Here is a 57,671-nt window from a genome sequence, read left to right on the forward strand (position 1 = left end):
AGATTCAGGAGCTTGATAGCCAAAGGCTTGATAGATAATCTCACCGCCACGTCCCCAGTTATTCCCAAAGAGGTAAAATTGTTTTTCAAAAAGTCCCATAACGGTGAATGTGGCATCTTTTCCAGTGGCATCGTGAACAATCTTTTTGGCGTCGTTTACTTTTTTCTCCCAAGATGTTAACCATTTTTTTGCCTCATCTTCTTTTCCAAAAATTTGACCGAAATCAGTCATCATTTGGAGATAGTCATGTTTGCCATATTCAACAACGACAAGTGGGGCAATTTTTTCAAGCTGATCTAGGTTTTGTTCGGTTGAACCTACCACAATCACATCGGGTTCGGTAGCTGCTAGGGCCTCAAGGTCCGTCGGCAACATGATTTCGGCAGATTTAATAGCATCAGAGAAGACAGGGTTTTTCTGATCATAGGTTGTTGCTGCTACGATATTGAAACCAAGTTTGAGCAAATAACCAGTATAAGATGACGCCATGCTTGCGACACGTTTTGGACTTTCAGGAACCTCACCACGGTAGCTGATACCTTCGATGTTAGGCATTTTAGAAATAGCAGAGCTACTTGATTGTGACTGCTCAGCCTTTTCTTTAGATGATGTTGAACAAGCAACAAGAACAAAGATAGCCATGAGGCTAAGTAAGAGTGATAATGTTTTTTTCATAGGATTTCCTTTTCTAATAGATGATAGGTAAGTAAAATAGGACGCTGACTGTCTGGGTCAGAAACGATATGAGATTTAATGTTAAAAATCTCTTCTAAAATAGCTGCTGTCATCACCTTTTCGGGTGGTCCCTGGTGTTTGATTGTCCCATCTTTCATAGCAATCAAATGATCAGAGAAACGAGATGCCAAATTAAGATCATGTAGGACCATGATAATCGTTTTTTGATTATCGTGATTCAGTTTTTTGAGCAATTCTAAGACTTCCAACTGATGATTCATGTCTAGGTAAGTCGTTGGCTCATCTAGAAAAATCGTATCGGTATCTTGAGCAAGTGCCATAGCAATCCAGACACGCTGACGTTGCCCACCAGACAAACTATCCACCTTTACATTGGCATAGCTGATCACTCCAGTAACTTCCATTGCCCAATAGATTTTTTCACGGTCTTCGGGCGTGAGGGTCCCCAGATATTTTTGATGAGGAAATCGGCCGTAAGAGACCAGTTCATAGACGGTAATGCCTTGCGTTGCTTCTAACACTTGGGGAAGGAGGGATATCTTTTTAGCGACTTCTTTAGTTGGCAGTTTTGCGATTGACTGACCATCTAAAAAAATGTGTCCTGTATTTGTAGAAATAATACGGGTCAGTGCCTTAAGGAGTGTCGATTTTCCAGACCCATTGCTACCAATGATTGTTGTAATCGTTTGACTAGGCAATGCTAAATTCAGTTGATCAATGATAGGGCGCTGGTCGTAGGAAACAGAAATCTGTTTTGCCTCAATATGTGACATAATACTCCTTTCTGGTGGTTTTGAAAACAGAGATAGAGTTATTATACCATAATAAAAAGCCTTAGAAAGGCTTTTAAGTAGATTGGAATGGTTTCAAATAAGTTACCCTAAATAGCGTTTCGCGATCTCAAAATCACCTAAGTAAGCTGTTTTTTCACCGTTTACGATTTGATAAGCGTCGGCTCCTTTTCCAGCGACAATCACAGCATCGGTGCCGTTTTGTGTCAATAGCAGAGCTTCTTTGATAGCAGTTTCACGGTCAATAATAATCGTGACAGGGCGGTTGATATGCTCAGCAATTTCTTGAGAAATAGCCATAGGGTCTTCAATGTTTGGGTCGTCAGCTGTCAAAATCACTTGTAAATGAGGATGTTTATTAATCACCCGACCAAAATCGGCACGACGACTTTCTCCTTTATTACCAGGCGCTCCGAGAATCAAGTGAAGGGTTCCTTTTTGGTGTTCTTCAACGACAGAAAGAAGTTTTTCAAGACTATCGCCATTATGTGCGTAATCAACAAATACCTTAGCCCCATTTGATTGGGTTAAAACTTCCATACGTCCAGGAACAGTTGTAGTGGCAATTCCTCTTCGGATATCTTCTAAGCTAGCTCCCAAGCGTAAGCTTGCTAGTCCAGCAGCGACAGCATTTTCTTGATTGAAATGACCAATCAGTTGAATATCGTAGTGTCCAGATAATTGACCATTAAGGTTAAAGCTAAAGGCTTGACTGTCTAGAATGGTATTTTCAGAGTGAGAACCATAGAAATCATGAGGAGTGTTTTCAACTTGCTCTTTGACAATCTCAAAGTGCTCCATGTCACTGTTGACGATAACTGCTCTGCTATTTTCCATCAAGAGACGCTTGTGATAAAAGTAATCGGCAAAGTTAGGATGTTCAATCGGACCAATATGGTCGGGACTAATGTTGAGAAAGACACCAACATCGAATGTCAGTCCATAAACACGGTCGACTAGGTAGGCTTGGCTAGAGACTTCCATAACAAGATGAGTCATGCCGTTATCAACCGCTTGTCGCATCATACGAAACAAGTCAAGGTTTTCAGGTGTTGAGAATTGAGATTTGAAGAAGGATTTACCATTGTCCAAAGTGGTATTCATAGTAGAAAGTAGGGCGGTTTGGTTGCTTTGCTTTAGAATATTAAAGGCAAAATAGGCTGCTGTTGTCTTTCCTTTTGTTCCTGTAAAAGCAAGGAGTTTTAGCTGATTTTGAGGATAATCATAGAATGCCATGCCGATAAGGCTCATAGCCTTTTTAACATCAGAGACAATGATAGCAGGAATACCAACTTCGTAATCAATTTCAGAAATATAGCATTTTAAACCTTTTAGCACAGCTTGTTCCAAAAATTCGCGTTTAAATGCTGCGCCCTTAGCAAAGAAAAGGGTTGAGGCATCAACATCGCGACTGTCATAACTAACCTTTGCAAAGGTTAAATCTGTTAGGTGGTAATGAAAAGTTCCATCAATGCTAACTTCATGGAAGTTATGGTCTTCTTTGAGAATGGTAAGAGTTTGTTCAATTGTAATCATACCTCTATTTTAGACCTAATGTTCATAATTTACAAGTAGCAGGTAAAAGTTTATAATAGGAAGCAAAACAAGTACAGAAATGAGAACGATATGTCAGAAACACATCAATCAAAAGTTGACAACCAGCAATCGAAAATGGTTCGAGGGATGGCATGGTTGACAGCAGGTAATTTTATTAGTCGCTTGATTGGAGTTGTTTATGTGATTCCTTGGATGGCGTGGTTAGGACCTCATGCGGATGCTGCCAATGGTTTATGGGGAATGGGCTATAACATTTACTCTATTTTTTTGTCCATTTCCACAGTTGGGATTCCAGTTGCGATTGCTAAACAAATTGCCAAATACAATGCGATTGGAAAAATAGAGACGGGCTACTATCTGGTTAGAGAATTTCTTAAACTCATGCTGTTAATGGGAGCATTCTTTGCTGGAGTGATGTATTTTGCTGCTCCGCTTTTAGCTAAGTTATCGGGCTCTGAGGTTGATTTAATTCCCGTTATGAGGAGTTTGTCTTGGGCGGTGCTATTTTTCCCAGTGATGAGTGTTCTAAGAGGTGTATTTCAAGGGACAAATAATTTGCGTCCTTATGCAACAAGCCAAGTGGTGGAGCAGATTCTTCGTGTGATTTGGATTTTGTTGACGACTTTCTATATCATGACATTTGGTTCAGGTGATTATAAAGTAGCTGTTGTTCAATCTACCTTTGCGGCGTTTATCGGAATGTTAGGAAGTCTTGCTGTATTGATTTTCAGCCTTCATCGTGAAGGAATTTTGATGAAGATTCTGACGGCGAAAAAAAGCGAGGAAAAAACAGACACCCTATCTTTAGTGATTGAAACCACAAAGGAGGCTATTCCATTTATTGTCGTTGGTACAGCCTTTCAAACCTATCAATTACTTGATCAGATGACCTTTATAAACACCATGTCTCTTTTTACCTCTACGACAAAAGAAACCCTTTTAACCTTGTATGCTTACATGTATTCTAATCCTAATAAAATTATTATGATTATTATTGGGGTGACGGTTTCGATGGGGTCTGTGTCTATTCCGCTGATTACGGAAAATTTTGTTAAGAAGGACAAGAAAGCGACTGCGAGTCTTATTTTGAATAATTTACAGATGCTTACGATTTTCTTGGTGCCAGCCGTGTTTGGGTCAATTATTCTAGCTCGTCCTCTCTATACGGTCTTTTATCCAGCTCCTAAGGGGTTGGCCATTCAGCTTTTCATTGTTAACCTTTTACAGATTTTTGCCATGGGATTCTATGCTCTGTTTGGACCGGTTATTCAGGCCTTATTTGAAACGCGTAAAGCCATGCTGTATTTCCTTTATGGTTTTCTTGTGAAGCTTGTTCTTCAAGTGCCTTTTATCTGGCTGTTCGGTGCCTATGGTCCCTTATTTACAACTATTATCGGTCTATGCGTATCAACTTATCTAATGTCTAAGAAGGTTTATGACATGATTCATTTTAATTGGAAAAGATTTGTCAAAAATACGCTTCTTATTTTAATTATGACAGCTATTATGGCCCTTGTTGTTGGTGGCGTTGAATTAGCTTTGGTGCGAGTATTGCCTGTCATTGGTAAGGTGAGTAGTCTGATTCATCTTATTGTTGGTGGAGGAATAGGTGTGCTCGTCTATGGTTATCTTGCATTGTTAACCAATCAAGCAGATAAATTGATTGGTACCGGTCGTGCGGAGAGCTTCCGTCGTAAATTGAAAATTGCCTCTAGAAGTTAGGAGTGCCCTAACTTCTTTTTGCTATAGTTTGAAACTATATCTATATCTGTTTACAAACTAACGCTAGAGACTTGTTTTCATGGTAAAATGGAGAATAGGAGATGAAATGAGGAGATATAATATTATGGTGAAAAAACTGAAAATTGATACGATTTTAGCCCATTCGGGTATCAACTCAGATGAGGCAACGGGAGCTTTAGTGGCACCAATTCATTTTTCAACCACTTACCAGCACCCTGAATTTGGAAAATCGACTGGCTTTGACTACACCAGAACTAAAAATCCAACACGGGCGACTTTGGAAGAAACGTTGGCTGCTATTGAAAAAGCAGATTACGCGATTGCGACAAGCTCTGGTATGAGTGCGGTTGTTTTGGCGATGGAAATCTTCCCAGTAGGAAGCAAGGTAGTGGCTGCGCGTGATTTATACGGGGGCTCTTTCCGCTGGTTCAATCAACAAGAAGCTCAAGGGCGTTTTCAATTCACCTACACCAATAACGATGAGGAAATGATTACGGCGATTTCTGATGAGACTGACATTGTCTATATTGAAACGCCAACCAACCCTCTCATGGTAGAATTTGATATTGCCAAAATTGCCAAGGTAGCTCATGCACATGGGGCTAAAGTGATTGTGGATAATACCTTTTACAGTCCGATTTACCAAAACCCAATTCCATTAGGGGCTGATATTGTGGTGCATTCAGCGACCAAATATATTGCAGGCCACAATGATGTTTTAGCTGGTGTTGTGGTAACGAGTGATAAGGGAATGTATGATAAGCTCTATTATAACCTTAATACTGGTGGGCCGGTTCTTTCACCGTTTGATAGTTATATGGTCATGCGTGGGTTGAAGACCTTGAAGCTACGCATGGAAAAAGCAACCGAAAATGCTCAGAAACTAGCGGCAGCCTTGTCTCAGAATTCTGCTATTAAGGAAGTTCTTTACACTGGTAAAGGTGGCATGATTTCAATCAAGGTAGTAGATGACAGCAAGATTCCAACGATTTTGAATAGCCTTGAGATTTTTACATTTGCAGAGAGCTTGGGCGGTGTTGAAAGTTTAATCACTTATCCAACGACCCAAACGCACGCTGATATTCCAGCAGAGGTGCGAGCAAGTTATGGCTTGACCGATGATTTGCTTCGTTTGTCTATCGGGATTGAAGATGCCGAAGATTTGATTGCGGACTTAGAGCAGGCATTGAATCGTTAGGAGGCGCGTATGACTTACCATTTTACAGAATTTCCAGATCGTACCTTGTCCAATGCTTATAAATGGCAAAAAGCTGCCGCTGATAAGGACTTGATTCCCTTGTGGATTGCGGATATGGACTTTATCACCTTTCCAGAAATGACAGCTGCGCTGGAGGCATTTGCAAAGCAAGGAGTCTATGGCTACGATGGACCAAAGGATAGTCTTTACCAAGCCATTTTAGACTGGGAAGAAACGCAGCATGGTTACAAGGTTACAAAAGAAGATGTGGTTCTCATCGAAGGGGTCGTTCCTGCTATCTCAGTAGCTATTCAAGCTTTCACCAAAGAAGATGAGGCAGTTCTTATCAATACGCCAGTCTATCCTCCTTTTGCACGCACGGTGACCCTTAATAATCGTCGGTTAATCAACAATTCCTTAGTAGAGAAAGATGGGCACTTTGAGCTGGATTTCGTTCAGCTTGAAAAAGACATTATTGACAATGACGTCAAGCTATATGTCTTTTGCAGTCCTCATAATCCAGGAGGCCGTGTTTGGACAGCAGGAGAACTACTGCGGGTTGGGCAAATTTGCCAAAAACATGGGGTTATTTTAGTATCTGATGAAATTCATCAAGATTTAACACTTTTTGGACATCAGCACCATTCTTTCAATACGGTTTCACCTGACTTTAAAGAGTTTACGATTATCCTAAGCTCTGCGACAAAGACCTTCAATATTGCGGGAACGAAAAATTCCTTTGCCATCATTGAAAATGAAGACCTGCGCAAGCTTTTCCAAAAACGTCAGTTAGCCAATAACCAGCACGAGGTGTCAAGTCTTGGATTATTGGCAACCGAAGTGGCTCTGCGAGAAGGATTGCCTTGGTTGAATGAGCTAAAAACAGTCTTGGAGACTAATGTCAACGTGGTTTGTGATGCCTTAGCTCAAACGAAAATTAAAGTTATGAAACCAGAAGGGACCTACTTGATGTGGCTAGATTTCTCCGAAACAGGACTTTCTCATGAGGAAGTGGCAGAAATCTTAGACAAAAAGGCGAAACTCCAACTCAACGATGGACTGACCTTTGGTAGAGAAGGAAAAAATCATTTCCGTTTAAACGCAGCAGCACCAACAACATTGATTGCAGAAGCCTGCAAACGTTTGGTGAATACTTTTGGGTGAGGATAAATCAAAGAGTCTGGGATTATTATCCCAGACTCTTTCGAAATCCAACAAAAGAACTGTTCAATTGGAAGTTCTTTTGTTTTTTATACTCATTCAAAATCAAAATTAGAATTTTAGAACCTCTAATATCATTGAAATAATGATGAGCGTAGCAAGAAAAAATGTTTCTTTCACTATAGTGGTATTCTTAGTAGTGAAACTCAAAAGGAGGTTTTGATGTTGACTTTGTCAACTCTATTTCCCACCTCGAAAGGTTCCCCGAACCTTTTGAGCGTCCGTACTTTTAAGAAAAAAACAAGAAAGTAATTTTTAAATTTGGTGTTAAGTATTAAAATGATTATACTCTTCTATCTCTTCTTCAAGAGTAGTAACTAATTGATTTTCACCAGTCAATTTCAAAAGGGTCATACCTTTTGAAATAAGCTCATCATCATTTTGGCAGATGCCGAGGCGAACTTGGGAGAAACCAAGTGCATCAAAACGTTTTAATTCTTGAGCAATTTCAAGAGATTTGAGAGTAATTGATTCACATTGTTTAAAATGATGATTTTTAAAATAGATAGTCGATAGATTACCTAGTAAAGAAAGTTGAAAAGATTTTATATCGTGAAAGTTTTTGTATCGCTCCAAGTTTTCAAGAATTCTTTTTGTGATGTGAGGTAATGTTTCCATATCAAAATAAAAAAGAATTATTGCCAGTAACCGTAAATCATTTCCATACCAAGAGTCCATAGGTTCTAAATGTTTCCAAATTGATGTAGCTAGCCCATGTAAATAATCATTACTCTTTAATCCCTTAATACGAATTTCCGTAATTACCTGCAATGAACGATAAAGATTTTGAATAGGAACATCGTGATGTGTTTTGAGAAAATTTTCGCAGTCCTTGAGTAAAGGTAATAAATCTTGTACCTCTATGGTGGAGTTTTGGCTTTGAATTGTCGTGATAATTCTTTCTCGTTGATCAGGTTTGAACTCATTACAAATATATTTAAATTCAGATAGACTCATATCAATCTGTTCAAGAAGAAAGACCATATTATCAAAGTTAGGAATAACTTTCCCACTCTCTATTTTTGCTAGCGTAGAGCGACTAATAATCTCTCCACAAACATCGTTTTGGGTTAATCCTTTTGATTTTCGAATCATTTTATAAACTTGACCATAATCCCAACGCATAAGTTCTCCCTATAAAATGTGAATATGTTACACATTCTGAAAATTTAGATATTTGATGTGCTATCATTATACCAGAAATTGGAGGAGAAAGGTATGAAAAATAAAATACGGTCGTGGATTATAATTTGTATTTTACTATTAGCTATTGTTTTAGTGAAAGATTTAGATCCCTGGGGAGACATTCCACCGTGGTGGTAAGTGTAGCAAGGAATAAAATAGAATAGTAGGTGAGTCCCATGAGCTAAGATTCTAAATGTTAATTAAAATTTTCATGACAGTACTATTACCGTTATCACTAAGAGTATCTTAAGAAAGGTGTGTTAAATATGAAAAATGTGAAAACTTATATTTGTGCAGGTGCATTGTTGTTAATGGTAGGGACAAATGTAGCAAGTGCCTATGGAATTGGAGAATTTTCCAATTTCAGAATTACAACTGCCTATGTTAGGACTGGTTATATAAGTAAAGAAAATGCAGGGGCTGAGTACATCATGAATTTAAATCCTAGTCTTAATCTTTATCCAATGACTGTAAAGCATCGTTTAGTAAATTCGAATGGAGAAGATCGTAGCGGTACATCATTGACAACCTGTGGAACTCGATCAACACATGGGAATTGGGCAACAGCGGGATATGTTTATGCTGCAGATATGGCAAGACAGAACTGGTGGGATGGCGCAGCAGCTATAACAGGAAGTTGGTCGCCAAACTAATACTTGAGAGGTTCGGTACTTTTATGAAAATTAATTTTTTGAACCTAGTAAGACATAAGTTTTTATATTTCTTACTAGGTTTAGTTTTTATCTTATTAGTCTATCGTGATTATATTACTACTTATTTATTTTTTGACGTCAATGCACCTGATTTAGCTAATTTTGACGGAACAGCTATAAAAAATGAATTATTACGTTCTAATCTAGATATAAATGTTTTACTATTCAATGTAGGATTTTATCAGTCCTTTCTTCTGCCAATTATTATTTCTTTACTGGGATTTAATTATGTTACTCTGAAAACTAAATTTATAAAATTATCAATTGGCAAGAACGATTGTTATTTTAAATTTCGGAAGCACCTTTCTTGGCAATTAGCAAGTCTTCCAGTTCTACTGTATCTAATAATTGTTGGCATTGTTGTAATCATTACCATGCAGGCAGGAACTTTTCAATTATCTGGTAAAGAGCACTTGCTGTCAGAAACAAGTGTTTTACGCTATTTCTTGAATAGTGATTTAATTCTGTTTATATTTTCAATCATTTTGGTTTGTGTGGCTATTTTTGTGAATAGTTTATTTCTGTTTAAAATAATAGATGTTTTACAAAATCCAATAAAATCTGCGATTGATTACCTCATGTTTATTTGGCTTGGATCCATAATTCTATATCATTTCATGCCTTTTTATTTAGTTCCTATGACGACTTTTATGATAACTAGTTATGGGAATCTAGATATCCAAACTCTGCTTTTACCCTATTGCTTATATATGTGTGGCTATGCTATTTTAAAAAAATATGAAGATGAGATTTAAATTTACTAAGAGTTGCTTCCGAAAAATAATTGTCTTAATGGTAAGAGCGACTCTTCTTTCCATATTAACGTGGCTGTTGTTAAAAAGAGTCTCTGAGAATTTTAGTCATATTATTGATTTTCGGACTTTTTTTGAAAATGAATTACTTTCTCTGCTTACCTATGATGAGTTTGGAAGAAGTCAGTTAGATATTTCGAAAATGTTGACCACAAGTTCTATATTTTTAGTTGGTTGTCTGTCATCTTTAATGTTTGTCTGGGAATTGTTAAACTCTTATCGAGCACTTATCCTTTACAAATCACAATCTTACATATGTTTTACTCAAAAACGGATATTGTTGGTTGCTTTATTTTATCTACAAGATTTAATAGTTTGGCTGGTGGGATTGCTTCCTTTATATTTCTATTTTAAAAATACTGAATTTTTCATTCTCCTAGGAAGGTTAATGATGATTTATTTGATTTTTATAACTTTGATTGCTCTGATCAGTAAAAATTCAACGATAGCTTTTTTACTATTTTTTGTTTTACTAATTTTTCAAAAGTTGATAATCTCTAGTGCTCTGATAAGTTGTTTAGGAGGTGCTGTTCTCATAGTGATACTGGGGAGTGGTATCTTAGAAAAATATCTAGAAAAGGATGGTATGTGATGTTAGAAATAAAAAAAGGGTATAAGTGCTATTATAAACAGAGTATTTTAAATAACGTAAACTTACGTTTTGAACCTCAAAATATTTATGGCTTAAAAGGTGATAATGGTTCTGGAAAGACTGTTTTACTCAAGCTCTTAGCGGGGATTATCCGCCTTGATAGAGGGGATGTATTTCAAAATGGGATTAGTTATGGTAAAAATTTAAAATACATTCAAAATGCTGGAATTGTTATTGAAAAGGTGGAATTTTTATCTTACCTTACATTAAAAGAGAATCTGGAGTTGTTAAAATTTCTTTCACCTAATATTACGAATGATGATATTGATTACTGGATTGATTATTATAATCTGTATGACTTTGAAAATATAAAATATAATCATCTTTCATTGGGGACACAGCAGAAAATGGGGCTAATTCAGGCATTTATACACAAACCAGATGTTCTTCTTCTAGACGAACCGATGAATGCTTTGGATGAGAAGAGTGTTTTGTTAACTAAGAAAGTTATTTTGTCTTATAGAGATAAAAAGAAAGGTTTAGTTATCTTGACTTCGCATATTTCAGAAAATATCACAGACTTGTGTAATGAGATATTTTTATTAGAAGAGGGAGAGGTTAAAGTGGTTAAAGAATAGTTGCTCACTCCCTGAATATTTCATAGAAGTGTCACAAGACATTCAATTAGAGTCAAATTAAAATGTTCCTGTATTGAAAATCGCCTATTTGGCGATTTTTTTGTTATAATGTGGGAAAAGCTGGAGGTGCTCCCATGGAAGTAAGGAAGATTAGCCTAGAGGATAAAAATGCATTTCAGAGATTTGAAGAAGCCATGTTGAGGGATAAGCAAATCAATCCTTTTGTGGAATGGTGGGAGACTGTTAATTTTGAAAACTATGTTGCAGATAGTGACAGCTCTGAGATAAAAAAAGATGGTCAATCTTGGTCAACTTTTACTCGTTATTTTGCCTTTGATAAGGGAGATATTCTTGGGATGCTGATTTGTTTTTGGGAAATTGAGCATCCTGATTGTCAAAAATTAGGGCATTTAGGTTATATGGTAGCCCCAGCTTTTAGGAAACAAGGTGTGGCTTTTGAGCTAGTTCAATATGGACTTGAACGCTATCGTGAAAAAGGAATTTCTAGTATTTATATTGCCATGGATGAGAAAAATGTGGCTAGTCGTAAAATAGCTGAAAAAGCTGGTGGAAGACTATTAGGGACTTTTGATATTGATTTTCAAGGGAGACAGCTAAAATCAGTTAGATATGAGGTAGAGCTATGATTGAAATAAGAAGATTAGAAGAAACTGACGAGAAAAGTTTTCGTCAATTTCAAGAAATTTTATTAGCAGAAAAAGCAGCAGGGAATGATTTTGTTGAAACGAAAAAAGTGGAAAATTTTTCAGCCTTTCTTGCAAAATGCCGTCAAAATGAAGTAGATACTGGTAATCCAGACTGGGCAACGTCAACGAATTTTTATTACTTTTTGAATGGCGAGATTGTGGCACGTATTGGTTGCCGTTGGGAATTGAAAGGTGACTTAGCTCGCGTTGGTGGTCATATTGGCTACGTGACAAGGACGGATTTTCGTGGCCGTGGTATCATGGCAGAACTAGTAACTTTCGCCCTAAAAGAATATGCCAGACGTGGTATCACAGAGGTGCTCATTACGGCGCGTGAGGACAATATCCCTAGTAGAAAAACGATTGAACATTTTGAAGCGAGGCTGGATGGTTTTGTTGAGGATAATGGTCATCGTTATGCTAAGTATTGGGTGAAGACAGGAGAATAAGATAGGATGGGAAAAACGACCTTTATTTGGGATTTTGATGGGACTTTGGTAGAATCGTATGAAGCTATTGAAGACGTTTTAACCCTGTTGTACCAGGTTTACGATTTTCCGTTTAATCGTGATTTTGTGATGTCCTATGTCATTGAAACGTCAATCGGTCAGCTCTTAAGAGACTTGTCTCAAGAGCATAATATTTCCTTTGACGAATTGCTCAGCTTTTTTAATAAAGAGCAAGAAGCTCGTGACCATATGATTTCACTCATGCCTGGGGCCAAAGCGGTGCTAGAACAGACTGCTGAGATGGAGATTCAACATTTTATCTATACCCATAAAGGCGCCTCCACAGGAGCAGTGCTCAAAAATTTGGGAATAGATGCCTATTTTACAGAGGTTATCACATCTGCCAATGGATTCAAGCGTAAACCAGATCCAGAAGCTGTAACCTACTTGATGGAAAAATATCAGTTAGATAAAGCCAACACCTACTACATTGGGGATCGTCGTTTAGATGCTGAAGTTGCTATAAATGCTGGTATCAAGTCTATCAATTTACGAGAACCAGCGTCAGCTTTGAACCAAAAAATCAATCAACTCAGTGACTTACTAGCCCTTTTTATGATAAAATAGACCACATGGTTAAATCTTATAGTAAAAATGCAAATCACAATATGCGACGTCCAGTTGTAAAAGAGGATGTTGTCCATTACATGCGGACAAAGCAAAAACAAAATGAAGGTCATTTAGCTGAGCTAGAAGCCTTTGCTCGTCAAGAAAACATCCCGATTATTCAGCATGAAGTTGTTGCTTATTTTCGTTTGCTTATGCAAACCTTGCAACCGAAAAATATCCTTGAAATTGGGACAGCAATCGGTTTTTCCGCTCTTTTGATGGCAGAATATGCCCCAGATGCTAAAATCACCACGATTGATCGCAACGAAGAAATGATTGCCTTTGCAAAGGAAAATTTTGCAAAATATGACACGCGTCAGCAAATTACCTTAGTTGAAGGAGATGCAGTTGACATGCTCGCAATGCTTGATGGCGACTTTGATTTTGTATTCATGGATTCAGCAAAGTCTAAATACGTTGTCTTTCTGCCTGAAGTTCTCAAGCGCCTGAAAGTTGGTGGCGTCATCATTTTTGATGATATTTTCCAAGGGGGCGATATTGCAAAGCCGATTCAAGAAGTCCGTCGTGGGCAAAGGACCATTTACCGTGGTTTACATCGTCTATTTGAACAGACATTGAACCACCCAGATTTAACAGCTAGTCTCATTCCACTTAGTGATGGTCTATTGATGTTACGCAAAAATGCAGAGCATATTGGACTTGATTAAGTTATTTTTTAGAAAATATGATATAATAAAAAAGTTAATGAAATTATAGAGAAAGAATGAGTGTTTTGGAAAAAAGCAGAGCAAGATTCTGATTTTCCGATGTCAAATAGCATTTGAACTGTTTGACGCTCATGGTATTTTATAAACATGAAGAAAAAATTCGCTACAGGTCTTGTGACCTTAATGTCAATCACTGCTTTGGCAGCGTGTGCTGGTAAATCAAGCACGGATGATAAGCTTGTGACAATGAAGGGTGACTACATTACTGTTACAGACTTTTTTAACCAAATCAAATCAACCCAAGAAGCTCAACGGTCAATGGTGACTCTCATTTTGGATAAAGTTTTGGAAGAACAGTATGGTAATAAAGTAACTAAAAAAGAAAGTGATGAGGCTTATAACAAAGAAGTTGAGGCTTATGGCTCATCATACCAACAAATCCTATTGATGAATGGGATGACTGAAGAAACTTACAAACAACAAATTCGCGTACAAATGTTATTGAACTATGCGATAGAGCAAGCTGCTAAAAAAGAGTTAACAGAAGAGTTATATCAAAAGCTCTACAATGACTATGTACCAGAGGTGACAGCAGAATTAATTCAATTGAACAATCAAGATGAAGCTAACGGTGTTTTAGCAGAAGTTAGAGCTGAGGGAGCCGACTTTGCCAAAATTGCTTCTGAAAAATCATTGGATAAAACGATTGAACACAAGTTTGATTCAGTAAGTACAGAAATTCCAGCTGAAGTTATTAAGGCTGCTGGTACTCTTGAAAAAGGTGCAATCTCTGAAGTAATTTCAGTGGAAAATGCTAATACTCTTAAGACAAGTTATTATATTGTTAAAGTAACGGCTAAAACTGAGAAAGATGCTGATTGGAAAACATATAAAGATCGCTTGAAAGAGACTTATTTGGCTGAAAAGAAAACTGATGTTACTTTCCAAAATAAAATTATTGCAGCCGCACTTGAAAAATCAAATGTCAAAATCAAAGATAATAACTTCTCTTCTGTTTTGTCACAATATGCGGCGACAAATGAAACCACAACTGTTTCTGAAACCACAACATCTAGCGAGCAAGAAACATCAGAAGCTACTACTCAAAAATAAGATTTAGAATGGATAAGGTAATATTTTTTCAGAAAGGTGGCGGTTGCTGTGAGTCACTAAAATGATCTTATCTTGCTACTAAGTCCCATAACCGAATACAAATGAGGATGACAAGGTCATTGAATGGAGGTGGTACCGCGGTAAAATCGCCCTCCGTTTGCTGACTTTGTTGTTTTCTTTTGGAGGTCATTATGAAACATTTTGAAATCAAACAAAAAATGTGGTCACTAGGAGGAAAGTTCACCATCTCAGATGACTTGGGAATACCTGCCTATCAGGTTGAAGGAAGTTTTCTCCAAATCCCAAAAAACTTTACGATTACAGATATGCAAGGACGAGTGATTAGTCACATTGAAAAGCAAGTTTTTACATGGCTACCACGCTTTGATATTCAGTTGACAAGTGGTCAGTTTTTCACGCTACGAAAGGAATTTACCTTCTTCAAACCAAGGTATCAGATTGATAACTTGGAAATGACTGTTCAAGGTAATCTTTGGGATATGGATTTTGAATTGGTTCAAAATGGTCAATCCATTGCTCGTATCTCTCAAGAATGGTTCCGCATGACATCGACCTACCAGATTGAGGTTTACGATGATGACTATGCTGACCTTGTCATTTCACTAGTGATTGCCATTGATTACGTTAAGGAAATGGAAAATCGGCGGAACTAGGTTATTGCTAATCTTGAATGAAGCTTGTCCACTATTTTAGTGGCACCATTTTACTACATTCGATTGATTTCAATTTCAAACACTTTTAGAGATTGAACTCAGGCTACGGACGGTGTCAAAAAGACAAACACTTCCTAGACGTCAGCATCTTCGTCTGGTTTTCTATTTCTTCAAAATAAAAAAATTATGAAAGGAAAGTTCAGTTAGGGAAATTAACTGAACCCGAGCTAAAAGCGTCGGAAAAAAGATAGACCGCCTTGTGTGCAAGCACACGGCGTTGGTCTCCTATTTTTCTCTCGCTTTCTTAACGCTCTTGGTATCTTAATTATGAAACAATTATCTTCTGCTCAGATTCGTCAAATGTGGTTGGATTTCTGGAAGTCAAAGGGTCACTCTGTTGAGCCTTCGGCTAATCTTGTCCCAGTTAACGACCCAACGCTTCTTTGGATTAACTCCGGGGTTGCGACACTAAAAAAATATTTTGATGGGTCTGTGATTCCTGAGAATCCACGGATTACCAATGCGCAAAAATCAATCCGTACCAACGATATTGAAAATGTTGGTAAGACAGCACGTCACCACACCATGTTTGAAATGCTTGGAAACTTCTCTATCGGGGATTATTTTCGTGACGAAGCGATTGAATGGGGCTTTGAACTGTTGACGAGTGAGGAGTGGTTTGCTTTTCCAAAAGACAAGCTCTACATGACTTACTATCCATATGATAAGGATTCATACAATCGTTGGATCGCTTTGGGAGTTGAGCCAAGTCACTTGATTCCGCTCGAAGATAACTTCTGGGAAATCGGTGCTGGTCCTTCAGGTCCAGATACGGAGATTTTCTTTGACCGTGGTGAAGCTTTTGACCCAAAAAACATTGGTATTCGCTTGTTGGAAGAAGATATTGAAAACGATCGTTACATCGAAATCTGGAATATTGTGCTATCTCAATTTAATGCAGATCCAGAAGTACCACGCTCAGAATACAAAGAATTGCCTAACAAAAACATTGATACGGGCGCAGGTCTAGAGCGTCTGGCTGCGATTTTCCAAGGGGCTAAGACAAACTTTGAAACAGACCTCTTTATGCCGATTATTCGTGAAGTGGAAAAATTGTCTGGTCAAACGTACGACCAAGATGGCGATAACATGAGCTTTAAAGTGATTGCTGACCACATTCGTGCGCTTAGCTTTGCCATTGGTGATGGCGCTCTTCCAGGAAATGAAGGCCGTGGTTATGTCCTTCGTCGTCTCCTTCGTCGTGCCGTTATGCACGGTCGTCGCTTGGGGATTACTGAGACTTTCCTTTACAAATTGGTTCAAATCGTTGGTCAGATCATGGAAAGCTACTACCCAGAAGTGCTTGAAAAACGTGAATTTATTGAGAAAATCGTTAAACGTGAAGAAGAGACTTTTGCCCGCACGATTGATGCTGGTTCAGGTCACCTTGAAGAGTTATTGACTGATTTGAAAGCAGCTGGCAAAGATACGCTTGAAGGAAAAGATATCTTTAAACTTTACGATACTTACGGATTCCCAGTTGAATTGACAGAAGAGTTGGCAGAAGATGCTGGCTACAAAATTGACCATGACGGGTTCAAAGCAGCCATGAAAGAGCAACAAGACCGTGCACGTGCGGCCGTGGTTAAAGGTGGCTCAATGGGTATGCAAAATGAAACCCTCGCAAGTATCACTGAGCCTTCAACATTTGTTTATGAATCAACAGAACTAGAGGCAGGCTTGTCTGTTATCATTGCAGATAACGAGCGTACTGAAGCTGTATCTGAAGGTCAAGCCCTCCTTGTCTTTGACCAAACACCATTCTACGCTGAAATGGGTGGTCAAGTTGCTGACCACGGTGTGGTGAAAAATGATCAAGGTGATACTGTTGCGCGTGTCGTAGATGTGCAAAAAGCGCCAAATGGTCAGCCATTACACACGGTAGAAGTTTTGGCAAGCCTTTCTGTTGGTACAAGCTACACGCTTTCTATTGACATTGCTCGTCGTAACAGTGTTGAGAAAAACCACACAGCGACTCACTTGCTTCATGCTGCGCTTCATCATATCATCGGTGAACACGCGACTCAGGCTGGTTCATTGAATGAAGAAAGCTTCCTTCGTTTTGACTTCACGCACTTTGAAGCGGTGACAGCTGAAGAATTACGTGCTATTGAAACACAGGTTAATGAAAAAATCTGGGAAGCTCTACCAGTTGTAACGACTGAGACAGATGTTGAGACAGCCAAAGAAATGGGAGCGATGGCGCTCTTTGGTGAGAAATACGGTAAAGTGGTTCGTGTGGTTCAAATCGGGGATTACTCTATCGAGCTTTGTGGTGGTACCCATCTTCGCAACACGTCTGAAATCGGCCTCTTTAAGATTGTCAAAGAAGAAGGTATCGGTTCAGGTACTCGTCGTATCCTTGCGGTAACAGGTAAACAAGCCTTTGAAGCTTTCCGTGACCGTGAAGATGCTCTCAAATCAGTGGCACAAACCCTTAAAGTGCCACAAATGGATCAAGTACCAACTAAGGTAACGGCTCTTGCTGAGGAGCTCCGCCATTTGCAAAAAGAAAACGCTGAGTTGAAAGAAAAAGCAGCTGCAGCACAGGCTGGTGATGTCTTCAAAGATGTTAAAGAAGCTAACGGTGTCCGCTACATTGCGACACAAGTTGAGGTGGCTGACGCAGGTGCCCTTCGTACCTTCACGGACAACTGGAAGCAAAAAGATTACTCAGATGTCCTTGTTCTTGTGGCAAGTATCGGTGAGAAAGTCAATGTCCTTGTGGCAAGCAAGTCTAAAGATGTGCATGCTGGTAATGTGATTAAGGGACTTGCTCCGCTTGTAGCTGGTCGTGGTGGTGGTAAACCAGACATGGCTATGGCAGGTGGTTCTGATGCTTCTGGTATTCAAAATCTCTTGAATGCTGTATCAGAGAAATTGTAAGAAAATAGGAAGAGCAGGACTTATTGGTTCTGTTCTTTGCTATAAAAAGGAGAGATATGATTGGATTTGGAACGATAAGCAATGTTCTGCTAATTATTTTTGGTGGCTTTCTTGGTTTGTTTTTCAAGGCTCATCTGAAGGAATCTTTACAAAAAAGTTTAATGCAGGCTATGGGAGTAGCGGTTATTTTCCTATCAATAGCTGGAGTTTTAACTAAGATGGTGACGGTAGAACAGGAGCAATTAGTTGCTGGTCAATCTACGATGATGATTGTGACTCTAGCTTTAGGAACCATTATTGGTGAGCTTCTATCGTTAGATAGTTATATCGATCGCTTCGGTGATTATTTAAAATATAAGACAGGTAATGATGCTGATGGGGGATTTGTTGATGCCTTTGTAATGGCTACTTGTACGGTTTGCATAGGAGCTATGGCTATCGTTGGTAGTATTCAAGATGGAATTTCGGCAGACAGTTCAACCTTGATAGCTAAAGGTATGCTAGACATGATTATAATTGCCATAATGACGGTCTCTTTGGGAAAGGGAGCAATATTTTCAGCGCTGCCTGTTGCTATCTTTCAAGGAAGTGTTACTTTACTGGCTTTTTTGACAGGTGGTATGCTGGAGCAAACAGCCTTAGATTATCTTAGCTTAGTTGGAAATATGCTCATTTTTTGTGTCGGTGTTAATTTATTATTTGAGATGAAAATAAAGGTAGCGAACATGCTACCAACCATAGTGTTAGCAACTTTTTGGGGAACATTTCTTGGTTAATAGGGGCTAAGAAATTGGAGTGAGTTTTAACCTTATCTATTTAAAATATGAAAACCAAGTTCAATTGAGCTTGGTTTTAAAAAATCCTAAAAAATTCTTGACTCTTCCCTAAGTGGATAGTGTATAACTGAGATAGAAAGGAGTTCTTATGCAAATTAAAGAAGTAGAAAAGTTGACAGGATTGTCAAGTAAAACTATTCGTTTCTATGAAGAGAAGGGCCTGCTAGAAGTTTCAAGAAATGCGAATAATACCTATCGTGATTACTCTGAAGATAATGTTAAAACCTTGAAAAAAATTAAAATCTTTCGCTATTTTGGTTTTTCAGTAAGTAATATCGTAGAGCTTCTCATACAAGAGGAATCACAAGTTCAAGTCGCTTTGGAAAATCGTATTCAGGACCTCTATGCCGAGGAGGAAAACTTAGTAGAGCGACGTCAACTCTGCCAAAAGTTCTCAAAAGCTTATGGAGATTCTGATAAAATTGATGATTTCAATAAGATTATTGATTTCAAAGAAGCAGATGAATTTGAAGAATTAAGAGAAGTTCTAGTTGACAGCAGTGTCAACTCATTGTGGGAGAGCATCTTGTGGACACTAGTGAGTCTAGGACCTATTTTAACCCTGTTTCACCGTATCGCAACGAAAAATATGGAGCATCTAGCTTGGGTAGCAGCGTTCTCCTTGTTTACAACTGTTTGGATTGCATGGATATGGCAGAGCTATTTTAAAAATCGTCGGACGAAGAAAGTAGTTGTCAAACGTAAGAATAGAAAAGAATGGCTAGTGATTCCTTTAGGTCTACTTGGTCTGATTATGACACTTGCTGTATTTGCTGGTGCTTCCATACTGCTAACACAATTTCTTCCAGACAAATGGCTCTTTTATGAGTCCAATCGTTTTTGGGGACTTGTCATGATTGGGGTAATAGTAACCAGCATTATCTATTGGCTACTTCAATTATTCAAAGTTTATGACCTATTTGACAACCGTTATTTGCTTTGGGGAACCGCTATTTCGTGTCTTTTGTCCATCTTTCTTTTCTTGGCGAATACGACAGTTGTTACGGAGCAGGACATTATCCTCTATTCCCCTCTAAACTTATCTGGAAAGCACTATCGTTACGATGATGTCAAAAAGATTGGAGTTTGGTACGGTGATTCGCATTGGCAATTATCTACTAATAATCGTTATGGTAATTTTTACTATGCCATTTGGTTGGACGGAAAGAGGGTGGTTTTGTCTCAGCCAAATGTAAATGATGACGTTAATAGATTTGTTGATACTTATCAGGAGCTGGAAGAATTTGATGAGCGTCTTGTGAATCTTGGAATCCCAAAAACTGCTTCAGATAAACACGCTGATAAAAATGATTACGATGAACAGTACCAGAAGCGATTTGAACGGATTATTAAGAATAAATAGGATAATAAATAGGATGTTGGATTTTAGATGATACCACGACTCATTCTATCAAAAAAACGCTTGACCGTCAGTCAGGCGTTTAAGTATATTATGGCAAGAATTTTCCAGAAGCAAGGTAAAGTTGGTACCATTCGTTGTGAGTAAGTTCGATATCACTGGCTGCGCAGGCTTCAATTAAATGCTGCGGATTCATTGTTCCTACGATAACTTGCATTTTAGCAGGGTGGCGTAAAATCCAAGCAAGAGCAATTGCGGCTTTCGTAACACCGTATTTATCACCGAGTTCTTGTAATTTATCATTGAGCACTGGGAAGTCAGGGTTATCAATAAAGGTACCACCGAACATACCAATTTGTAGTGGAGACCAAGCTTGAATGGTGATGTCATTTAGACGGCAGTAATCTAGTGTGCCATTGTCTCTGTCAATAGACATGTCTGTTGTTTTATTGTTGACATAAAGTGCTTGGTCAATGAGCTGAGACTGCTCAATGGATAGTTGCAATTGGTTGAAAACAAGTGGTTGTTTCACATGTTTTTTCAAAAGTTCCATTTGAAGCGTTGGGACATTGCTGACACCGAAATGACGAACTTTTCCAGAAGTATAAAGCTCATCAAAAGCTTCAGCGACTTGTTCTGGCTCAAAAATCAAGTCCGGACGGTGCAAGAGAAGGGCATCTAGGTAATCTGTTTGCAAGCGTTCTAAAATGCGGTCAACGTTTGATAAAATATTTTCCTTAGTCCAGTCAAATTCATTACGGTCAAACTGTAAACCAACCTTAGATTGCAAAATAATATCTTCGCGTTTGATACCAGTTAGTTGGAAGGCATCGCCAAAACGACGCTCTGCTTCCCCATCATCACCGTAGCAAGTGGCATGGTCGAAAAAGTTGACACCGTTTTCCACAGCAGTTGTAATCATTTTTGCAGCATCTTCGACAGATAAAGCAGGCATGCGCATACAGCCTAGGACAATATTAGAAACATTTTGAGGTCCCTCTTTGACATTAAGAGTTTTCATGAGAATTTCTCCTTTCTTGAATACGCTATCATTTTAACATCTTAGAGCAGGACTAAGTCAAGAGAATACTTAGAGGTCAATCGAGTTTTTACTAAGTATCTTTGAGCGGCTCAATGGATCCAATCTGAATAATTAGAGTAAAAAGTTTTTAATCTCTCTCAAGAGAAAACTTGTCAACTTTTTGTTATAATTTTCCTTATGGAAAAATTATTTAAAGACATTTATAAAGAGCACGCTGAGATGCCTTATATAGCACCTCAATACGAAGAAGAATTGTCTAAAAAGCCGATTGCTAAGCGCCAAATGGAGAGAACTGTCGAAGGATTCTTACCAGGGCATATCATTCTCTTATGGAGAATTTCCTTTGGAACATTTTTAACGACTTCATTTCGCCATAAATATTTCTACACGACCTATGGGATTGATGCTGATAAGGAATTGGATATGCTTACCGAGGCCGGGTATGTCCGCATTGAGACTGCTTTTGAATCTCTAGGCCATTTACCTGCCGGTGATCTCAAAGAGTTTTTAAAAGCTAAAGGAGTAGCGGGACTCTCTAAATTTAAGCGTAGCGATTTAGATGAAAAAATGGCAGAGCAATACACAGAAGATGAATTATCTAGCTTATTTGAAGTAAGAGGCTATGCTTTGACTGAAAAAGGCAAAGCATTACTTGAAGCACATCCAGAAATTGTAGATAAACACCCCCAGAAAAAATTCTAAGCTTTAATTTTCAAAGTATTCATGATATAATAGAAGTAATAATGTCAAGGAGTCAACAATGGAAATCATTCGCGAAAAAGAATTTGTCAATCAATTTCACTACGATGCCCGCAATTTGGAGTGGGAAAAAGAAAATGGTACTCCAAAAACAAAAGCTGAAGTCAATTTTCAATTGGTAAAACGTGACACAGAAATTAACGAAACAGTTTTAATTGCTCGTTTACACTATATGATTGTTAAAGAAGAATTTGTTATTTCAGGTATCATTTCACAAGGGAATCATATTCAAAACCGTATTGTACAAGAGCCGAGTGAACTTTCTCAAGAAGAGGTACAATATTTAGCAGCCCCACTATTGGATATGCTTAAACGTTTGACTTATGAAGTCACAGAAATCGCATTGGATAGACCGGGTATCAATTTGGAGTTTTAAAATGAAATTAGCTGTAATTACAGATTCGTCAGTCTTTTTTTCTGATGCGTTTAAAAGACCTGATAATCTTTTTGTTTTAGATATTCCTGTCACTATTGACGGGGAATCATTTGTAGAAGGTGTCAACCTAACTGCTTCAGAGTTCTATGAAAAAATGGCGGTTGCTGACAGTTTACCAATGACCAGTCAACCTTCAGTTGCTCAATTAGACGAATTATTATTTAAACTTGCTGGTGAAAATTACACACACGTTATAGGATTGTTTCTATCTAGTGGAATTTCTGGTTTTTGGGCTAATATTCAGTACCTTATGGAAGAACACTCAGGTTTGACAATTGCTTTTCCAGATACCCAGATTACTTCTGCACCACTGGGAATGATGGTGATGAACGCGCTTAATTGGGCGGAAGCTGGATTGAGTTTTGAAACCATTATGGACCGTTTGCACCAACAAATCGAGAAGACGTCTGCTTATATCATGGTGGATGATTTGAATCATTTGGTCAAGGGCGGGCGTTTATCAAACAGCTCAGCGATTCTCGGTAACCTTCTGTCTATTAAACCTATTCTCTATTTTGATGAAACAGGGAAAATCGTTGTTTACGAAAAGGTTAGGACAGAAAAGAAGGCAGTTAAGCGTTTGATTGATATCCTATCGAAACTATCAGAAGATGGAAATTACGACGTTATCATTATTCATGGTAATGCTGCTGAAAAGGCAGAAGCGTTGTATGAACAACTAACGTTGGATGGATTAACCAATCTTTCTGTTGCCACATTTGGTTCTGTGATTGGAACGCATTTGGGAGAGGGAGCGATTGCTCTAGGTGTTACTTTGCGCTTTGACTAAAGTAATAGAAGAGTAAACAAATTTTTACGACAAGGAGTTTCTTATGACAATTAAGGTTGTTATTGCTGGTTTTAAGGGTAAAATGGGGTCAACAGCTGTTGATATGGTGAAAAGTGATGACCAGCTTGAACTAGCAGGCCTTCTTGATCCTTTTGCGACAGAGAAAGAAATTGATGGGGTTCCTGTTTTCACTGTGAAAGAAGCTTTAGTTGGCTTTGAAGCAGACGTTTGGGTTGATTTTACCATGCCAAAGGTAGCTTATGGGAACACTCGTTTTGCCCTTGAAAATGGTTTTGCTCCTGTGGTTGGGACTACTGGTTTTACTGAGGAGCAAATTGCAGAGCTCAAAGCCTTATCTTCTGAAAAACAGCTAGGTGGGTTAATTGCGCCTAATTTTGCGATAGGAGCTATTCTTCTCATGGAATTTGCGACTAAGGCCAGCAAATATTTTCCAGACCTTGAAATCATTGAACTTCATCATGATAAGAAAAAAGATGCACCTTCTGGAACAGCTATAAAAACGGCTGAACTTATTCGTGAGGCTCGTGCTTTTAAGAAGCAAGGGGCAGAAGATGAAGAAGAGTTAATTACAGGTGCTAGAGGAGCTGAGTTTAATGGTTTCCGCATTCACAGTGTGAGATTGCCAGGACTTGTTGCTCACCAAGAAGTTATTTTTGGAGCACAAGGTGAAGGATTGACGCTTCGCCATGATTCTTATGACCGTAGTTCTTTCATGAGTGGTGTTAATCTAGGGATTAAAGAAGTTGTTAAGCGCAAAGAATTGGTTTACGGATTGGAAAACTTATTGTCATGAAATTAGAAACAATGCCTTCTGACTTTCAGAAGGCTTTACCCTTATTAACTAAAATTAAAGAAGCAGGATTTGAAGCCTATTTTGTGGGTGGGAGTGTACGTGATGTCTTATTAGGTCGTGACATTCATGATGTTGATATAGCTACCTCATCGTATCCTGAAGAAACGAAGCGGATTTTTGAGCGTACAGTTGATATTGGAATTGAACATGGAACCGTTTTAGTACTTGAAAATGGTGGTGAGTATGAAATAACAACTTTTCGTACTGAAGATGTCTATGTTGATTACCGCCGTCCTTCAAGTGTTTCTTTTGTTCGCTCTTTAGAGGAAGACCTAAAACGTCGTGATTTTACAGTCAATGCGTTTGCTTTGGATGAAACAGGTGAAGTCATTGACCTTTTTGATGGTTTAACAGACCTTGATAACAAGTTGTTAAGAGCTGTTGGTCAGGCGGAAGAGCGTTTTAATGAGGATGCCTTGCGGATTATGCGAGGGTTACGTTTTGCAGCGACTCTTGATTTTGATATTGAAGAAGTGACATTTGAAGCAATGAAGGATCATGCTCCCTTGTTAGAAAAAATTTCAGTGGAACGTTCCTTTATTGAGTTTGATAAGCTATTGATGGCTCCCTTTTGGAGGAAAGGAATTAAAGCTCTACAAGCTACAGAGGCTTATAACTACCTTCCTGATTTAGTAGGTACTATTGAAAAATGGCAGAGCTTTTTAGACTCTATTGCTGAAGACTTTCGATTTACTAATTCAGAACAGGCCTGGGCAGCTCTGCTATTGGCCTTAAAAATTAAGGACCCCAAAGCTTTTTTAAAAACATGGAAAACTTCTGTCAATTTCCAAAAAGATGTCGAGAGAATTGTGACTATTTTTAACTATCGTCTTGAAAAGGAATTGACTAAGGAAGAAATCTATACTTTTGGGAGAGAAGCTATTTTACTTACTGAGGAACTTCGTCAGGCACAAGGAATGCCTGTTGATTTTGAATTGATTGAGCACTTGGATAAGGAATTGGTCATCCATGATAAACATGAAATCGTCGTCAATGGTGGAATACTTATTAAAGAATTAGGGTTAAAGCCTGGTCCAGAAATGGGGCGATTCTTGAACGCTGTGGAAAAAGCAATTGTTTGTGGAGATTTAGCTAATGAAAAAGATGATATTTTTTCATTTATTAAAGGATTAACAAAAGGGGCGTGAGCTCCTTTTATCAACGAGGAGAAGAAGTCATCCCGGCTAATACTCGTCGCAATTAACATCTAACGGTATTAGAATGCTTGTTGAGCTTGGTTCTATCTGAGTTTTTGATAGAGCGTAATAAAATGACATTAAAAAGATAGGAATGGCAATATGTCTGATTTTATTGTAGAAAAATTAACGAAATCCGTCGGTGATAAAACCGTTTTTAAAGAGATTTCTTTCATCCTTCATGACTTAGATCGTGTTGGGATTATTGGCGTCAATGGAACTGGAAAGACTACTTTGTTAGATGTGATTTCAGACCGTATTGGCTATGATGGTGATGTGTCACCTTTTATCAAGGCAAATGATTATAAAATTTCTTATTTGACCCAAGAACCTGACTTTGATGATAGCAAAACGGTTCTAGAGACGGTTTTATCATCGGATCTGCGTGAAATGGCGCTGATTCGTGAATATGAACAGTTGATGTTGGCTTATTCGGAGGAAAATCAAGCGCGTATAGAAAAGGTTATGGCAGAAATGGATAGCCTAGATGCTTGGACGATTGAAAGTGAAGTTAAGACTGTTCTGTCAAAATTAGGGCTCACCGATTTGACCGCTAAAGTAGGGGATCTTTCTGGTGGATTGCGACGCCGTGTGCAATTAGCGCAGGTGCTTCTAGGTAATGCGGATTTGTTATTATTGGATGAACCGACTAACCATCTAGATATTGACACCATTGCTTGGTTGACTAATTTTTTGAAAAATAGTAAGAAGACTGTTCTCTTTATCACCCATGACCGTTATTTCTTGGATAATGTGGCGACGCGAATCTTTGAATTGGCTGATAGTCATTTGACGGAATATCAGGGCAATTACCAAGACTATGTCCGTCTGAGGGCAGAGCAAGATGAACGAGATGCGGCTTCTATTCACAAGAAAAAGCAACTCTATAAACAAGAATTAGAGTGGATGAGACGTCAGCCACAGGCGCGTGCGACTAAACAACAGGCTCGCATCAATCGTTTTCATGATTTGAAAAAAGAAGTGCATCAAGGAACGACTGCTGAAGATTTGGAAATTACTTTTGAAACGAGTCGTATTGGGAAAAAAGTGGTTAACTTTGAAAATGTGAGTTTCTCATATCCGAATAAACCGATTTTAACTGACTTTAACCTCATCATCCAAAACCGTGACCGTATTGGGATTGTTGGTGATAATGGGGTTGGGAAATCGACGCTTCTTAATTTGATTAACGGTGATTTGCAGCCAACCTCTGGAAAATTAGACATCGGTGAAACGATTCGCGTTGGCTATTTTTCTCAGAATCTCAAGGATATGGATGAGAGTAAACGTGTTATTTCTTATCTGCAAGAAGTTGCAGATGAAGTTAAGACTACGGTTGGTACAACTAGCGTTTCGGAATTGTTAGAGCAGTTTTTGTTCCCACGATCAACGCATGGGACACAGATTGCTAAGCTGTCTGGTGGTGAGAAAAAACGTCTTTATTTGCTGAAAATCTTGATTGAAAAACCAAATGTTCTTCTTTTGGATGAGCCGACAAATGACCTTGACATTGCTACCTTAACAGTTTTAGAAGGTTTTTTGGCTGGTTTTACAGGTCCTGTTATCACCGTTAGCCATGACCGTTATTTCTTAGATAAGGTGGCCAATAAGATTTTGGCCTTTGAAGATGGTTCTATTAGAGAATTTTTTGGAAATTACACAGATTATCTTGACGAGAAGGCTTTTGAACATGATAGCTCTGCCATTTCTCAAAAGAAAGAAGCGGTAAAAGAAGAGAAACCAAAAGCTGAGAAGAAGAGGATGTCTTACTTTGAGAAGCAGGAGTGGGCTGGCATTGAAACAGAGATTGAGCATTTAGAAAATCGTATCGCTGAGATATCAGAGGAGATGCAGACCTGTGGCAGTGATTTTACAAGGCTTAGTGATTTGCAAAAGGAACTAGATGAGAAGAATGATCAACTGCTTGAAAAATATGAGCGGTATGAGTATTTAAGCGACTTGGAGGGATAGATTATGCTATTACGGTCTATTGAATTGAAGGATAATGCCGAGGTAGCAACTCTTATCCGTACCTCTCTTGAAGAATTTGGTCTTGATAAACCTGGAACGGCTTATTGTGATCCACAGCTGGATAATCTTAGCGCCTACTATGCTCATCTTGACCGTGCAGCTTATTTTGTGGCAGAAGAATCTGGAGAAATCGTTGGTTCAGGAGGTTTTGCTCCGATTTCTGAGAACATCGCAGAGCTTCAAAAATTATACGTTTCTTCAAATCAAAGAGGAAAGGGCATCTCTAGTCAACTTCTCAAAATAATCTTTGCAGAAGCGAAAAAAGAAGGCTACCAGAAACTATATCTCGAAACCGCCAATGAATTATCATCAGCTGTTGCAGTCTATGAACATTTTGGATTTGAACGCTTAGAAAAGCCTCTCCCAAATGAAGCAGGACACACGGCAATGGATATTTGGATGTTAAAAAGTTTGTAGGAGAAAAATAAATGGTACATTTAAAACATTTTGGTGTTTATGGCATTTGTATTCGTGAGGGAAAGTTACTTTGTGTGCGTAAAAATCGAGGTCCCTATACGGGGCGATATGATTTACCAGGAGGAAGCCAAGATAGTGGAGAGAGTTTACTGGATACTCTAAAACGTGAGATGTTAGAAGAGACTGGTTTTCAGGTGTTATCTGTTGTGAATAATCGGATTTTTGACACCTTTGTACAGCCTGAGGGAGAAGAAAATGTGACCCACCATATTTTTGCGGTTTATGATGTAGAACTTGATAATAGCTCTGCTATTGCAATTACTGAAACCATTGATGGTGGAGATGTTAATGATTCGGTAGGTATTGCTTGGGTAACCCTCTCAGACTTGACAGAGAGTAACGCTTCGCCTTTGATACTCAAGATTCTCGCTCCGAATCTTGAGGCTAGTCATTACCCAAACTGGCACATTTTACGTTAGAAATAGCCTAAGCTTAGAAACCAGAGAGCGAAGGAGACTTAGGCTTGCCAAAAAGGAATGGAACTCCGTAGGAGGTTTTGATGCTGACTTCGCCAGCTTCATTTCCCACCTTCAAAGGTCTCTTAGACCTTTGAAGCGCCCCGCACCACATAAGGATAAGTGCTAAAAAGAAAATAACTAGCACAACGGGTACTTATTAGAAAATCAAAATTAGAATTTTAGATTTTCTCATATAGACATTTAGATTTTATTTAGTGATTGATTATTAGCACTTATACTAATGTGGATCGTCCACATTTTATTAAAAAGAAATAAAAAAGTAATTTTTTGATTTTAGATTGGTATTAGCAATAAACGATTTTTTAGGGGATTAATTTAAGGAAAGGAATAAAACATGAACTTTGGAAGTGTAAGTGAGTAACTGATAGGGGACTTAGTAGTTTAAATCAGTTTATGATTTTGCACTTATCGGTTCAATGTTTGACAGGTAATATAAGAATGCAGTTAATTTGGTCTTATTTAAAATCAAAGCACAAATGGCTTGCTCTTGATTTATTAGGTGGATTTCTCTTTGTTGTGGTAAACTTAGGAATGCCAACCATTCTTGCTCGTATGATTGATGAGGGGATTACTAAAAATGATCCTGATCGTTTGACTTATTGGGCAATCGTCATGTTTGTGATTATTGTACTTGGTATTATTGGTCGTGTGATTTTAGCTTATGCGGCTGGAAAACTCACTACGACGATGATTAAGGAATTGCGTACGGATATGTATGCGAAATTGCAGAGTTATTCTCATAGTGAATATGAAAAAATTGGTGTGTCGTCTTTAGTAACGCGTATGACTAGTGATGCCTACGTCTTAATGCAGTTTGCTGAGATGTCACTACGAATGGGTGTTGTAACTCCCATGATGATGATTTTCTCAGTTGTCATGATTTTGCTGACTAGTCCTAGCCTAGCTTGGACAGTAGCCATTTTCTTACCATTTTTAGTAGCAGTTGTGACCTATGTCGCTATTAAAACCCGTCCTCTTTCTAAGCAACAGCAACAAACGTTAGATAAGATTAACCAGTACGTTCGTGAAAACTTGATGGGTTTGCGTGTGATTCGTGCTTTTTCACGAGAAGACTTCCAAGAAGAGCGTTTTGCAGGTCAAAATGAAGAGTATGCGAATATTTCTAAAAAGCTTTTCACTCTGACCGGTTTGACTGAGCCCCTCTTTGTTCAGATCATCATTGCTATGATTGTGGCTATTGTTTGGTTTGCCTTAGCTCCTTTGGCGAAGGCAGAGCTCCAAATTGGTGACTTGGTTGCTTTTATTGAGTATGCTTTCCATGCTCTCTTTTCATTCTTGATGTTTGCCAATCTCTTTACCATGTATCCTCGTATGGCGGTGTCAGCAAGTCGTATTCAAGAAGTGATGGATATGCCGATTTCAATTTCAGAAAATCCAAATGGTGTTACTGAAACAGCTACAAAAGGTTATTTGGAGTTTGACAATGTGACCTTTGCTTATCCAGGGGAGACAGAAAGTCCTGTTCTTCACAACATTTCCTTCAAAACAAAACCAGGTGAAACCATTGCCTTTATTGGTTCAACTGGTTCTGGAAAATCAAGTTTGGTGAATCTCATTCCTCGATTCTATGATGTTACCCTTGGAAAAATTTTAGTAGATGGCTTTAATGTTAAGGAGTATAACCTTAAAGCTCTTCGTCAGAAGGTAGGTTTCATTCCTCAAAAAGCTCTGTTATTTACTGGAACCATTGAAGAAAACTTAAAATATGGTAAGCAAGATGCCACGGTTTCTGAGCTTGATGAGGCGACGAGTGTCTCTCAAGCTAAAGAATTTATCGAGAGCCGAGAAGAAGGCTATGGGACACATTTGGCTGAGGGTGGTAGTAACCTATCTGGAGGACAAAAGCAGCGCTTGTCTATTGCACGTGCAGTGGTTAAAAAGCCAGATATTTATATCTTTGATGATTCATTCTCAGCTCTAGATTATAAAACCGATTCAGAGCTGCGTCGCCGTTTGAAAGAAGTAACGGAAAATGCAACAGTGCTTATCGTGGCACAACGGGTTGGAACCATTATGGATGCTGATCAGATTATCGTCCTTGATGAAGGTGAAATTGTTGGTCGTGGAACCCATGATGAGCTTATGAAAACCAATGATATCTACCGTGAAATTGCCAATTCACAGCTTAATAATCAATCATTGACGGAGGAGGTTTAGAAAAATGAAAACAAAAAATCAATCAGTCTTCTTACGCCTCTGGCACTATTTGAAGGTATATAAGGGCTCCCTCTTCTTAGCTATTTTCCTTAAAATCACAGCTGCGGTGATGAATGTGTTAGAGCCTTTTGTCTTAGGTCTCGTTATCACAGAATTGACACAAAATCTGCTAGACATGGCATCAGGTGTGGAAGGTGCGGCCATTAACACAACCTATATTTTCTGGGTTTTGGTTATCTACGCCATTCGTGCCTTCTTCTATGAAATTGGTGCCTATGGTTCGAACTATTACATTACTCGTACAGTGCAAAACAGCATCCGCGATCTTCGTAATGACCTGAGTGAAAAAATCAATCGTATTCCTGTTTCTTATTTTGATAAGCACCAATTTGGAGATATGCTAGGGCGATTCACATCAGATGTTGAGACGGTATCGAATGCTTTGCAACAGTCTTTCTTGCAGATTGTCAATGCCATGATTTCCCTTACGCTTGTTGTGGTAATGGTGCTTTATCTAAATGCTCAGTTAGCTATCGTGGTTATTCTCAGTATTCCCTTGACTTACGTAACAGCGCAAGCTATTCTAAAAAAATCACAGCCGTATTTTAAACGTCAGGCTAAAGTTTTAGGTGATATGAATGGCTTTGTTCAAGAAAATCTGACTGGCTTTAACGTTTTAAAACTTTACGGTCGCGAAAAGGCATCCGCAGAGGAATTTGCTAGAATCACTGATGAATTACAGGATGTTGGTTTCAAAGCTAGTTTCATGTCTGGAATTATGATGCCTGTCCTTCATGCTATCTCAGATATGGCTTATCTTATTGTAGCGGTTCTTGGTGGACTTCAAGTTATGGCAGGAAAAATGGCTATTGGTAACATCCAAGCTTTTGTTCAATATACCTTCCAACTTGGACAACCTATCCAGACCTTAACTCAATTAGCTGGTATTCTCCAATCAGCAAAATCTTCTTTAGAACGTATTTTTGAAGTACTAGATGAAGTTGATGAGTTGTCAAATGTCTCTGAACGATTCAATCAGGATCTGACAGGGCAAGTTAGCTTTAAAAACGTTAATTTCCAATATGTTGAGAATAAACCCCTGATTCGTGATTTTAATCTGGAAGTTAATCCTGGTGAAATGGTGGCTATCGTAGGACCGACTGGAGCTGGTAAGACAACTCTTATCAATCTTTTGATGCGTTTCTATGATGTGACAGATGGGTCCATTACTGTGGATGGACACGATATTCGTAACCTATCACGTCAAGAATACCGTAAACAATTTGGTATGGTTCTCCAAGATGCTTGGCTCTACGAAGGAACGATTAAAGAAAATCTTCGTTTTGGAAATCTTGAAGCAACTGACGAGGAAATTATTGAAGCGGCTAAAGCAGCTAATGTGGATCATTTTATTCGTACCTTACCAGGTGGCTACAATATGGAAATGAACCAAGAATCTTCTAATATTTCCCTTGGGCAAAAACAATTGCTGACCATTGCGCGTGCGCTTTTAGCTGACCCGAAAATCTTAATTTTGGATGAGGCAACATCATCAGTTGATACGCGCTTAGAATTACTCATTCAAAAAGCCATGAAACGTTTGATGCAAGGACGAACAAGTTTTGTTATTGCCCATCGCCTATCAACCATTCAAGAGGCAGATAAAATTTTAGTCCTTAAAGATGGCCAAATCATCGAACAAGGAAATCATGATAGTTTACTTGCTGATAAAGGTTTTTACCATGACCTTTATATGAGTCAGTTCTCAGACAAAGAAGCTTGAGTAAAAAAAGAATTTCTTGATAAAACGGTCTGGCGATTCTTTTTAGCATACCAAACCTGATATATGACCGTAGTTTTATCTGGCGTGTCGTTGTCTGGCTAGAATTGACTTGATGTGATATAGCAAAATAAGCCTCACTAATAAGTGAAGGCTTATTTTTTACTATGCTTTGCGACGTAATTGTTTTCGAAGCTTGTAGGCAAGATTTGATAAACGATATAAAAGAGCATTAACAGGGAGGTTAAATTCTCCAATAAATTCTTCAATAGTAGGATTGAATTTTGATTTAAAATGATAGAGGCCACCCTCAAGTTGATTTTCAATTCCCCCCATATTTTGACTAGCCATCCCCAATTCAAAGGCATGGTTCATGGTTTCGTACCAAGTGAGAACGGGAGCATTGAATTGTTTAAAGGTATCATCCATACCAGCATATAGATTTTCAGAGGTGTTACTGAAATTGATTGAAAGCGTCGCTGCTAATGGAATGGTTTCTTGCCCCTTATCATAGAAAGTCTGGAAGAAATCAAGTTCTTTTTCTAGTCGTTTTTGACTTTCTTGGTTTTCTTTGAGTTTTCCTGGAGAGGTTTTTTCGCTGAATTTTTCAAATTCTGCTTGGGCTTTCTTGAGTTGTTTTTTTAGAAGGTCTATTTTTTTGAAGACATCAATCTGAACCAAGGTAACGAAAGAATCATCTGGGTAAGTATTGACTAATTTTTGATAGTAGGGAAGGTTACGCAAATGAATTTTTTTACGGTTTTCAGTCATCTTCATTAGTTCGGCAAATGTAGGGAGCAATTCGCTACCACCAAATACGACTTCGAGGCCTTTATTACGTGCAGTTCTAATTTCTTGTTTTGTTCGTTTTGGAAGACTATCTAGAGAGAAATCTTTAGCGTAAACGTTAGCCTGAAAGCGTGGCTGGATGGTCTCACCAATATCTTGAGTTCGTCCTACCCATTCAACCCCTAGATTTTGCAGATGCTGTATAATAGCTAAACTATCACTATTATCGTTACGATTCTCAATATCTTGAAAGGCTTGGAGATGGATATTAGGGTCAAACTTGATAAAGAGCGCCCGCCTTTTTTTGCCAAAAGATTTCAGTGATTTTAAAACAAAACTGACAAGTTCTTTATCGGTGTAATCCATGATAGGACCACGAGGAATGTAGAGCATTGTGAATCCTAGTGGTAATGGCTTGATGAGGATGCTTGCTGAGGCGACTAGTTTTCCGTCTTGATAAAAACCAATACGTTCATTGCTCCAGTTATCTTTGATTTTTGCCCAGTTTGAACTTTGCAATAAATTTACTTGATGATTTGATTTGACAAAGTCATCATGTTCTTGCGTAGAAATCCCAATTTGATATGTCAACATTATTTGAGCACCCACTCACGAATAGCGTAAGCTACTCCGCTTTCATTATTTGATTTGGTGATGTGTCTAGCAAGAGATTTGATGCTGTCTACTCCATTTTCCATGACGACAGGTGTACCAACAACTTCAAGCATAGCACGATCGTTCTCCTCGTCGCCTATGGCCATTGTTTCTTTCATCGAAATTCCCAATTTTTCGGCGAGGTGAACAATAGCAGAGCCCTTGCTGGCAGTTTTATTGATAATTTCAAGATAAAACGGTTTAGATTTGACAATGGTATACTTGTCGTAAAAAGCTGGTGGAATATTAGCAATAGCTTCATCAAGAATGCTAGGCTCATCAATCATCATGATTTTGACAATTTCTTTATCAGTCATTTCCTCGGGAGTACGGTAAAAGACAGGCATTCCAACAAGTGTCGCTTCATGAATGGTGTATTTCCCAATGTTACGGTTAGCAGTGTAGATGCCTTCTTTGGTAATAGCATGCATATGAACCCCTAGTTGACGACTGAGAAATTCAATTTCTAGATAATCTTCGTAAACTAATGCATCTTTCACGATATCTTGTCTTGTGGCAGTATCTTGGACGAGGGCACCGTTAAAAGTGATGACATAGTCACCTTCATCTTTGAGATTAAGTTCAGTTAGCAAGTCTTGAACACCAGCAATAGGGCGTCCTGTTGTGATAACGACTTTTACACCCTGCTCTTTAGCATCTTGAATAGCTTCAAACACTTCTGAAGTGATTTTACGGTCATCAGTAATCAATGTTCCATCAATATCAACAGCAACTAATTTTATGGTCATAAGTTTTCCTTTTCCTACTTCTATTTCACATGTTTTATCAATTTATTATTCTACTAAAAATGTGGGTATTTGTCATTTGTAAAAGGACTGGGAGCAATCCAATCCTTATTTTCGATATCCAATTGAACACAGTTTAGGAATTCATTAAGTCGTTTGCGATGATAGAAAAACGGGAAGAGACAGTCAAAACTTTAGTTTAAAAATTAGATAGCACAGGGGGCAAAGCTTTGAAACCGTAACTCTCCTTGCCTTCTTAAGGTACCTTAAAATTAATCTGAAATTTTTAAACTTGAAAAATGTCCGTCTGAAATACAGGAGAGAAAAACTTCCTTGTCAGCAACAAAAAGGTCGTCTTTTATCATCATATCTTTTGGAAAATAGAAACGTTGGTCACCAAATGTTGACCCAGAAAGTGCGGAAACAAGTGGTGATAGGCTAGAAAGCTCGGCAAGTTTCCCATTTTTTTGGAGAATTTCAATTTGTGTTCGAGGTTTTTTACTTTCTGGGCGGTAAATATCGTAAGGTAAATCGAAATTGTGGTGCTCTGCAGTATAGTACTCGGCATCAAAACCAACAGCTGTGACTAATTCCCTCAGTAAATCAAGTTGCTCTGCGCTAGCTTTGTCAAAAGTCACCGAAGCAAATAATTGGCGCCTAATGAATCGGCTGGCAAGGTCATTTAAAATTTTATCCTCGCTAGTCATCCAAGCTTGGAAGTAAGTATTGAGCACGCCGTCATCGAGAAGAAGGTAATCAGAAAGTGTGGCGGTTTCCTCAAAAAAAGGAACAAGTAAAGGTGAAGTTTTTGTAAAAAAACTAGAATCTTGGTGATAAAGACGACGCGCCCGTTTTAACAGATTTTGTAAAAGGACTTCAATGGCACGGCTGGCAGGATGGAAATAGACCTGCATGTACATTTGATAACGACTGACAAGATAGTCTTCAACAGCATGCATCCCAGTAATATCAAAAACAATTCCATCCGTATTAGGTCTCATACTGGTTAAAATTCTAGTTAAATCAAACTGTCCATAATTAGTCCCCGTATAATAAGAATCTCTAAGCAAATAATCCATACGATCACAGTCAATCTGGCTGGAAATCAGTTGCACGACTTGTTTGTTAGGGTAGGTATGATTGATGACACTAGCTACTTTATCTGGAAAGTCAGGAGATACACGGCGCAAAATCGTATTGATTTCTGTCTGGGGACTGGTAATCAATTCCTGTCCCAGAGCTTCGTGATCTGTTTTAAAAAGCATTTCAAATGTATGAGAATAAGCTCCGTGGCCGATGTCGTGTAAAAGTGCAGCAGCCATTGTCAAAAGAGACTCGTCTTGGTTCCAAACACCTGAATAATGAACCTCAAAATATTCTGTTACCCGTCTCGCGATATCATAAACCCCCAAACAATGAGAGAAGCGACTATGCTCTGCTCCGTGAAAAGTAAAACTAGTCGTAGGTACTTGTTTGATCCGACGGAGGCGCTGAAACTCAGCAGTATTTGTTAAATCATAAATGATTGGATTAGTGATGTGAATGTCGTTATGAACAGGGTCTCTAAAAATCTTATCCATGCTTGGGCTCCCTTGAGTTAATACAAAATTATTGTAGCAAAAATTGTGCTTTTTGTCAGAAATTGGTAAAATATGAGGACAGAGGCGGGTAAAAGTATTTCTCTTAAATGCCCATTAAGTCTGAAATTAAAAATAAGAGAAGCGTGGTAGTTGATTGCATTAAACTATTGATTTCTTGTACAGAAACTTTAGTCAAGATGTTGCATGTGGCGTAGTCCTCATTATTGAACATCTTGAAAAATAACATTGTTACAGTATGGGAAGGACTGTTCACGACAAATTACAACAGGTGAACATGGCATAACGTTTCTAAAACACACACAATAAGAAAGGACTTGTGTCATTTAATGATGAAAATTATGATAAAAAATAAAATACAGATGGGAAATGAGATGGAGCTCATTCATGAAGAATATGAGGGGGAGTTGACTCTCAAGGGTGACTATCATTATTTGGTTTACCAAAACGAAGAAACTGAAAAAGTTATTTTAAAATTTAAGTCAGATGAGCTTCTCATGACACGTTTTTCAAAACCACAGTCCCTCATGCGTTTTGTGGCAGATGATTTAGCACTTTGCTCTATTCCAACACCTATGGGAACACAAAAAATGGTGACAAAAACTCATCGATTTGAACTAGGTCAAGATGTTTTAACCTTGTCTTATGAGTTATTACCTCATATGGATTCTAAAGAAGCTTTAGCGACTTATCAGATGAGCATTTCGTGGCTTTAGAAAGATTAAGTCATTATTAAAATAGAAAGTTAATAGCGTTTTCTGTAAGAGTTTTGCGATGCCATTTTTCTTGTGATGTTAACGCTTAGGAGAATTTACAATGACAAAAAAAATTAACCTTGTAATTGTGACTGGTATGAGTGGCGCAGGAAAGACTGTCGCTATTCAATCATTTGAAGATTTAGGGTATTTTACAATTGACAATATGCCGCCTACTCTTTTACCTAAATTTTTAGAGTTGGTGACGCACACCGAGGATAATGATAAGGTTGCGCTGGTGATTGATATGCGCAGTCGTTCTTTCTTTTCAGAAATTAGTGGTATTTTGGATAATTTGGAAAATGCAGATGACTTGGATTTCAAGATTTTATTTTTAGATGCCACAGACGGTGAGTTAGTTTCGCGTTACAAGGAAACACGTCGTAGTCATCCCTTGGCTGCGGATGGACGTGTGTTAGATGGTATCAAGTTAGAGCGTGAACTCTTGTCTCCTCTCAAGAGTATGAGCCAAAATGTAGTTGATACCAGTGACTTAACGCCTCGTCAACTGCGTCAAACGATATCAGAACAGTTCTCATCTCAGGACAATCAAGCTGGTTTTAGAATTGAAGTGGTATCATTTGGATTTAAATACGGTTTACCACTTGATGCAGACTTAGTTTTTGATGTTCGTTTTTTACCAAATCCTCACTATGTTCCAGAACTCCGTGAAAAGACAGGGCTAGATAAGGAAGTCTATGACTACGTAATGAGCTTCGATGAGAGTAATGATTTCTACGATAAATGGTTTAGTTTAATGACCTCCATTTTACCTGGGTACCAAAAAGAAGGAAAATCAGTCCTCACAATTGCAGTGGGTTGTACCGGAGGTCAACATCGAAGCACAGCCTTTGCCCACCGCCTAGCTCAAGATTTAGAAGAGGAGTGGAGTGTTAATGAAAGTCACCGTGATAAAGACCGCCGTAAGGAAACGGTGAACCGCTCATGAGAAAGCCAATTATAACTGTTATTGGGGGTGGAACAGGGATTCCTGTCATCTTGAATAGTCTCCGCCGTGAAGAGGTGGATCTAAGAGCGATTGTAACGGTGGCTGATGATGGTGGTTCTTCGGGAGAATTACGCACAGCAATGCAGCTGACTCCCCCAGGAGATTTGAGAAATGTTTTAGTTGCTATGTCTGATATGCCAAAGTTCTACGAGCAGATTTTTCAATATCGGTTTAAAGATTCAGATGGTCCCTTATCAGGACATCCGTTGGGTAATCTAATCATTGCCGGCATTTCAGAAATGCAAGGTTCAACCTACAATGCTATGCAAATCTTGACCAAATTTTTCCACACCACAGGAAAAATCTACCCCTCTAGTGAGCAAGCATTGACGCTCCATGCTGTTTTTCAAGATGGGCACGAAGTCGTTGGTGAAAGTCATATTGCAGATTATCAAGGAATGATTGACCATGTTTTTGTCACCAATACTTACAATGATGAGGAGCCAACGGCTAGTCGCAAGGTGGTTGAGACGATTATGGAAAGTGATATGATTGTCCTTGGACCTGGGTCGCTCTTTACTTCTATTTTGCCAAATTTAGTTATTCGAGAAATTCGTGAAGCGCTTCTTGCGACAAAGGCTCAAGTTGTCTATGTCTGCAACATCATGACCCAGTATGGTGAGACAGAGCATTTTACAGATGCGGATCATGTGGCTGTTTTGAATCGCCACCTAGGGACAGATGTTATTGATACGGTTCTTGTCAATATTGAGCCTGTCCCTCAAAGTTACATGAACCGCAATCATTTTGACGAGTATTTGGTTCAGGTTGAGCACGACTTTAAAGGACTTTCAGAACTCTCGAAGCGCGTGATTTCTTCAAACTTTTTACGTTTGGAAAATGGCGGAGCTTTCCACGATGGTAACTTAGTAGTGGAGGAACTCCTCACCTTATTAAGAGGGGTGAAAGAATGAGTTTTACCACAAAAACAAAAGAAGAACTCCTTAGCCAAAATCTCTTAGATAAATACGAATTGTCTGCTCTGATTAAAATGTCTGGAAGTCTAGGGTTAACTGAACAGGGGTTAACACTTTCTATTACTACAGAGAATGCTAAGATGGCCCGTCATCTTTATAGTCTTTTAGAAAAGCTTTATCAAGCAACCCCTGAAATTAGACATCATCAAAAAGCCAATCTCAGAAAAAATCGTGTCTATACGGTTGTGGTTGCGGATAATGTTAATGACATGCTGTCTGATTTACAGGTTGCAGATTCCATTTTTGGCTTTGAAACAGGGATTGAGCATTCCATTTTAGACAATGATGAAGCTGGACGCAGCTATTTACGCGGGGCGTTTTTAGCGACAGGAACCATTAGAAATCCAGAATCTGGGAAATACCAGCTAGAAATTGCCTCTGTTTATCTTGATCACGCAGAGGATCTTGCATCCCTCATGCAAAAATTTATGTTAGATGCCAAGGTAATTGAGCGTAAAAGCGGAGCAGTGACTTATTTACAAAAGGCAGAAGACATTATGGATTTTCTCATTGTTATCGGTGCAATGACAGCAAAACAAGTTTTCGAACAAGTTAAGGTGATGCGAGAGGCTCGTAATGACATTAATCGAGCTAGTAATGCTGAAGCAGCTAATATTGCTAGAACTGTTAATGCCAGTGTTAAAACGATTAATAACATTGTCAAAATTATGGGAACAATCGGACTTGAGAATTTACCAGTTGAACTTCAAGAAATAGCAATGCTTCGTGTTAACAATCCTGATTATTCCATCCAAGAATTGGCAGACAGCCTTAAAAGTCCTCTTACCAAAAGTGGTGTCAATCATCGGCTTCGTAAAATTAATAAAATAGCTGATGATATTTGAAATTGATTCACTCAGTCTTTTAGAATAAAGAAAAATCTTTTAACGCTATTTTTCTCTTATCTTTTCTCATTTTTTGATTGATAAGTTTAATTTTATCCTTTAGCCTTGACCTAATCCACCGGACTGTTTGAATAAAATCAAGCAAAAGCTCTTTCCGAGATTCAATTCAAATCAATACTTACCTTATTTTAAATCTGAAAAGTTTTTCAGGATACTCGACATAGCAAACAACATTGTCAGGGGAGATTTCGCTTGGAAAGGAAAATAGGGTTTAAATTTTTGTCTAGCACGTTTTTGTTTAGTCGAGTTATCCCTAGGTAATACTTGATTATAATAGTACTGTAAGACTAGAGAAACTCCAGAATACAGTAAAAGGCACAGAATGACGTTATCTAAATGATGATTCTATGCTTTTTATTTATTTTCAACAACGTATGATTTTTGAAGTTTGATGTTTATTTGGATTCTGTCTAAGCTTAGAAATGAGATAGCGAAAGGAAATCAAGACTCTAAAATCATACCAATTTTTTTTTGGAAAGGAGATTTGAAAAATTTAAGAAAAAAGTCTTGCAAAAAAAATATAATCTGATATACTTAACCAGTAAACATTAAACTAGTTAAGAAAAGGAGAACATATGAACACTAAGAAAATGGGTTTGTTACTTGGACTAGCTGCAATTATAGTCGGAGTAACAGCTTTTTTTACCATGCAAGGCAAATCTGAGAAATCATCAGATAAAATTCAGGCTGTAGCTACGTTTTATCCTGTGTATGAATTTACCAAAGCGGTACTAGGTGATGAAGGAGATGTTGAGTTGTTGATTAAAGCTGGAACTGAAGTTCATGGCTTTGAACCTTCAACTAAAAATCTGACTACTATCCAAGAGGCGGATGTTTTTGTCTACGCTGATGACAACATGGAGACTTGGGCTCCTAACTTGACTAAGGCTATTGATACTGAGCAAGTTAAAGTGATTAAGATGACAGGAGACATGCTTCTTATGGCAGGTGGTGATGATCACGATCATGACCATGCGCATGGTGAAGAAGGTCATCATCACGAATTTGATCCTCATGTTTGGGTGTCTCCATACCGGGCACGTCGTTTGGTTGAGAATATCAGTAAAGATTTGAGTGAAGCTTATCCTGATAAGGCTAAAGTTTTTGAAAAAAATGCTGACGCTTATATTGAAAAATTAAAAGCACTTGATGCGAAATATAGCGATGTTTTATCAACAGCTAAACAAAAATCATTTGTTACACAGCACGCAGCCTTTAATTATTTAGCGCTAGATTATGGTTTAAACCAAATTTCGATTACAGGTGTCTCTGCTGAAAGTGAACCAACAGCGCAACGTTTAGCTGAATTAACATCTTATGTTAAAGACCAAGGTATTAATTATATTTACTTTGAAGAAAATGCGTCTGCGGTCGTTTCTGAAACACTAGCAAAAGAAGCTGGCGTAAAAACAGCTGTTTTAAATCCGTTGGAAAGTTTAACTAAAAAGCAAATGGACGCTGGTGAAGATTACTTCTCCGTTATGGAAGCCAATTTAGAAGCTTTACAATTGACTACAGAAAAAGAAGGTAAAGCCATCCAACCAGAAAAAGCTCCTGAGAAAACAGTTTATGCTGGTTATTTTGAGGACTCTGCTATCAAGGATCGTCTTTTGACAGACTGGTCGGGAGAATGGCAGTCTGTTTACCCATACTTGGTAGATGGTACTTTTGATGAAATTTGGGATTATAAAGCTAAAAAATCTCAAGGAGAGATGACAGCCCAAGAGTATAAGGACTACTATACTATTGGTTATAAGACTGATGTTGAAGCTATAACTATTGATGGTGATAAAAAGACTATGACGTTTACTCAAAACGGTAAGAGTCAAACCTTCACGTACAAATATGTTGGTTACAAGATTTTGAACTACAAAAAAGGAAATCGTGGAGTTCGTTTCCTCTTTGAAACTGACGATGCTAATGCTGGTAACTTCAAGTATGTCCAATTCAGTGACCATAGTATTTCTCCAACTGAAGCAGGTCACTTCCACATTTACTTTGGCGGAAGCAGTCAAGAAGACTTGTTGAACGAGCTTGAAAATTGGCCAACTTATTATCCGGCAGGTATGACTGGTCATGAAATCGCACAAGAAATTGTTGCTCACTAAGTTACTAATAGCTATTTACAAAAAAGGTTGGAAATGACAGACGTTTCTAGCCTTTTTTTGGTACGTAGACATACCGTATGTCTGAGATGAAAGTCCCTTGTAAGCACTCTCTAATGGGGAATCCACTAGTGAATTTGATTTCTAATGGCCATAAGATTATTAAGTAGCATAAAATCAAGTGAAGAGAGAAGTATTAAATTCTTTATTTTATATTAAACTATACCAATTTTATATTTGACAAAATATATCTATTAACTTATACTGTAATAGTCGTATTTTTAAGATATGAATTAGACTATACCAATTTTATAAAGAGGAACATAATATGTGTGGAATTGTTGGTGTTGTAGGAAATAAAAATGCTACAGACATCTTGATGCAAGGACTTGAAAAGTTAGAATACCGTGGCTATGATTCAGCAGGAATTTATGTGGTCAATGGGCAAAAGACTAATTTAGTGAAATCAGTTGGTCGTATTGCTGACCTACGCACTAAATTAGGCATTGATATTGCAGGGACTGCTGGTATTGGACATACCCGTTGGGCGACTCACGGGAAGCCAAGTGAAATCAATGCTCACCCGCATCAATCTGAAACAGCTCGTTTTACCCTTGTTCACAATGGGGTCATTGAAAACTTTGCCGAGATTAAATCGGATTATCTAGCAGGTCACAATCTTAAAGGGCAAACAGATACTGAAATCACAGTTCACCTCATTGGCAAATTCGCCGAAGAAGATGGTTTGTCAGTTCTTGAGGCTTTCCGTAAAGCCCTATCTATTATTGAAGGGTCCTATGCTTTTGCGCTCATGGATGCAAAAGATGCTGACACTATCTATGTGGCTAAAAATAAATCACCACTCCTTATTGGTCTAGGTGACGGCTATAATATGGTCTGCTCAGACGCTATGGCTATGATTCGTGAAACATCAGAATACATGGAAATTCATGATAAAGAATTGGTTATTGTAAAAGCTGATAGTGTTCAAGTACAAGATTATGCTGGAAATGCGATTGAACGTGGTAGCTACACAGCTGAACTTGATCTTTCTGATATTGGTAAAGGGACTTACCCTTACTACATGTTGAAAGAAATTGATGAGCAGCCAACGGTGATGCGCAAATTGATTTCAGCTTACACAGATGATGCGGGTAAAATAACTGTTGATGCTGATATTATCAAGGCTGTTCAAGATGCTGATCGTATTTATATCATTGCGGCAGGAACTTCTTACCATGCTGGTTTTGCCTCAAAAGATTTTCTTGAGCAATTGACAGACACTCCTGTTGAACTCGGCATTGCCTCAGAGTGGGGCTACAATCAGCCATTACTGAGCCAAAAACCTCTATTCATCTTCATTAGTCAATCAGGAGAGACCGCAGATAGCCGTCAGGTACTTGTCCGTGCTAATAAAATGGGTATTCCTAGCTTAACGGTGACAAATGTTCCAGGTTCAACTCTCTCTCGTGAAGCCAATTACACTATGCTGCTTCATGCAGGTCCCGAAATTGCGGTAGCTTCAACAAAAGCCTACACTGCTCAGATTGCGACTCTTGCCGTTTTGGCAAAAGCGGTCGGTGATGCTAATGGCAACAGCAAAGCAGCTGACTTTGATTTGGTTCATGAACTTTCAATTGTTGCGCAGTCTATTGAAGCTAGCCTTTCTGAAAAAGACATGATTGAAGCTAAAGTGGCAGACCTTTTGGCAACATCACGCAATGCTTTCTATATTGGACGTGGAACAGATTATTATGTTGCTATGGAAGCATCACTGAAATTGAAAGAAATTTCCTATATCCAATGCGAAGGATTTGCTGCTGGAGAATTGAAGCACGGAACAATTTCGTTGATTGAAGATGGCGTGCCAGTCATTGCGCTTATCTCAAATAATAAAACTCTTGCTGCTCATACACGTGGCAATATCCAAGAAGTGGCAGCACGTGGCGCTAGTGTCTTAACAGTTGTTGATGAGGCGACGGCACGTGAAGAGGATGATATTAAGGTAAGAACAGTTCATCCATATTTATCATCGATTGCTATGGTAGTGCCAACTCAATTGGTAGCTTATTATGCGACTCTTCAACGTGGACTTGATGTCGATAAACCACGTAATCTTGCTAAATCAGTAACGGTTGAATAGGTGAATTGACAGATTAGGGAAAATAATTATTTGTGATAAAGAGTTAGAACCAATGTTTTAAATGACAGTTTCTAACTCTTTTATAGTAAATTGAAACTAGATTAGGACACAGAATAGAATAACTAATAATATTAGCTCGGATCAAAATGATTCATCTATGTCATATTCTTAATTCAAATTACTATATTATTGGATTGATAGTTTGTCTTGAATATGTACTCCCTAACTAAGATGAATTTAGACTAAACCAAATTCAAAAATTACTTTTTTTAAATGTGCGGATACTAAAAAGGTTTGGGAGACCTTCGGAGGTAGGAATAAATAGGCTAGGCAAAAACTCAAATTTTAGCTTTGCTATTGAAAATTGGACAAGATAAAATGGCTTAGAATCAATCTTTTTGATGATGTTATTCTAAGACATTTACTATTTTTAGACTTTTTGCACCCTTAAAATCTTCGTCGGGTTTTCCTTGCTAGATTTTGGGCTCTCTATCGTAGTAGATGATTGCCTATACTTGTCGATGACTGGCAGCGTCCAACATAGTTATCCTTTCGGGGGAACTATTACGAAATTGATTCTCAATTTCTGTAGCTCTCCAAAAAATCCGTTCTTAGCAAGCATTTCTTCTTGCTAAGAATAGTACCATGAGGAAAGGAATGTTTTATCCTCGCTAAGTTCGTAAGTTAGTCAATAATATTAGAGATTCTAAAATTCTAATTTTAATTTTGGTTTAGCATTAGTTTTACAAAGAGTTTTGATTAAATATTGATTTATAGAGTGATAGTATTTATAATAGAGTTATCCTAACTTATAAGGAGACATCATATGCTTCCAATGCACCCATTTATGTTAATCTGTTGGTTTACGCTTTATAGTATTGGGGTCTGGTTTACAGCTCCTCAAACGATGCCTTATCGAAAATTATTTTGCTCTCTTTTCATTGTCAGTATCGGCCTATTGATGGGAATTTATTATATGAAAACGTCTGCTGATTTATCAGAGATATTGATAAACAATCTTTACTGGCCAGTGACGATTTCTGCTTATTATAGTCTAATTCCTTTAGTTGTGAATACGTTATTTCAATTGAGTTTACAGAAAGCAGATACTAAAACTTGGGTGATCTGGCTTATTGCTATTTTGCTAGTGATTTATCTCTCAGTAGGATTGATTCAGAATATATTTTTGGGAGCAGTTTAGGATGTCTCTAGTTATTCGAACGGCAGAATCTACCGATGTGCATAAGCTTCTTGATATTTATGCCTATTATGTTACAGATACAGCGGTTACCTTTGAATATGAAGTTCCATCTCTTATTGATTTTCAAGAGCGCATGCAGTCAATACAAGCTTTTTATCCCTATCTAGTGGCTGAAGAAGGAGGGCGGATTCTCGGTTACGCCTATGCGTCAGCCTTTCATCCTCGCGCCGCCTATGCCTGGTCTGCAGAGGTTACGATTTATTTGGACAAAGCTGCGCGTGGCAAAGGAGTGGGGTCTAAACTTTATAGGACCTTAGAAAACTATTTAAAAGAGATGGGTATTCTTAATCTTAATGCCTGTATTGCGCAGACTGATGTTGAGGATGAGTACCTAACCAATACTAGTCAAGTCTTCCATGAAAAGCAAGGTTATCAACTTGTAGGAACTTTCCATCAATCAGGGTATAAATTTAAACGATGGTATAACATGATTTGGATGGAAAAACTGTGTGGGAATCATGATAAGGAAGTTAGACCGGTAGTATCTTTTCAAGAGCTTGATAATAAGGAATCTAGTTCATAGCTAGATTTTTTTATTTAGTTAAAAAATAAGGCTTGATACATCCTTAAAGTGGCTGGCTTTGGTATATGAAGAATAACTAGGTGAAAAAGAACATAGAGTTTATAAAGAGAGGAGTGTATCTATATCCATATTTTAGAAGTTTAGAACTTAAACTAAACTTATTAGTTATTAAAATAGTTTATCAAAAGGCTTGACCATATATAGTTAATATATTATAATTTATATGTGGTTATAACAAGTTGAAGGAGCACTTATGTTTTCATTAAAGAAAGAGAAACCCTTGTATCTACAATTGGTCGATACATTAGAGTTAGACATTCGAAATTCAATGTCACCGAACGACAAATTATTGTCTGAACGTGAGCTGACTGAAACGTATCAAGTTAGTCGTATAACCGTTCGTCAAGCTTTACAAGAACTTGAAAAACGTGGATTAGTTTATAAGATGCAGGGGAAAGGGACCTACGTCTCAGAGATAAAAGAACCTGCTGTGGACCTAGGAAATGTTTATAGCTTCACAGATGAAATGAAAAAACTGGGGAAGCAACCAGTTACTAAAACTTTATCTTTTTCAATTGTGAAAGCAACAGAACATATTGCCCGGGAATTAAAGATTGAACTTGGAGCTGAAGTTTATGAACTCGAGCGCTTACGGTTGGCAGACGATATACCCATGATGTTAGAACGTAGCTATTTACCAGTAATTCAATTTGTCGGATTAAATAAGGAAATTCTTTCCCAAAAGCCACTTTATCAAATCGTAGAGGAAGATTATGGTGAGCGTATCCGCGTTGCCGAAGAAGAATTTTTTGCCAGCATTGCTTTAAATCATGAAGCCAAATTACTAGAAATCAAAAAGGGTGCCCCTGTACTGCACCTTGTCCGTAAAACCTATAATGCTAAAAATAAAATCATAGAATTCACCTTTAGTATTGCACGTGCCGACCAGTTCAGGTACAAAGTCAGCCATTTTAGGGATTAAAACTGTCCAGTGGACAGTTTTAACCCGAGCTTGTCAACTAAATAGCGAGGAAGTCCAGTGGACTATTTCAGCCTAAAAAAATGAAATAACTCTAGTCAGCAAGACTTAGTCTATTTGATTTTTACAAAAAAATGAAAGCGCAAACAAAATAACTTAATAGAGGAGGAAGTTATGTTTTTTAAAACAAAAGAAGAGTTGCTTGATTTGGGTGCAGAGATTACAACCAGAGAAATCAAACAGCAACCCGAAATCTGGCAAGAGGCTTTAAAACTTTTTAAAGATAAAGTTACTGATATTGCATCTTTTCTTGATAAGGTAGTAGGCTCAAGTAAGGAAAAACCCGTTAAAGTTATCTTTACTGGAGCAGGAACATCACAATACGTAGGTGATACAATTTTACCTTATCTTAAACGGACTGCGGACCGTAGCCGATTTATTTTTGAAAGTATTGGAACAACTGAGCTTGTTTCAGCTCCCTACGATCATCTTTTTGCAGATGAGACGGTACTGTTGGTATCTTTTGCTCGATCAGGAAATAGTCCAGAAAGTGTGGCAGCAGTAGCTCTTACTAATCAAATTGTACCTAATGCTTATCATCTAACTATTACTTGTGCAGCAGAAGGACTTTTAGCTAAGCGTGCGGCAGGCGATGAAAAAAATCTTCTTTTACTAATGCCTAGTCGCTCTAATGACGCTGGATTTGCTATGACAGGTAGTTTCACCTGCATGCTTCTAACATCACTCCTTATTTTTGATGATGCTGAGTCTCTAGAAAATAAAGAAAAATACGTGTCTTATCTTTATCAAATAGGGCAAGATATTATTAGCCGTGAAGAAGAATTACAGAAACTTATTAATTTAGAATTTAACCGTGTGGTTTATCTAGGTTCTGGTTCAATGGCCGCGCTGACACGTGAGGCACAATTGAAAATTCTAGAATTAACAGCAGGAAAAATTGCTACGATATTTGATTCATCAATGGGCTTTCGCCATGGACCAAAATCTTTTGTTAATGAAAAGACAATCGTCCTTGATTTTGTTCACAATGATTCTTACACACGTCAGTATGATATTGATTTGTTAGAGGAAGTCTATGATGATCAGATTGCTCTTAAAACATTGGCTGTGGCCCAAAAAGGGGAATTAAAATTTTCAGGAGATACTTTTGAATTGTTATCAGATATTATTCTTCCAGAAGGTTATCTTGCTCTTGGAATGATTTTAGTTGCCCAAACTATTTCACTTTTAGCCTCAATCAAAGTAAATAATACTCCAGATACCCCATCTGCTTCTGGTACTGTAAACCGTGTGGTTAAGGGTGTTATCATCCATGATTATCAATCTTAAGTCTAATACAAAGAAAGGACATTATCTATTATGTGGACACTAACAGAGAATAAAAAAGCTTGTATGGAAAAGTTGTCAACCAAGGAAGGGGTTATCTCAGCGCTAGCTTTTGACCAACGCGGAGCCTTAAAACGTCTCATGGCACAACATCAAACTGAGGAACCAACAGTTACTCAGATGGAAGAACTCAAATCATTGGTAGCAGAAGAATTAACTCCATTCGCATCATCAATGTTACTTGATCCAGAATATGGCTTACCAGCTATTAAAAACTTACACGAAGATGCTGGCTTGCTACTTGCTTATGAAAAAACGGGATATGATACGACCAGTACAAAACGTTTGCCAGACTGTCTAGATGTTTGGTCGGCTAAACGTATTAAGGAACAGGGAGCAGATGCTGTTAAATTCTTACTTTACTATGATGTGGATAGTACAGAGGAATTAAACCAACAAAAGCAGGCCTATATTGAACGTATCGGTTCCGAATGTGTGGCAGAAGACCTTCCATTTTATCTGGAAATTTTAGCCTATGATGAAACTATCGCGGATGCAAATAGCGTAGAATATGCAAAAGTTAAACCAGATAAAGTTATTGGTGCCATGGAAATTTTCTCAAATCCACGCTTTAATATTGATGTGTTAAAAGTAGAAGTGCCAGTTAACATGAACTATGTCGAAGGATTCGGAACTGGTGAAGTAGTTTATACACGCGAAGAAGCAAAGACTCTTTTCTTGGAACAAAGTCAAGCAACTCATTTACCATTTATTTTCCTAAGTGCTGGAGTATCTGCACAGCTTTTCCAAGAAACATTACGTTTGGCTAAGGAAGCAGGTTCAACATTTAATGGTGTTCTTTGCGGACGTGCAACTTGGGCTGGTTCTGTTAAGGCTTATATTGAAGGCGGAGAGGTTGCTGCTCGTGAATGGCTTCGTACAGAAGGACGTGCTAATATCGACAGTTTGAACCAAGTTATTTTTGAGACGGCAACAGCTTGGACAGAACGTCTGTCATACTGATGACATTATTTGACATTCAGGACCTATAGCTGTATGTAGACGTTAAAAGAAAGACAAAAAAGAGAGTGGGACAACGAAGTTCATCACATTCGTATAGGATGGCCGCTAACGATTGCGTGGTACTAAAATAGTCCACTGGACTATTTTAGGTGGACACTTGAAAATGAAAGAAGTGTCCTGTTACAGACCTCCAATCAACCACTGTGTCAATCTGTTATTACTATCAAAAAAGAAGGTTGAGATATTTTTGACCCAACCTCTTCATTACAGTATATATGATATACCAATTTAACGATTGGCAGTTATTTCAAATTTATAAAAATTCCAATGCTTGTAGTTTTCAGCATATTCAAGGATGATGTCTGAATTAGTTTGCTCAGTTCTACGAACTTGAAAAATGGTAGGTTCTTGTTTCTCTAGATTAAGGAGTTCACGGACTTCTTCTGGTGTAGAAAAAGTAACTTCATGTGCTTCTGTATAGGGTTCAGAAGACATGTGAATATCAAAATCCAGTTTGAATCGTTGATGAATCGATTGATAGTAGTCCTTTTTAGCATCTGGAGTTAAGATAAAACGTTCCGGAATATAGGATAACTGATAGATATAAGGCTTCTCACCTGCACTTCTTAGACGAGCAACGCGATAGTAAAAGTCATTGTTAGTAAGTTTTAATTCTTTCAAGTATTTTGGATCGTTTCCTTTTTCAACAGAGAGAACTTTAACGTGGTCATTTTTTAGTGGAAAAAGTTCGACATCTGAAAATTCGACGAGTTTCCCTTTACGTGAACGAGAGACGAAGGTTCCTTTTCCTTGCTTGCGAATTAGATAGCCATCTTTTACCAACTCATTTAGAGCTCTAATAACGGTAATAGAACTAACATCATATAGTTGTACAAGCTCACTTTCAGTATAGAACTTATCGCCGTTTTCGAACTTACCAGTAACAATTTGGTTTTTTAAATCATTTTGAATACGTTGATATTTAGGGATTTTCATACTTTTTCCTTTCTATCGTTTCATTGTAACATCTTATCATTCTAGTGTTGATATTATACTAAAATTTTCTTCAAAATGTAATTAAAAAACGGATGCTATTAAAAAATAGAAAAATAAAAAATAGTAAAAAACACTTGATATAACCAGTTGTTTATGTTAATATATTGTTAAGTAAGAAAACGATTCCAAAAGAGGTGATTCTGCTGAAATTTGAGATTAGTAACGATAAGAATTTTTTTCTCAATCAAAAACCTTTCAAAATATTATCTGGAGCGATTCATTATTTTAGAATTCATCCAGATGATTGGTACCATTCTTTGTATAATTTGAAAGCATTAGGCTTTAATACTGTTGAAACCTATGTTCCTTGGAATTTGCATCAACCGACTAAAGATTCCTTTACTGTAGCAGAAAGTTTAGATATTGAGAGATTTCTAACGATTGCTCAGAAACTTGGGCTCTACGCTATTGTTAGACCCTCGCCGTATATTTGTGCCGAATGGGAATGGGGGGGCTTACCAGCTTGGTTATTGACTGAAAATGTCAGGGTTCGGACAAGTGATCCAAAATTTATCTATTATGTTGATTGTTATTATGCTAAGTTATTACCTATTTTGGCAAAACATCAGCTTAGTCATGGTGGAAATATCCTGATGTTCCAGATTGAAAATGAGTATGGGTCATACGGGGAAGAAAAGGATTACTTGAGAGCCATCAAATCGTTAATGGAAAAGTATGGTTTAGAAGGGCCTTTCTTTACTTCGGATGGGCCGTGGCGTGCCACTTTACGAGCTGGAAGTTTGATTGAAGATGACGTCTTAGTCACAGGCAATTTTGGTTCAAAAGCTGCTAGCAATTTCAAACAAATGCAGGATTTCTTTGATGAGCACAATCGCACCTACCCACTCATGTGTATGGAGTTTTGGGATGGTTGGTTTAATCGTTGGGGAGAAGAAGTTGTTACGAGAGAACCTGAAGAATTAGCTGAGTCGGTGATGGAATGTATTGAGCTTGGGTCAATTAACCTCTATATGTTTCACGGTGGAACCAATTTTGGCTTTATGAATGGTTGCTCAGCTAGAGGTCAGAAAGATTTACCTCAAGTAACTTCCTATGATTATGATGCTGTTTTGGATGAAGCTGGAAATCCTACTCAAAAGTTTTTTGAAATTCAAAAACGTTTGAAAACACGTTTTCCTGAATTGATAACTGCTATGCCTTTGACCAAAAAAATAAAAACCTATCCTTCGGTGACGTTGAGTCAAAAGACAGGGCTTTTTGGTAACCTTAAAAATGTAAGCGTTTTAAAAACCAATCCTTATCCTTTGTCAATGGAAGAATTAGGGCAAAATACAGGATATGTTTTGTACCAAACAGAACTTGAGCGAGATAAAGATGATGCTGAACGTCTCCGTGTTATTGATGCAAGGGATCGCATTCAGGTTTATGAAAATGATTATCATGTTGCTACCCAATATCAGGATGAAATTGGTGAGGACATTGCCTTAGAGATGACTCAGAAGTACACGAATCTTAAAATTCTAGTAGAGAATATGGGACGTGTCAATTATGGTCACAAACTTGAGGCAGCAACACAACGTAAAGGTTTAGGGCGTGGAGCGATAGTGGATTTACATTTTATCGGTAATTGGAAGCACTATAGTTTACCGCTTGATTCTGTTTCAAATCTTGATTTTTCTAAAGAATGGAAGAGCGGACAACCTTCTTTTTATCACTATCAGCTGAATATAGATGAGCTGGCAGATACCTATCTTGATATGACAGGATTTGGTAAGGGAGTCGTCTTTGTAAATAATATGAATATAGGAAGATTTTGGGAAAAAGGGCCAATCCTCACTCTCTACCTTCCTAAAGGATATTTAAAGAAAGGAGAAAATAGCATTGTTGTTTTTGAGACAGAAGGACGGTACAAAGAAAGAATTACCTTTACAGATAGACCTAAAATAAAAAATATTAAATAGTGAGAGGATTTTATTATGGCAATTATTGCAACGCGTATTGATGGTCGTCTTATTCACGGCCAAGTCGCAAATCTTTGGACAACGAAATTGAATATCAGTCGTATTATGGTAGTGGATAACGATGTTGTGAATAGTGATTTAGAAAAAACAGCTTTGAAATTAGCAACTCCTCCTGGAGTAAAATTATCAATCTTAACAGTTGAAAAAGCAGCAGCTAATATCTTAGATGGCAAATATGATTCACAACGTCTCTTGATTGTAGCTCGTAAACCGGATCGTTTTTTAGGCTTGTTAGAAGCTGGTGTTCAATTCCCAGAATTGAATGTAGGGAATATGTCACAAAGTGATGAAACACGTGCTGTAACACGTTCTATCAATGTTGTTAATCAAGATATCGCAGATTTTGATACTATTCACTCAAAAGGTGTTAAACTCATTTCTCAGATGGTACCAGGCGACTCACCCCAAGACTTTATGCCATTGTTGGATAAGGTTCGCTAATTTTAGAAATAAAACATAAAATTATATTAGGAGGAATACATCATGATTCAATGGTGGCAAATTCTATTACTAACTCTCTACTCTGCTTATCAGATTTTAGATGAGTTAACCATTTGTACTTCAGCAGGTTCTCCTGTTTTCGCTGGATTTATTTCTGGTTTGATTATGGGAGATATGACAACAGGTCTTTTGATTGGTGCTAGTCTACAATTGATGGTACTTGGTGTAGGGACATTTGGTGGTGCTTCTCGTATTGATGCAACTTCTGGTGCGGTTCTTGCAACTGCCTTCTCAGTATCGCAAGGTTTGAATCCCGAGCTTGCAATAACTTCAATTGCAGTACCTGTAGCAGCCCTTATGGTTTATACAGATATTGCAGGACGTTTCTCAACAACTTATTTTGCGCATCGTATTGATAAAAATATTGACAATTTTGATTATAAAGCTATTGAACGTAACTATCTTCTAGGTGCGGTTCCGTGGGCGCTTTCTCGTGCCTTACCAGTATTTTTAGCACTTGCTTTTGGAGGAGGTGCTGTTGAAACTATTGTTGATTTCATCAAAGAATATCAATGGGTTGCTAATGGTTTGACCTTGGCGGGACGTATGCTTCCAGGTCTTGGGTTTGCTATCCTTCTTCATTATCTTCCAATCAAACGCAATCTTCATTATTTGGCAATGGGCTTTGGGATTACCGCAATGCTTACTGTTATCTATAATAATTTGCAAACTGTTGCAGGGACCTTGACAGGTATTATCGGTGTAGATGCTAAACTTTTCAAAGATGTAGTTTTTAATGGTGCGCCATTTAAAGGACTTCCAATGATGGGAATTGCTATTATTGGTGCTGGTCTTGCAACACTTCATTATAAAAATAGTCAAAATAAACCAGAGGTAGTAGTACAAACAGTTTCAGAAAGTGGGGAAATTGAAGATGACGAAATCTAATTACAAATTAACAAAAGATGATTTTAATCAAATCAATAAACGTAGTCTTTTTACCTTCCAATGGGGCTGGAATTATGAACGGATGCAAGGTTCAAGCTATCTCTATCATATCTTGCCGCAATTGCGTAAAATTTATGGAGACGGAACACCTGAATTAAAAGAAATGATGAAAAATCATACACAATTCTTTAACACATCTAATTTCTTCCACACAATCATTTCAGGTATCGACTTAGCGTTAGAGGAATCAGAAGGAGTCGCTTCAAAAGAAGCGGTTAATGGTGTGAAAATTGGTCTTATGGGCCCATTTGCTCCGATTGGTGATTCACTTTTTGCCTCATTGGTTCCAACGATTATGGGGTCTTTAGCAGCGGGTATGGCCAAAGAAGGAAGTCCCCTAGGAATTTTACTCTGGGTATTAGTTGCCGGTATAGCTATCAATATCTTCCGCTGGAAACAACTTGAAATTGCATATAAACAAGGTACCAAACTTGTAACAACAATGCGTGATCAGTTAACCGCAATTGTTGATGCGGCATCAGTGATGGGAGTCTTTATGGTGGGAGCCTTAATTGCAAGTATGATTAACTTTGAAGTATCGCTTAATCTACCTGTTGGAGCCGGCATAGATGTTCAAAACTTACTTAATATGATTTTCCCACGTCTTGTTCCAGCACTTTTTACAGGATTTATCTATTGGTTGCTTGGTCGTAAAGGGATGACTTCTACAAAAGCAATCTTGGTTATCATTGTTCTTGCTGTTGCTTGCTCTGCGTTTGGTTGGTTTGTTATGGGAATGAAAGGGTAATATGGCAAAGCAGTTAATTTTAATTAGTCATGGTCTTTTCTGTGAGGAACTGAAAAAAAGCACGGAAATGATTATGGGACCTCAAGATATTATCCATACAGTAGGCTTATTGCCTGAGGAAGGTCCAGATGACTTTCGTCTTAAACTTGAGGAAAAAATGGCAGAGCTCAAAGAGTTTGTTGTCCTAGCTGATCTTATGGGTGGAACACCATGTAACGTGGCTTCACGTATGGTCATGGAAGGCAAAGGATTCGACCTCTATGCAGGTATGAATATGCCAATGATTATTGGTTTTTTAAACGGTGTTCTTCTTGGAGAGGACATTGATTTGGTAGAGTTTGGGTCAACTAATATTCATCATATCAATGATTTGCTATCATTTAATGAGAATGACGAAGATGATTAATTTTTCTTTATCTAGTTTCCTTTGAGTTAAACTAATCTATCTCTTTATCTCAATCCCCCTTTTGTGAAGTAATCAGAAGGGGGATTTTTTAGAAAAAGCGGTTGACAGAGGTTATTGAATATCATATAATAAAGTAGTTGCCGCTATAGTTAAATGGTATAATAGAGCAATGGTAATGCTCCGTTCCGAGTTCGATTCTCGGTGGTGGCAGATAGCGAGTTGACCAAGGTCAACTCTTTTATTTTGGAGAGAGAGATGTCATACGAACAAGAGTTCTTAAAAGATTTTGAAGAGTGGATAAACACTCAGATTATGATTAACGAAATGGCAATGACAGAGAGTCGTCGTGTATTAGAAGAAGATAAGGATGGTCGTGCAGCAGACGCTTATATTCGGTATGAGAGCAAGCTTGATGCTTATCGTTTTATTCAAGGGAAATTTGCTAATTATAAAGAAGGTAAAGGATTTCATGAGTTGCCCGAGGGCTTATTTGGAGAGAGACATTATTAAAGGGAAAGGAAAGATATTATGGCAAAGAAAAAAGTAAATCGTAAAAAACAATTGAAAAAACAATTCGCAGCCTTGAGAAAAGCTGGTAAATTGGTGGGGAATACCGTAGCAGAGACTGCACAAACAGTAGCTCATCAAGCCTCAGATGTGACAGCTGTCGCAACAGAAAAAATTAATGAAGTGGTTGAAATAGTAAAAGAAAAGGTTGAGGAAGGTAAGGCGGTTGTTGAAAAAGTGACAAAGAAATCTGAAGCAAGCTTAGAAGACTTGACAAATGAATTGACAGGATTGGCAGTTGCGCGTGTGGAGACATTCTATGCAGAAGGTATTTGTACAGCAAAGGATTTTGCTTCTTGGACTGAAAAAGAATTGTTGGAACTTAAAGGCATTGGTCCTGCGACCCTAAAAAAATTAAAAGAAATTGGTATCACATTCAAGGCATAAATCAGTTGAATAAATAATTAGTTTCTGTTAAAATAGGAATGCTCAGAGGTGTTTTGAAGCCCATTTGTTACAGAAAGCGGTATTGCTGAGAAATCCGCACAAATGTCAAGACTGGTTGCTGATGTGATTACTGAAATAGTATGAGTTGCGGACTGGAATAGTCCGAATCTGGGTGGTACCGCGGAAATCAGAAATGAACTTCGTCCCTGTCTAGCGTTAGCTAGATGGGGATTTTTATATGGAGAAGTGGTTATGAAGCAGGTATTTGAAACAACAAAATGTTATCTTGGCTATCCCGTTTTTATTCTGGGCTACAAGGATGAGGATTATGGTTACAATATCACGACCTCCAGTTCCTCTTATAGCCTCAGTGATATGATGGTGATTGGGCTGTTTAAAGGAAACAATGCGACTAAACAAATCAAAAAATATGGTCAATTTACCGTGAATGTTCCGACAGAAAATCTTATGTTGCAGATTGAACAGGCAGGTTTTCACAGCTCCAGAGATAAGTTATCTTTGACCAAACTTGATTATACGATTGCAAACGAGATAGATGCTCCGTTATTGACTCAATGCCCGATTTCAATCGAGTGTGCCGTGACTAATATCCAGACCCACGAAAATTATGTCAATATTACCGCACGGATTGTCAAACGTTGGGTGGATGACAGCCTTTTGGATGCTAAGGGGCGGTTCAATAGCAGAGCTTTTCATCCTATTGAATATATGGGAGATGGTAAGGAGCGTGTCTATCGTTATTTAGATGACACGCGGAGCGATAAATTAGGTCATTTTATGAAACAAGGCAAGGAGGTAGTTCGTGTTGAAAATTCTAGAACCTTATGATGGCAAGCGTCTGCCAGTTGTCGAGACTGACCGCTTGGTTTTACGTCAGCGCACAGTAGCGGATGTTGAAGACATTTTTGCCTATGCTAAATTGGCAGAAGTGTCCTATCCGGCAGGATTTCCACCCGTCACGAGCTTGGAGGATGAAATTACCTATCTCGAAACCACCTTACCTCAGCGTGAGGCGGACCACAACCTCCCATCTGGCTACGGCATTACCCTGAAAGGTGAGGACCGTGTGATTGGCTCTGTGGACTTTAACCACCGTCATGCTGATGATGTCCTCGAGATTGGCTACCTCCTCCACCCTGATTATTGGCGCCAAGGTCTGATGACCGAAGCGGTGGAAGCTCTCGTGGAGTTAGCGTTCACCCTCCTTGATCTGCACAAGGTAGAAATTTCCTGCTTTGATTACAATGGCGGAAGTCGGAAAATTGCTGAGAAACTAGGCTTTACCCTTGAAGCGACCATCCGTGATCGCCGTGATGCTTTGGGAAATCGCTGCGCAGATCTTCGTTTTGGACTTTTGAAGTCAGAATGGGAGGCAAGTCATGGATAAAAAACTCATCTTAGAAAATACTCGTCAGTTTGTCAAAAATCTTTCTGATGGTGAAGCGAGTGGTCATGACTGGTGGCACATTGTCCGTGTGACCAAGACCACCTTGACCATTGCCAAAGAAGATGGTGCTGATCCTTTTATCTGTGAAATGGCTGCGCTCCTCCACGATGTGGCAGATGAGAAATTAAATGCCAGCGAAGCAGAAGGTTTAGCTAAACTGACCGCTTTCCTAGATAGTCAGTCG

Annotated in this window: 55 protein-coding genes and 1 tRNA gene (2 of these 56 running past the window's edge); 47 read left to right on the plus strand and 9 right to left on the minus strand. The window is 38.2% G+C overall.

The annotated features are described in order from the left end of the window. From ACFPQ3_RS03675 to ACFPQ3_RS03685, 3 genes are all read right to left on the minus strand, one after another. Positions 1 to 675, minus strand: partial view of an iron-hydroxamate ABC transporter substrate-binding protein gene (locus ACFPQ3_RS03675; protein WP_156806079.1) — the 5' portion only. The gene continues 267 nt to the left of window position 1, outside the view; the window shows 675 of its 942 coding nt (coding positions 1-675); it begins with the start codon at positions 673 to 675; its stop codon lies beyond the left edge, outside the window. Further along, positions 672 to 1,469, minus strand: a complete 798-nt coding sequence (locus tag ACFPQ3_RS03680) for an ABC transporter ATP-binding protein (protein WP_156806080.1) — start codon at positions 1,467 to 1,469, stop codon at positions 672 to 674. Before ACFPQ3_RS03680 ends, ACFPQ3_RS03675 begins: the two co-directional genes overlap by 4 nt. A 102-nt stretch (positions 1,470 to 1,571) precedes the next feature. Then, positions 1,572 to 3,023, minus strand: a complete 1,452-nt coding sequence (locus ACFPQ3_RS03685; protein ID WP_156806081.1) for a UDP-N-acetylmuramoyl-L-alanyl-D-glutamate--L-lysine ligase — start codon at positions 3,021 to 3,023, stop codon at positions 1,572 to 1,574. A 90-nt stretch (positions 3,024 to 3,113) separates the two neighbouring features. Here ACFPQ3_RS03685 and ACFPQ3_RS03690 point away from each other — a divergent pair, with 90 nt between their 5' ends. From ACFPQ3_RS03690 to ACFPQ3_RS03700, 3 genes are all read left to right on the plus strand, one after another. Beyond that, complete coding sequence (locus ACFPQ3_RS03690; protein WP_156806082.1) at positions 3,114 to 4,766, plus strand: putative polysaccharide biosynthesis protein; 1,653 nt, start codon at positions 3,114 to 3,116, stop codon at positions 4,764 to 4,766. Between the two features lie 124 nt (positions 4,767 to 4,890). Further along, positions 4,891 to 5,985, plus strand: coding sequence for a cystathionine gamma-synthase (locus tag ACFPQ3_RS03695; protein ID WP_156806083.1), 1,095 nt, complete (start codon positions 4,891 to 4,893; stop codon positions 5,983 to 5,985). Between the two features lie 9 nt (positions 5,986 to 5,994). After that, complete coding sequence (locus tag ACFPQ3_RS03700; RefSeq protein WP_156806084.1) at positions 5,995 to 7,149, plus strand: MalY/PatB family protein; 1,155 nt, start codon at positions 5,995 to 5,997, stop codon at positions 7,147 to 7,149. 324 nt (positions 7,150 to 7,473) lie between these two features. On the opposite strand, the gene ACFPQ3_RS03705 is transcribed toward ACFPQ3_RS03700, so the two are convergent. Beyond that, positions 7,474 to 8,331 (minus strand): Rgg/GadR/MutR family transcriptional regulator, encoded by an 858-nt coding sequence (locus tag ACFPQ3_RS03705; protein WP_121834889.1) that lies wholly within the window; start codon positions 8,329 to 8,331, stop codon positions 7,474 to 7,476. Positions 8,332 to 8,702: 371 nt separating this feature from the next. Between ACFPQ3_RS03705 and ACFPQ3_RS03710 the strand changes: the two genes are divergently transcribed. The 12 genes from ACFPQ3_RS03710 (at position 8,703) to ACFPQ3_RS03765 (ending at position 20,571) form a co-directional block, all read left to right on the plus strand. After that, positions 8,703 to 9,044 (plus strand): hypothetical protein, encoded by a 342-nt coding sequence (locus ACFPQ3_RS03710; protein WP_156806148.1) that lies wholly within the window; start codon positions 8,703 to 8,705, stop codon positions 9,042 to 9,044. Positions 9,045 to 9,067: 23 nt separating this feature from the next. Beyond that, complete coding sequence (locus tag ACFPQ3_RS03715) at positions 9,068 to 9,859, plus strand: hypothetical protein (RefSeq protein WP_156806085.1); 792 nt, start codon at positions 9,068 to 9,070, stop codon at positions 9,857 to 9,859. Positions 9,860 to 10,504: 645 nt separating this feature from the next. Next, positions 10,505 to 11,146 (plus strand): ABC transporter ATP-binding protein, encoded by a 642-nt coding sequence (locus tag ACFPQ3_RS03720; protein WP_156806086.1) that lies wholly within the window; start codon positions 10,505 to 10,507, stop codon positions 11,144 to 11,146. 134 nt (positions 11,147 to 11,280) lie between these two features. Further along, positions 11,281 to 11,793, plus strand: coding sequence for a GNAT family N-acetyltransferase (locus ACFPQ3_RS03725; protein ID WP_156806087.1), 513 nt, complete (start codon positions 11,281 to 11,283; stop codon positions 11,791 to 11,793). Beyond that, positions 11,793 to 12,302 (plus strand): GNAT family N-acetyltransferase, encoded by a 510-nt coding sequence (locus tag ACFPQ3_RS03730; RefSeq protein ID WP_198039901.1) that lies wholly within the window; start codon positions 11,793 to 11,795, stop codon positions 12,300 to 12,302. Before ACFPQ3_RS03725 ends, ACFPQ3_RS03730 begins: the two co-directional genes overlap by 1 nt. A 6-nt stretch (positions 12,303 to 12,308) precedes the next feature. Beyond that, positions 12,309 to 12,929 (plus strand): HAD-IA family hydrolase, encoded by a 621-nt coding sequence (locus ACFPQ3_RS03735; RefSeq protein ID WP_156806089.1) that lies wholly within the window; start codon positions 12,309 to 12,311, stop codon positions 12,927 to 12,929. Between the two features lie 5 nt (positions 12,930 to 12,934). Beyond that, entirely contained in the window at positions 12,935 to 13,639 is a 705-nt protein-coding gene (locus tag ACFPQ3_RS03740) for an O-methyltransferase (protein WP_156806090.1), read from the plus strand. Between the two features lie 147 nt (positions 13,640 to 13,786). Beyond that, positions 13,787 to 14,752, plus strand: coding sequence for a peptidyl-prolyl cis-trans isomerase (locus ACFPQ3_RS03745; protein ID WP_156806091.1), 966 nt, complete (start codon positions 13,787 to 13,789; stop codon positions 14,750 to 14,752). 191 nt (positions 14,753 to 14,943) lie between these two features. Further along, complete coding sequence (locus ACFPQ3_RS03750; protein ID WP_156806092.1) at positions 14,944 to 15,426, plus strand: LURP-one-related/scramblase family protein; 483 nt, start codon at positions 14,944 to 14,946, stop codon at positions 15,424 to 15,426. Between the two features lie 327 nt (positions 15,427 to 15,753). Further along, a complete protein-coding gene (gene alaS / locus ACFPQ3_RS03755) occupies positions 15,754 to 18,372 on the plus strand; it encodes an alanine--tRNA ligase (RefSeq protein WP_156806093.1) in 2,619 nt (872 codons plus the stop codon). A gap of 56 nt (positions 18,373 to 18,428) precedes the next feature. Beyond that, the gene (locus ACFPQ3_RS03760; RefSeq protein ID WP_156806094.1) at positions 18,429 to 19,148 is read left to right on the plus strand and encodes a DUF554 domain-containing protein; all 720 of its coding nucleotides are present in this window, start codon (positions 18,429 to 18,431) and stop codon (positions 19,146 to 19,148) included. Positions 19,149 to 19,296: 148 nt separating this feature from the next. Next, positions 19,297 to 20,571, plus strand: coding sequence for a MerR family transcriptional regulator (locus ACFPQ3_RS03765; protein ID WP_156806095.1), 1,275 nt, complete (start codon positions 19,297 to 19,299; stop codon positions 20,569 to 20,571). 88 nt (positions 20,572 to 20,659) lie between these two features. Here ACFPQ3_RS03765 and ACFPQ3_RS03770 read toward each other — a convergent pair whose 3' ends face one another. Further along, entirely contained in the window at positions 20,660 to 21,589 is a 930-nt protein-coding gene (locus ACFPQ3_RS03770) for an aldo/keto reductase (RefSeq protein WP_156806096.1), read from the minus strand. A 198-nt stretch (positions 21,590 to 21,787) separates the two neighbouring features. On the opposite strand from ACFPQ3_RS03770, the gene ACFPQ3_RS03775 reads away from it, so the two are divergent. From ACFPQ3_RS03775 to ACFPQ3_RS03820, 10 genes are all read left to right on the plus strand, one after another. After that, positions 21,788 to 22,312 (plus strand): hypothetical protein, encoded by a 525-nt coding sequence (locus ACFPQ3_RS03775; protein ID WP_156806097.1) that lies wholly within the window; start codon positions 21,788 to 21,790, stop codon positions 22,310 to 22,312. A gap of 58 nt (positions 22,313 to 22,370) precedes the next feature. Beyond that, entirely contained in the window at positions 22,371 to 22,745 is a 375-nt protein-coding gene (locus ACFPQ3_RS03780) for a DUF1149 family protein (RefSeq protein ID WP_156806098.1), read from the plus strand. A 1-nt stretch (position 22,746) separates the two neighbouring features. Further along, complete coding sequence (locus ACFPQ3_RS03785) at positions 22,747 to 23,595, plus strand: DegV family protein (RefSeq protein ID WP_156806099.1); 849 nt, start codon at positions 22,747 to 22,749, stop codon at positions 23,593 to 23,595. Between the two features lie 43 nt (positions 23,596 to 23,638). Next, complete coding sequence (dapB, locus tag ACFPQ3_RS03790) at positions 23,639 to 24,409, plus strand: 4-hydroxy-tetrahydrodipicolinate reductase (RefSeq protein WP_156806100.1); 771 nt, start codon at positions 23,639 to 23,641, stop codon at positions 24,407 to 24,409. After that, a complete protein-coding gene (locus ACFPQ3_RS03795) occupies positions 24,406 to 25,617 on the plus strand; it encodes a CCA tRNA nucleotidyltransferase (protein ID WP_156806101.1) in 1,212 nt (403 codons plus the stop codon). The genes dapB and ACFPQ3_RS03795 overlap by 4 nt, the downstream gene beginning before the upstream one ends. A gap of 150 nt (positions 25,618 to 25,767) precedes the next feature. Beyond that, entirely contained in the window at positions 25,768 to 27,636 is a 1,869-nt protein-coding gene (locus ACFPQ3_RS03800) for an ABC-F family ATP-binding cassette domain-containing protein (protein WP_156806102.1), read from the plus strand. Between the two features lie 3 nt (positions 27,637 to 27,639). Beyond that, the gene (locus ACFPQ3_RS03805) at positions 27,640 to 28,113 is read left to right on the plus strand and encodes a GNAT family N-acetyltransferase (protein ID WP_156806103.1); all 474 of its coding nucleotides are present in this window, start codon (positions 27,640 to 27,642) and stop codon (positions 28,111 to 28,113) included. 11 nt (positions 28,114 to 28,124) lie between these two features. Beyond that, positions 28,125 to 28,592 (plus strand): NUDIX hydrolase, encoded by a 468-nt coding sequence (locus ACFPQ3_RS03810; RefSeq protein ID WP_156806104.1) that lies wholly within the window; start codon positions 28,125 to 28,127, stop codon positions 28,590 to 28,592. A 498-nt stretch (positions 28,593 to 29,090) separates the two neighbouring features. Next, positions 29,091 to 30,830: an ABC transporter ATP-binding protein gene (locus ACFPQ3_RS03815; RefSeq protein ID WP_156806105.1), complete on the plus strand. Its 1,740-nt coding sequence runs from the start codon at positions 29,091 to 29,093 to the stop codon at positions 30,828 to 30,830. Between the two features lie 4 nt (positions 30,831 to 30,834). Further along, on the plus strand, positions 30,835 to 32,613 hold the full coding sequence (locus ACFPQ3_RS03820) for an ABC transporter ATP-binding protein (RefSeq protein ID WP_156806106.1): 1,779 nt from the start codon (positions 30,835 to 30,837) through the stop codon (positions 32,611 to 32,613). A 162-nt stretch (positions 32,614 to 32,775) separates the two neighbouring features. Here ACFPQ3_RS03820 and ACFPQ3_RS03825 read toward each other — a convergent pair whose 3' ends face one another. From ACFPQ3_RS03825 to ACFPQ3_RS03835, 3 genes are all read right to left on the minus strand, one after another. Beyond that, entirely contained in the window at positions 32,776 to 33,993 is a 1,218-nt protein-coding gene (locus ACFPQ3_RS03825; RefSeq protein WP_156806107.1) for an aminoacyltransferase, read from the minus strand. After that, entirely contained in the window at positions 33,993 to 34,802 is an 810-nt protein-coding gene (gene yidA, locus ACFPQ3_RS03830; RefSeq protein ID WP_156806108.1) for a sugar-phosphatase, read from the minus strand. Before yidA ends, ACFPQ3_RS03825 begins: the two co-directional genes overlap by 1 nt. Positions 34,803 to 35,071: 269 nt before the next feature. Beyond that, complete coding sequence (locus tag ACFPQ3_RS03835) at positions 35,072 to 36,379, minus strand: HD domain-containing protein (RefSeq protein ID WP_156806109.1); 1,308 nt, start codon at positions 36,377 to 36,379, stop codon at positions 35,072 to 35,074. 359 nt (positions 36,380 to 36,738) lie between these two features. Between ACFPQ3_RS03835 and ACFPQ3_RS03840 the strand changes: the two genes are divergently transcribed. The 11 genes from ACFPQ3_RS03840 (at position 36,739) to lacD (ending at position 49,424) form a co-directional block, all read left to right on the plus strand. Further along, positions 36,739 to 37,113: a DUF1934 family protein gene (locus ACFPQ3_RS03840; RefSeq protein WP_380433601.1), complete on the plus strand. Its 375-nt coding sequence runs from the start codon at positions 36,739 to 36,741 to the stop codon at positions 37,111 to 37,113. A gap of 100 nt (positions 37,114 to 37,213) precedes the next feature. Further along, positions 37,214 to 38,101: an RNase adapter RapZ gene (gene rapZ / locus ACFPQ3_RS03845; protein WP_156806111.1), complete on the plus strand. Its 888-nt coding sequence runs from the start codon at positions 37,214 to 37,216 to the stop codon at positions 38,099 to 38,101. Continuing rightward, positions 38,098 to 39,075, plus strand: coding sequence for a YvcK family protein (locus tag ACFPQ3_RS03850; RefSeq protein ID WP_156806112.1), 978 nt, complete (start codon positions 38,098 to 38,100; stop codon positions 39,073 to 39,075). Before rapZ ends, ACFPQ3_RS03850 begins: the two co-directional genes overlap by 4 nt. Beyond that, the gene (whiA, locus tag ACFPQ3_RS03855; RefSeq protein ID WP_156806113.1) at positions 39,072 to 39,983 is read left to right on the plus strand and encodes a DNA-binding protein WhiA; all 912 of its coding nucleotides are present in this window, start codon (positions 39,072 to 39,074) and stop codon (positions 39,981 to 39,983) included. Before ACFPQ3_RS03850 ends, whiA begins: the two co-directional genes overlap by 4 nt. Before the next feature lie 635 nt (positions 39,984 to 40,618). Continuing rightward, the gene (locus ACFPQ3_RS03860) at positions 40,619 to 42,151 is read left to right on the plus strand and encodes a metal ABC transporter solute-binding protein, Zn/Mn family (RefSeq protein WP_156806114.1); all 1,533 of its coding nucleotides are present in this window, start codon (positions 40,619 to 40,621) and stop codon (positions 42,149 to 42,151) included. Between the two features lie 325 nt (positions 42,152 to 42,476). Then, positions 42,477 to 44,291 (plus strand): glutamine--fructose-6-phosphate transaminase (isomerizing), encoded by a 1,815-nt coding sequence (gene glmS / locus ACFPQ3_RS03865; protein ID WP_156806115.1) that lies wholly within the window; start codon positions 42,477 to 42,479, stop codon positions 44,289 to 44,291. A gap of 826 nt (positions 44,292 to 45,117) precedes the next feature. Continuing rightward, entirely contained in the window at positions 45,118 to 45,492 is a 375-nt protein-coding gene (locus tag ACFPQ3_RS03870) for a hypothetical protein (RefSeq protein WP_156806116.1), read from the plus strand. A gap of 1 nt (position 45,493) precedes the next feature. Beyond that, positions 45,494 to 46,075 carry a GNAT family N-acetyltransferase gene (locus tag ACFPQ3_RS03875; RefSeq protein WP_156806117.1) on the plus strand — a complete coding sequence of 194 codons (582 nt, stop codon included), beginning with the start codon at positions 45,494 to 45,496 and terminating at the stop codon, positions 46,073 to 46,075. A 253-nt stretch (positions 46,076 to 46,328) separates the two neighbouring features. Continuing rightward, positions 46,329 to 47,057 carry a GntR family transcriptional regulator gene (locus ACFPQ3_RS03880; RefSeq protein ID WP_156806118.1) on the plus strand — a complete coding sequence of 243 codons (729 nt, stop codon included), beginning with the start codon at positions 46,329 to 46,331 and terminating at the stop codon, positions 47,055 to 47,057. Positions 47,058 to 47,228: 171 nt separating this feature from the next. Beyond that, a complete protein-coding gene (locus ACFPQ3_RS03885) occupies positions 47,229 to 48,404 on the plus strand; it encodes an SIS domain-containing protein (RefSeq protein ID WP_156806119.1) in 1,176 nt (391 codons plus the stop codon). A 30-nt stretch (positions 48,405 to 48,434) separates the two neighbouring features. Then, on the plus strand, positions 48,435 to 49,424 hold the full coding sequence (gene lacD, locus ACFPQ3_RS03890; RefSeq protein ID WP_156806120.1) for a tagatose-bisphosphate aldolase: 990 nt from the start codon (positions 48,435 to 48,437) through the stop codon (positions 49,422 to 49,424). Between the two features lie 288 nt (positions 49,425 to 49,712). Here lacD and ACFPQ3_RS03895 read toward each other — a convergent pair whose 3' ends face one another. Then, positions 49,713 to 50,420, minus strand: a complete 708-nt coding sequence (locus ACFPQ3_RS03895; protein ID WP_156806121.1) for a GntR family transcriptional regulator — start codon at positions 50,418 to 50,420, stop codon at positions 49,713 to 49,715. A 194-nt stretch (positions 50,421 to 50,614) separates the two neighbouring features. On the opposite strand from ACFPQ3_RS03895, the gene ACFPQ3_RS03900 reads away from it, so the two are divergent. From ACFPQ3_RS03900 to ACFPQ3_RS03950, 11 genes are all read left to right on the plus strand, one after another. Further along, positions 50,615 to 52,402, plus strand: coding sequence for a glycoside hydrolase family 35 protein (locus ACFPQ3_RS03900; RefSeq protein WP_380433619.1), 1,788 nt, complete (start codon positions 50,615 to 50,617; stop codon positions 52,400 to 52,402). Positions 52,403 to 52,417: 15 nt separating this feature from the next. Further along, positions 52,418 to 52,903 (plus strand): PTS sugar transporter subunit IIB, encoded by a 486-nt coding sequence (locus ACFPQ3_RS03905; RefSeq protein ID WP_156806122.1) that lies wholly within the window; start codon positions 52,418 to 52,420, stop codon positions 52,901 to 52,903. A gap of 42 nt (positions 52,904 to 52,945) precedes the next feature. Further along, on the plus strand, positions 52,946 to 53,851 hold the full coding sequence (locus tag ACFPQ3_RS03910) for a PTS mannose/fructose/sorbose/N-acetylgalactosamine transporter subunit IIC (protein ID WP_156806123.1): 906 nt from the start codon (positions 52,946 to 52,948) through the stop codon (positions 53,849 to 53,851). Continuing rightward, positions 53,838 to 54,659, plus strand: a complete 822-nt coding sequence (locus ACFPQ3_RS03915; RefSeq protein WP_156806124.1) for a PTS system mannose/fructose/sorbose family transporter subunit IID — start codon at positions 53,838 to 53,840, stop codon at positions 54,657 to 54,659. The genes ACFPQ3_RS03910 and ACFPQ3_RS03915 overlap by 14 nt, the downstream gene beginning before the upstream one ends. 1 nt (position 54,660) lies before the next feature. Continuing rightward, the gene (locus tag ACFPQ3_RS03920) at positions 54,661 to 55,065 is read left to right on the plus strand and encodes a PTS sugar transporter subunit IIA (RefSeq protein ID WP_156806125.1); all 405 of its coding nucleotides are present in this window, start codon (positions 54,661 to 54,663) and stop codon (positions 55,063 to 55,065) included. Positions 55,066 to 55,204: 139 nt separating this feature from the next. Next, positions 55,205 to 55,275 (plus strand) — tRNA-Thr (locus ACFPQ3_RS03925). A 45-nt stretch (positions 55,276 to 55,320) separates the two neighbouring features. Next, complete coding sequence (locus ACFPQ3_RS03930) at positions 55,321 to 55,575, plus strand: DUF1912 family protein (RefSeq protein WP_156806126.1); 255 nt, start codon at positions 55,321 to 55,323, stop codon at positions 55,573 to 55,575. Between the two features lie 18 nt (positions 55,576 to 55,593). Beyond that, positions 55,594 to 56,019: a helix-hairpin-helix domain-containing protein gene (locus ACFPQ3_RS03935; protein WP_156806127.1), complete on the plus strand. Its 426-nt coding sequence runs from the start codon at positions 55,594 to 55,596 to the stop codon at positions 56,017 to 56,019. Between the two features lie 252 nt (positions 56,020 to 56,271). Next, entirely contained in the window at positions 56,272 to 56,868 is a 597-nt protein-coding gene (locus ACFPQ3_RS03940; RefSeq protein WP_156806128.1) for a flavin reductase family protein, read from the plus strand. Further along, entirely contained in the window at positions 56,843 to 57,427 is a 585-nt protein-coding gene (locus ACFPQ3_RS03945) for a GNAT family N-acetyltransferase (RefSeq protein ID WP_156806129.1), read from the plus strand. The genes ACFPQ3_RS03940 and ACFPQ3_RS03945 overlap by 26 nt, the downstream gene beginning before the upstream one ends. Further along, on the plus strand, positions 57,420 to 57,671 hold the 5' portion of the coding sequence (locus tag ACFPQ3_RS03950) for an HD domain-containing protein (protein ID WP_156806130.1). The gene runs 396 nt beyond the window's last position; the window shows 252 of its 648 coding nt (coding positions 1-252); it begins with the start codon at positions 57,420 to 57,422; its stop codon lies beyond the right edge, outside the window. The genes ACFPQ3_RS03945 and ACFPQ3_RS03950 overlap by 8 nt, the downstream gene beginning before the upstream one ends.

This window comes from Streptococcus caledonicus (assembly GCF_042656225.1).
Taxonomy (GTDB): Bacteria; Bacillota; Bacilli; order Lactobacillales; family Streptococcaceae; genus Streptococcus; species Streptococcus caledonicus.

Excerpts from the sequence above, each read along its gene's own strand:
- ACFPQ3_RS03680 (WP_156806080.1), bottom strand. The coding sequence starts at position 1,469 with ATGTCACATATTGAGGCAAAACAGATTTCTGTTTCCTACGACCAGCGC.
- ACFPQ3_RS03685 (WP_156806081.1), bottom strand. The coding sequence starts at position 3,023 with ATGATTACAATTGAACAAACTCTTACCATTCTCAAAGAAGACCATAAC.
- ACFPQ3_RS03690 (WP_156806082.1), top strand. The coding sequence starts at position 3,114 with ATGTCAGAAACACATCAATCAAAAGTTGACAACCAGCAATCGAAAATG.
- ACFPQ3_RS03695 (WP_156806083.1), top strand. The coding sequence starts at position 4,891 with ATGGTGAAAAAACTGAAAATTGATACGATTTTAGCCCATTCGGGTATC.
- ACFPQ3_RS03700 (WP_156806084.1), top strand. The coding sequence starts at position 5,995 with ATGACTTACCATTTTACAGAATTTCCAGATCGTACCTTGTCCAATGCT.
- ACFPQ3_RS03705 (WP_121834889.1), bottom strand. The coding sequence starts at position 8,331 with ATGCGTTGGGATTATGGTCAAGTTTATAAAATGATTCGAAAATCAAAA.
- ACFPQ3_RS03710 (WP_156806148.1), top strand. The coding sequence starts at position 8,703 with ATGGTAGGGACAAATGTAGCAAGTGCCTATGGAATTGGAGAATTTTCC.
- ACFPQ3_RS03715 (WP_156806085.1), top strand. The coding sequence starts at position 9,068 with ATGAAAATTAATTTTTTGAACCTAGTAAGACATAAGTTTTTATATTTC.
- ACFPQ3_RS03725 (WP_156806087.1), top strand. The coding sequence starts at position 11,281 with ATGGAAGTAAGGAAGATTAGCCTAGAGGATAAAAATGCATTTCAGAGA.
- ACFPQ3_RS03735 (WP_156806089.1), top strand. The coding sequence starts at position 12,309 with ATGGGAAAAACGACCTTTATTTGGGATTTTGATGGGACTTTGGTAGAA.
- ACFPQ3_RS03740 (WP_156806090.1), top strand. The coding sequence starts at position 12,935 with ATGGTTAAATCTTATAGTAAAAATGCAAATCACAATATGCGACGTCCA.
- ACFPQ3_RS03745 (WP_156806091.1), top strand. The coding sequence starts at position 13,787 with ATGAAGAAAAAATTCGCTACAGGTCTTGTGACCTTAATGTCAATCACT.
- ACFPQ3_RS03750 (WP_156806092.1), top strand. The coding sequence starts at position 14,944 with ATGAAACATTTTGAAATCAAACAAAAAATGTGGTCACTAGGAGGAAAG.
- alaS (WP_156806093.1), top strand. The coding sequence starts at position 15,754 with ATGAAACAATTATCTTCTGCTCAGATTCGTCAAATGTGGTTGGATTTC.
- ACFPQ3_RS03760 (WP_156806094.1), top strand. The coding sequence starts at position 18,429 with ATGATTGGATTTGGAACGATAAGCAATGTTCTGCTAATTATTTTTGGT.
- ACFPQ3_RS03765 (WP_156806095.1), top strand. The coding sequence starts at position 19,297 with ATGCAAATTAAAGAAGTAGAAAAGTTGACAGGATTGTCAAGTAAAACT.
- ACFPQ3_RS03770 (WP_156806096.1), bottom strand. The coding sequence starts at position 21,589 with ATGAAAACTCTTAATGTCAAAGAGGGACCTCAAAATGTTTCTAATATT.
- ACFPQ3_RS03775 (WP_156806097.1), top strand. The coding sequence starts at position 21,788 with ATGGAAAAATTATTTAAAGACATTTATAAAGAGCACGCTGAGATGCCT.
- ACFPQ3_RS03780 (WP_156806098.1), top strand. The coding sequence starts at position 22,371 with ATGGAAATCATTCGCGAAAAAGAATTTGTCAATCAATTTCACTACGAT.
- ACFPQ3_RS03785 (WP_156806099.1), top strand. The coding sequence starts at position 22,747 with ATGAAATTAGCTGTAATTACAGATTCGTCAGTCTTTTTTTCTGATGCG.
- dapB (WP_156806100.1), top strand. The coding sequence starts at position 23,639 with ATGACAATTAAGGTTGTTATTGCTGGTTTTAAGGGTAAAATGGGGTCA.
- ACFPQ3_RS03795 (WP_156806101.1), top strand. The coding sequence starts at position 24,406 with ATGAAATTAGAAACAATGCCTTCTGACTTTCAGAAGGCTTTACCCTTA.
- ACFPQ3_RS03800 (WP_156806102.1), top strand. The coding sequence starts at position 25,768 with ATGTCTGATTTTATTGTAGAAAAATTAACGAAATCCGTCGGTGATAAA.
- ACFPQ3_RS03805 (WP_156806103.1), top strand. The coding sequence starts at position 27,640 with ATGCTATTACGGTCTATTGAATTGAAGGATAATGCCGAGGTAGCAACT.
- ACFPQ3_RS03810 (WP_156806104.1), top strand. The coding sequence starts at position 28,125 with ATGGTACATTTAAAACATTTTGGTGTTTATGGCATTTGTATTCGTGAG.
- ACFPQ3_RS03815 (WP_156806105.1), top strand. The coding sequence starts at position 29,091 with ATGCAGTTAATTTGGTCTTATTTAAAATCAAAGCACAAATGGCTTGCT.
- ACFPQ3_RS03820 (WP_156806106.1), top strand. The coding sequence starts at position 30,835 with ATGAAAACAAAAAATCAATCAGTCTTCTTACGCCTCTGGCACTATTTG.
- ACFPQ3_RS03825 (WP_156806107.1), bottom strand. The coding sequence starts at position 33,993 with ATGTTGACATATCAAATTGGGATTTCTACGCAAGAACATGATGACTTT.
- yidA (WP_156806108.1), bottom strand. The coding sequence starts at position 34,802 with ATGACCATAAAATTAGTTGCTGTTGATATTGATGGAACATTGATTACT.
- ACFPQ3_RS03835 (WP_156806109.1), bottom strand. The coding sequence starts at position 36,379 with ATGGATAAGATTTTTAGAGACCCTGTTCATAACGACATTCACATCACT.
- ACFPQ3_RS03840 (WP_380433601.1), top strand. The coding sequence starts at position 36,739 with ATGATAAAAAATAAAATACAGATGGGAAATGAGATGGAGCTCATTCAT.
- rapZ (WP_156806111.1), top strand. The coding sequence starts at position 37,214 with ATGACAAAAAAAATTAACCTTGTAATTGTGACTGGTATGAGTGGCGCA.
- ACFPQ3_RS03850 (WP_156806112.1), top strand. The coding sequence starts at position 38,098 with ATGAGAAAGCCAATTATAACTGTTATTGGGGGTGGAACAGGGATTCCT.
- whiA (WP_156806113.1), top strand. The coding sequence starts at position 39,072 with ATGAGTTTTACCACAAAAACAAAAGAAGAACTCCTTAGCCAAAATCTC.
- ACFPQ3_RS03860 (WP_156806114.1), top strand. The coding sequence starts at position 40,619 with ATGAACACTAAGAAAATGGGTTTGTTACTTGGACTAGCTGCAATTATA.
- glmS (WP_156806115.1), top strand. The coding sequence starts at position 42,477 with ATGTGTGGAATTGTTGGTGTTGTAGGAAATAAAAATGCTACAGACATC.
- ACFPQ3_RS03870 (WP_156806116.1), top strand. The coding sequence starts at position 45,118 with ATGCTTCCAATGCACCCATTTATGTTAATCTGTTGGTTTACGCTTTAT.
- ACFPQ3_RS03875 (WP_156806117.1), top strand. The coding sequence starts at position 45,494 with ATGTCTCTAGTTATTCGAACGGCAGAATCTACCGATGTGCATAAGCTT.
- ACFPQ3_RS03880 (WP_156806118.1), top strand. The coding sequence starts at position 46,329 with ATGTTTTCATTAAAGAAAGAGAAACCCTTGTATCTACAATTGGTCGAT.
- ACFPQ3_RS03885 (WP_156806119.1), top strand. The coding sequence starts at position 47,229 with ATGTTTTTTAAAACAAAAGAAGAGTTGCTTGATTTGGGTGCAGAGATT.
- lacD (WP_156806120.1), top strand. The coding sequence starts at position 48,435 with ATGTGGACACTAACAGAGAATAAAAAAGCTTGTATGGAAAAGTTGTCA.
- ACFPQ3_RS03895 (WP_156806121.1), bottom strand. The coding sequence starts at position 50,420 with ATGAAAATCCCTAAATATCAACGTATTCAAAATGATTTAAAAAACCAA.
- ACFPQ3_RS03905 (WP_156806122.1), top strand. The coding sequence starts at position 52,418 with ATGGCAATTATTGCAACGCGTATTGATGGTCGTCTTATTCACGGCCAA.
- ACFPQ3_RS03910 (WP_156806123.1), top strand. The coding sequence starts at position 52,946 with ATGATTCAATGGTGGCAAATTCTATTACTAACTCTCTACTCTGCTTAT.
- ACFPQ3_RS03915 (WP_156806124.1), top strand. The coding sequence starts at position 53,838 with ATGACGAAATCTAATTACAAATTAACAAAAGATGATTTTAATCAAATC.
- ACFPQ3_RS03920 (WP_156806125.1), top strand. The coding sequence starts at position 54,661 with ATGGCAAAGCAGTTAATTTTAATTAGTCATGGTCTTTTCTGTGAGGAA.
- ACFPQ3_RS03930 (WP_156806126.1), top strand. The coding sequence starts at position 55,321 with ATGTCATACGAACAAGAGTTCTTAAAAGATTTTGAAGAGTGGATAAAC.
- ACFPQ3_RS03935 (WP_156806127.1), top strand. The coding sequence starts at position 55,594 with ATGGCAAAGAAAAAAGTAAATCGTAAAAAACAATTGAAAAAACAATTC.
- ACFPQ3_RS03940 (WP_156806128.1), top strand. The coding sequence starts at position 56,272 with ATGAAGCAGGTATTTGAAACAACAAAATGTTATCTTGGCTATCCCGTT.